Here is a 45958-nt window from a genome sequence, read left to right as displayed (position 1 = left end):
TTATCTTCACCACATAAATAAGCTCGACGAACACAACGAGATATACAATGGTAATAAGGGGTATCAGCAAGCGATACTTGAGATTGTCGAGATTGCGTCATAACAAACTACCTCCGAGCATGTAAAACTGCATCACTGAAAGATAGGTTGATTATGAATATTGGTCAAAGTTTATGGTTTTCGCAATTGGTTTTCGCATTAAAAGAAGAGGCTATACCGATTTACTTTGTGATCAGTATAAATATGGGTATCAATTACAACAGGAATGTCACTATCAACCTCGATTTATACCTTATACCCAGTAAAAAATAGAAAAGAGAAAATGCATTAACTACTCAGCGACAGCTATTTCAACAGGACAACCTTGCGGACGGCAAACCTGTTCGTTACACATTCTACATAATCGACGAGCACCTTGTTGCCCCTCAGTAAACGAACCCAATACACTCTCAAGCACAGGTACAAGCACTTCTTGTTGCTCTATGGTTAATAAATTCAAAACTTGAGTAGTAACTTGTTCACGTACACGTAATACTTCTTTTGCTCTTTCCTGGCCTGTATTAGTAACTCGTAACACAATCGCTCTTGCATCATTTTCACACTTATATCGTTGTACTAGTTGTTCTTTTTCAAGCGTATTAATTAATCTTACTGCTCCTGAGTGAGTCAACCCCAAGACTTTACTTAATACACCGATACTATCATTAGGATGATTATAAATGGTAACTAAAGCGGTTTCATGACTAAGACTGTGCCCACCTAAATCAGTAATCCCCTGTTCGATTCTCGTTGAAATCGTACTAGCAAAAGCACCTAGTAAATTAGCTGTGTAATCGTCATTTTTCATACTAAAACCACTTTGAGTATTGAGTAATTTTTTAAAACTAAATTATATATGACTTAATCACAAAAAACTATAGACAAACATAAACCATAAAATATATTATATGACTGAGTCATCTATATTTATCAAAAGAATAATACTGAGATTAAACATAACCGATGAAATAACGCTTAGTCGTTATCACAAGGCATTGTCAATACAGCTCATTCTTTTACTACAAAAAATATTCACCTTTAAATCCCAATTGATGGAGCGATTAACAAACATGAAAATTAATACAGAAACGTTACGCTATAAGAAGCAATTCAAAACCGTATTAGGTAAACGTATGGCCTATGTTGACGAAGGTACAGGCGATCCCATTGTATTTTTACATGGTAACCCTACATCGATTTATTTATGGCGAAATATCATGCCTCATCTAGAAGGTAGAGGTCGCCTAATTGCTATTGATATGATCGGGATGGGAGATAGTGACAAACTGGATAAAACCAAGGACGGTAACTACTCACTTTCAGAGAACACAAAATACACTTCAGCATTGCTAGAAGCGTTAGGTGTGGATAATAACGTCACTTTTGTTTTGCATGATTGGGGTTCAGGTGTTGGCTTTAATTGGGCAAACCACAATCAATCTGCTGTAAAAGCAATCGCATTTATGGAGGCAATCGTCACCCCTTTTCCGACTTGGAATGACTTCCCTAAAGTCTTGCACGCCCCTATTGGCATGTTACGTTCAAACGAAGGTGATAAAACAGTACTTGAAGATAACTTTTTTATCGAAACATTATTACCAAGCGCAATAATCCGAACATTAAGCAATAAAGAACATGCTGAATATCGTCGTCCATTCTTAAATTCAGGAGAAGATCGTCGTGCTACTTTAGCAGGACCTCGAGAGCTACCTATTGAAGGACAGCCAGCTGAAACGGTCGCCTTAGTAGCCAGTTATGCAAATTATCTTACGAACTCAAAAGACATACCTAAGCTATTTATTAATGCAGAACCAGGCGCATTTTTAGTTGGTTATGCTCGAGACTTTGTTCGTACTTGGCCAAACCTCACAGAAGTGACCGTTAAAGGGCATCATTTCATTCAAGAAGATAGCCCTCATGAAATAGGAAAAGCTATTTCAGATTGGTTGCCTCAATAAACAAATTAGTTGATGTTATCCCTGCACGGCAATTGTGTAGGGTTAGCTTTTAACCTATTTTAGATTAGCGAGACTGTGTCATAACAACGACCTATTAGCATGTAAAACATTATAACTAAAAGATAGAAAAGTAATGATGAGTCGTCAAAGTTTATGGGGGTCCACGATCTTTCACGATCTTTTTTAAAGGATTTGTGGATTAATATTCACTATTCATCATAAGATGAACCACCCTGTGCGGAGCCGCATGCAGGGTGGTGTGGGGCTGGAGGTTAGATACCTCCGGCTACCCGATTAGGCAAATTTATTCAGGAGCAATCCATGCGTTCAATGGACGAATTATAGCATCCGCACCACGAGCATATTCGTCTTGGTAATAGGGTGCGCCTTGATAAAGAATATAATCGTGATCTTCAGCTAAAGATTTATATAAATCATTACTTGAAGCACAGGAAAATAAAAGAGCTACTTTTATAACATTATTGTTTTTCTTAGCTTGCAAGGAGATAAACTCACCATCTTGAACTGGAGCAGATATATCGTAGCAGTCCCAATTATTATCTCTTAGCCTGATGACAACTTCGTTATTCATTTTATCTGAGAGAATCGTAGCTCTAGTTAACCAGCCATCTCCTGAGCTAGTAGGATTAAAAGGCAGATTTTGAGAGTTTTTTTGCTGAGTGAGAACTTGTTGCTTAATAGCCTGATAATTGAGGCATGCAAAAACTTCTTGACGTAAAACCTCTGAGTTTTCGTCATGCCCAGGTACAGATGTACTAATCTTGCTGTTATCAACGGCAAAACACTCAACAAAAGCCATTGCTTGAATAACGCCTAATGCTCGAAAGAAGTTACTAGAGTTATGCCATATTTCAGATTTAGCATGTGCAAAAACATGTCGATTAAAGCCAGAATGATTTTGATAAGTATCAGTTTTCTTGTAAAAGCTATTCAGTAACCAACTTCTTATTGTTTCAAGAATAAATATTCTTTCATTTGTAACTTTAAGAACATTAATATCTAGGTATTCATCAGGAATCCAATCTGCATTTAACAAATGCATATCAATTACCGCTTCAATAGCTTTATCGATACATTTATTAACCTTATCTACAATTGTTAAATCATTATTTGAAGACCCAAGAATTGTTGTAATTATATTCTCAACAATTGGAATTAATGCAGAAATAGCAACTATTTTCATACCACTATAAAATGTAAGAATGGATTCTCGAATAAGGGGAACATGTCGAGATATGGCTACAGAGTTAAGAAACGTGATTTCCGTTGTTGAAATTATATTTCCTAAATTATAAACCGAAGTTAAAGATCCTTCGAATCGTTTTTGAATAACCTCCGGTCTATAAATACCATGATTAATAATTTCAATGCCACTTTCTTTAATTGCATCATAGACTTTCTTGTTAGGTATAAATGCAGGAGAAAACCAATCTACAGCCTTCCAAAAATTTTCGAGATTATTAGTTGGTAAAATATTTTTTTGATATAGCTCTATATCTTTTAATTTTTCTCGAGGGAAAATGGCTGATCCTACACTTGTTTTTAACAAAACTCCTTTAATCTTGAGCATATATCCGAAGTTAACTTCGTCAATAGAAATTACTTCAAGATTTTTTTCATTTGCTAAAGCCTGAACGTCATCCAAAGAAATATTTGCCCACTTGCTTAGTCCATTAAATTTATACCATATTGCAGATATGTCTTTATGAATATTTCTAGTGAACACTGCATTCCCCCTTTTTGCCTAACAGCTTTATTAACTCACAAAATGTCATTTTAACGGTGGAAATACGACAAGAGTTAATGATTAAAATATTATTACTTTACGTTGGTTTATCGATAAAACAAAGAGCTATAGTTAACTTGTGAGTTTGTAATCATCTAAAAGTGTAGGGGGGGCAATATTTACGGTGGAAATGCTCAGGTGAGAGGTATATGAACTTATTGATTATTTGAAAGTATTAACTCAAATAAAGTCAGATGGATTTAACACTTCAAATCCCAGACATAAAAAAACCTAGCATCGCTAGGTTTTTTAATATTCTAAAATTTAACAAATTATCTCAAAAAGATAACTCAATCCTAGAACGGAATATCATCATCAAAATCCATTGATGGTTCGTTAAACGCTGCCGGCTCTTGTTTTGGTTGAGCTTGTGGTGCTGGGCGTTGTGGCGCAGGTGCCTGTTGCGGAGCAGGTTGTGAAGGCTGCGGCGCTTGTTGTGGCTGATAAGCTGGTGCCATTCTAGGTGCTGCTTGTTGTGCTGGTGGCTGTTGTGGTGCATTACCCCAAGATTGTGCTGGAGCAGCTTGTTGTTGTGGTGCGTTTTGGTAACCACCTGGTTGCTGCTGTCCACCTTGGTATGGTTGACCTTGGCCTGCATTTTGAGAGCGTGCATCTAACATTTGGATGTCGTTAGCAATGATTTCAGTTTTGTAACGATCCTGACCGTCTTGACCTTGCCATTTGTTAGTTTGTAATTTACCTTCAACGTAAACTTTTGCACCTTTTTTCAGGTACTGGCCGACCATTTCGCCGAATTTACCGAATACAACAATGTTGTGCCATTCAGATTTATTTTCGTATTCACCTGTTTGTTTGTTTTTCCAGCTTTCAGTGGTTGCGATTGAAAAGTTTGCCACTGCGCCACCATTTTGGGTGTAACGCATTTCTGGATCTTTACCTAGGTTACCTACTAGGACTACTTTGTTTACACTACGGTTAAACATGTTTTTGCTCCGCTATTTCGACTTATTTATGTAAAATATTTGATTGTAATAGTGATTTAACTATTACCTAAAATGTATTGCGCTTGTTGTCGTTGAAAACGCTGTGTATTCGCTTTGATATAAATCGTTTATTTACTTCGGTATAAACAATTTGTTCTTTTGCAATAACAACAACTTCTAACGCGCCCTCTAATGCTAGCAATCGCTAATGAGTATATTGGCTTGTTGTTGATCTTCTATGCTTGATGTCAATATAAAATTGCAAGCGTAAAAGTACCAATTTTGCTTGGGTTATGCATGCCAAGAGACAGTATAAACCAGACAATCATTAACCCTGTTAAGCATAAAAATAAGCCACTACTAGCCACTAGTTTATAGGATAACCCACCTATAATACCACTGAAAAATTCACCTGAAAATTGATATGTGCTGTAGATCCCCATTGCACTGACTTTGCTGACTCAAGAAGTCTGCATTGAGAGAAAGATTGGTCAAGACGTTTCTAAAAAGTTAAAGCTTGTAAAAACAGTCACGTAACTAAAAACATTAAAATTGGACAGTGTAGAGAGTGCGATGACAAGCGGTCTTGAGTGTTATTAATAATATTAAAAACAGATGAAAGTGTTTTTTTTTGTGTTTTTGGCTTAGTTTAGCTTAAGCATTCTACTTTATTAAAAATAAGGGGGAGAGCGACGTAGGAGAATAACAGGCGACTAATTTCCAGCTTATCTTTTTTAGCGCAATAGAGCGCGAAACTCTTTATACTACGGCAGTCATTTTTTTAATTTTTTGGAGTTTTTGTGCTGAGTTATCGCCATTCATACCATGCTGGGAATTTTGCAGATGTTTTAAAGCATACTGTATTAACTTCTATCCTTGATTACTTATTACAAAAAGACAAAGCTTTTTGTTACTTAGATACACACTCTGGTTGTGGTGCTTATCAATTAGACTCTGCGCAATCGTTAAAAACAGGTGAGTTTAATAATGGTATCGGTGCATTGTGGAACTTAACTAAATTACCGGTTCCTGTGACACGTTATTTAGATCAAGTGAAAGCATTTAATGGGGAAGGGGCATTATTGTCTTATCCTGGTTCTCCTATGATTTGTAATCAGTTACGTCGTGACGAAGACCGTATGTTTTTATTTGAATTACACCCTAATGAATTTACTAACATGCGAGCTAACTTTTCTGGTGATCGCAGTATTAAAATGAGTAATACAGACGGCTTACAAGGGTTAGTTGCTAATATGCCACCTAAAGAGCGCCGTGGTTTAGTATTGATTGATCCTTCCTATGAAATTAAAACAGAGTATGACGAAGTAGTTGAAAAGCTAATTGCTGCTCATCGTCGTTTTGCGACAGGGACTTACGCTTTATGGTATCCCGTTGTTAAACGTACTTTGATTAATAAAATGGAAAGGTCGTTAAAAGCATCGGGTATTAAAAATATTCAACTCTATGAATTAGCGATTGAAGCGGATAAAGAAGAAAGAGGCATGACCTCTAGTGGCATGATTGTGGTTAATCCACCTTGGACGTTACAAAAAGAGATGCAACATAGTTTGCCTTTTTTAGCGGAAACACTCGGTATTAATGGCGAAGGTTTTTACCGCATTGAAACATTAGTCGCTGAATAAACAAGTATTGGTTATCGATGGATAACCAATACTTGCCTCCCTTTGAATCAAATTATTCAACGTTTTTTTGTGTACATTTATCTGCGCCGTCAGTCATTCTTATAAAGTGCTACATTTACGCGACAAAGGGAGTAGCGAGTCATCGAGACTCCTATTGTCCTGCGATAGCAGTAAAAAATCACGGCACTTTTTCTACATCGCTAGATACTTCCTCTATAACTTACAAAAATCTATCATTAAAAATCTATTAAAAACCCATTAAAAGCAATGTTTTATGTGTTCATGAATATTTATGAAATTGATTACTCTGATGCTGATAAATAAACTTGTTTGAAGCTTACTTTAATGAAAAAAGGGCGGGGCAGGTATAATCAAAATCCTATAAACGGTAAGTTCGCAGGTTTGCTTATACGGAACGGGTATATTAATGACTAAATTATTGCCAAGACTCTATTTATCCCTACTTTCACCCGCACCATCAGCATGATATATTAGCCTCCATTTATTTTTTTCATCTATTTAGCCCTTAAAGACTCACTTTTTAAGAATACCTAAATTGACACTTTTACATGGAATAAGTCATGACTAAATCGACCGCTGATATTCGCCAAGGATTTATGGATTTCTTTGGTAAGAAAGGGCATCAAACAGTGAGCAGTAGTTCTCTCGTCCCTGATAATGACCCTACCTTGTTATTTACTAATGCAGGTATGAATCAATTTAAAGATACCTTTTTAGGTACTGAAAAAAGAGCATATACTCGTGCAACTTCAAGCCAACGTTGTGTTCGTGCTGGTGGTAAACACAACGATCTAGATAATGTTGGTTACACGGCTCGTCACCATACTTTTTTTGAAATGTTGGGTAACTTTAGTTTTGGTGATTACTTTAAAGAAGATGCCATTGGTTTTGCGTGGGAATACTTAACTGACGTTCTTAAAATACCAAAAGAAAAGTTGCTTGTGACTGTTTACGAAAGTGATGACGAAGCATTTTCATTATGGGCGAATAAAATTGGTGTACCAGAAGATAAAATCATTCGCATTGGTGATAAATCACCTGAAAAGAAATACGAGTCTGATAACTTTTGGTCAATGGGCGATACCGGGCCTTGTGGTCCATGTTCTGAGATTTTCTACGATCACGGTGAACACATTTGGGGTGGTCCTCCAGGCTCTCCTGAAGAAGATGGCGATCGTTTCATTGAAATCTGGAACATCGTTTTCATGCAATTTAACCGAAGTGCTGATGGCACAATGGAAAATCTACCTAACCCATCTATCGATACGGGTATGGGCTTAGAGCGTATCTCTGCGATTATTCAAAATGGTCATTCAAACTATGATATCGACCTATTCCAAGGTTTGATCCAAAAAGTAGCTGATGTAACCGGCGCACAAGATTTACAAGATAAATCATTACGTGTTGTTGCTGACCATATTCGTTCATGTGGTTTCTTGATCTGCGATGGTGTGATGCCGTCTAACGAAGGGCGTGGTTATGTATTGCGTCGTATTATTCGTCGCGCAGTTCGTCACGGTCATAAACTAGGTGCAAAAGAGGTGTTCTTTTACCGGGTTTATGAAGAGCTAGTTAAACAAATGGGCGATGCTTACCCTGAACTAGGCCAACAACAAGAGTTTGTTGAAAAGATCTTACGTTTAGAGGAAGAGCAGTTTGGTAAAACACTCGAGCGTGGTTTACAAATTCTAGATAACGAATTAGATGCTTTACAGGGATCTATTATTCCTGGTGATGTTGTTTTCAAACTTTATGATACTTATGGCTTTCCTGCTGATTTAACTGCAGATATTGCGCGTGAGCGTGAACTAACTATCGACCAAGATGGATTTGATTCTGCAATGGCTGAGCAACGTAAACGTGCTCAAGCAGCAAATAACTTCGGTAAAGATTATAACGATGTATTGAAAATCGAAGATAAAACTGAGTTTATTGGTTACCAAGCGCTAACCGGCACTTCTACCGTAACAGCCTTGATCAAAGAAGGTCAGTTTGTTGATAGTTTAGTCGAAGGTGATAACGCACAAATCGTACTCGCTGAAACACCATTTTATGCTGAGTCAGGCGGTCAAGTTGGTGATGCAGGTGTGCTTAAGTTGAGCAATGGTATTTTTGTTGTTACTGATACTAAAAAATCTGGTGATGCTTTCTTACATATTGGTTACGTTAGCATGGGCTCTGTGAAAGTGAACGAGTCTGTTACCGCGGAAGTAGAAGCTGAGCGTCGTAAAGCAATTGCATTACACCATTCTGCAACGCATTTATTACATGAAGCGCTACGCCAAACCTTAGGTGAGCATGTGACTCAAAAAGGGTCGTTATGTGATGCTGAGAAATTACGCTTTGATTTCTCTCACTTTGAAGCTGTATCAGCTGAAGCACTTAATAAAGTCACTTACATCGTTAACCAAGCAATTCGCAATAACTATGAAGTTGTAACTAAATTGATGGGTATCGAAGAAGCTAAAAACCAAGGTGCTATGGCATTATTTGGTGAAAAATATGGCGATATGGTGCGTGTTGTTCAAATGGGTGACTTCTCTACTGAACTATGTGGTGGTACGCACGTACAACGCACGGGTGACATGGGGTTATTCATTATCACTTCTGAAGCGGGCACTGCTGCAGGCGTTCGTCGTATTGAAGCGGCTGCGGGTGATGCTGCTGGTAATGTATTGCAAAACTTACGTGAGCAATTCAATAAAGCCTGTGATCTTGTTAAAGGTGATTCATTCACATTAGGCGAGAAAATCCTGCAAACGCTAGAGCGTAATAAAGTGCTTGAAAAAGAGCTAGCACAACTTAAATCGAAAGCGGCAAGTGAAGCAGGTTCAAACTTGACTGAACAAGCTATCGATATCAACGGCGTGAAAGTAGTTGTTGCTTACATGGAAGGCATTGACCCTAAAACGTTACGTAATAGCGTCGATGAAATGAAGAACAAACTGCAATCAGGCATCGTTGTATTAGCAACCACGGTTGGTGATGACAAAGTGAGTTTGATTGCTGGTGTGACTAAAGATTTAACTAACAAAGTGAAAGCGGGTGAGTTGGTTAATGTTGTTGCGATTCCTGTTGGTGGTAAAGGTGGTGGTCGTCCTGATATGGCGATGGCTGGAGGAAATAATCCAGTTGCATTAAAAGATGCACTGGCACTCGTAGAACCTTGGTTAATTGAACGTTTATAATAATTAAGAGTCTATACCCAACTGTATAGCAAGGAAAAAAAATGACACTAATAGTTCAAAAATATGGCGGTACTTCCGTTGGCACTGTTGAGCGAATCAAAGCAGTGGCTGACAAAGTAAAAGCAACAAAAGAGGCGGGCAATGACGTTGTGGTTGTTTTATCCGCTATGTCTGGTGAAACCAATCGATTAATTGCTTTAGCGAAAGAGTTTATTGAGAAACCAAGTGCACGTGAAATGGATGTGTTATTAACAACTGGGGAGCAAACGACGATCGCATTATTGACGATGGCGTTGCATAACTTAGGTGTTGATGCCGTTTCCATGACTGGTGATCAAATTAGATTGAAAACTGATCGCAGCCATTCTAAGGCGCGTATATTAGATGTCGAAACTGAAAACCTACAAAAACACTTAAAGCAAGGTCGTATTGTTGTTGTCGCAGGCTTTCAAGGCCGCTGTGAAGATAATAACATCACCACGCTTGGGCGTGGTGGAAGTGATACCTCTGCCGTAGCGATTGCTGCTGCATTAAAAGCGGACGAGTGCCAAATCTACACCGACGTTGACGGTGTTTATACAACTGACCCACGCGTTGAGCCTAATGCACGTCGTCTTGATAGCATCACTTTTGAAGAGATGTTAGAAATGGCCAGCTTAGGCGCAAAAGTGTTACAAATTCGTTCGGTTGAATTTGCAGGGAAATACAACGTGCCACTACGTGTACTTTCTAGTTTTAAAGATGGTGGCGGTACGTTAATTAGTTATGAGGAAAATAAAATGGAATCTCCTGTTATCTCTGGTATCGCGTTTAATCGTGACGAAGCGCGTCTAACGTTATCAGGTGTTCCTGATCAACCGACTGTTGCAGCACAAATACTTTCTCCTATTGGTGCAGCCAATATCGACGTTGATATGATTGTACAAAATACATTAGGTGATGGTAAAACTGACTTTACGTTTACTGTGCATCGTGATGATTATGTTGAAGCAACTAAGTTATTAGAAGTTGTTTGTACTAAGTTGAATGCTGATTCAGTACAAGGTAATAACGAGATTGCTAAAGTGTCTATTGTGGGTGTAGGTATGTGGAATCACCCAGGTGTGGCACAAAAAATGTTTGAGACCTTAGGTGCCGAAGGGATCAACATGCACCAAATCGCTACTTCTGAGATTAAAATTTCAGTGCTAGTAGATAGTAAGTATTTAGAATTGGCTGTACGCGCATTGCATAAAGCATTTGAACTAGAGTCTGAACCAAAGCAAGAAAAATAGAAATTGTGAACTAAGCACTAAATAAAAGATGAATTTAGTGTTTAGTGAGCCATACTCATGTTAACGGAAATGAAATAAAAATAATTTAGGAGCAGGATATGCTAATTTTAACGCGCCGTGTAGGCGAAACTCTTATGATTGGTGACAACGTGACCGTTACTGTTTTAGGTGTTAAAGGTAACCAAGTACGTGTCGGTGTTAATGCGCCAAAAGATGTATCAGTGCATCGTGAAGAGATTTATATGCGTATTCAAGCTGAAAAGAACGCAGCCAGTTCAGAATAGACAGTGAACTGTTATTTAAAGAAGAGCTTAATTGCTCTTTTTTTATGTCTAAAATTCAACCGTAACAGATGAAAAACAAGCAGTTTGTTTAATTAGCAAGCAAGCAGTAAATTATTATGCTAAAAAGGTTTGACTTGTTTTCAGAAGACAGTAATATGTGCGCCAACAAGACGACGGTGGGGTGGCCGAGTGGCCGAAGGCGCTCCCCTGCTAAGGGAGTAACGGGTTTATAGCCTGTTCGAGGGTTCGAATCCCTCCTCCACCGCCATTCTTGTAGATTCTTAAAGCGGGTGTAGCTCAGCTGGATAGAGTACCTGGCTACGAACCAGGCGGTCAGGGGTTCGAATCCCTTCACCCGCACCATCTTTCTATTTGCACGAAAAGACGGTGAGCTTAAGAATTGAAATAAAAACATAAAGAATATCGCGGCGGGTGTAGCTCAGCTGGATAGAGTACCTGGCTACGAACCAGGCGGTCAGGGGTTCGAATCCCTTCACCCGCACCATTCTTTACAAGCTTACGAAAGTAAGTTTTTTTGTTTTTAGAGCTTATTAATATTATTCCCAATAATATTAAGCACCATGCGGGTGTAGCTCAGCTGGATAGAGTACCTGGCTACGAACCAGGCGGTCAGGGGTTCGAATCCCTTCACCCGCACCATTTCTTTAGTTTTTCGCTTTTATTATTATTCCATTTTATTTAATCTTATATAGTCCCTGTAAATTCAACTTTATTTGAATGTTTAATCATAATAAATGACTATATTTCTTTTTTTATACTTATTTTCTCTCTAAAAATGCATGTTTTTTTTATAATTTTGCATAAATAGTCACTTAATTTTATATTTAAGTCACAAGTTTAACCTCGCTTGCTTTCACCTTTATTAGACTATTAATTGCTAAATGCAAACTATGGAAGTTGAGTCAAATTCCATTGCTTTCATTTTTTAGCCAAAACCACTATAATAAGCGCCTGTGAAACACTATTTTACTGAAAATACATATGTTCAACGCGTATTAAATCAAGTAATCTGGTGGTTGATGTTTATTATTTACATGGATTTAATCGTGATCAGTATTCAATACTCACTGTTAACAGCATATTAAATACTTATTAGATATGAATAAATATTCATTTTTAATCTGTTGAATGGCTGTTTCAGTGTGTATCTAGAAAAGGAAAGGGTACATTTATGGATATTACAGGATCTTTAGTCACTGCATTTATGCTATTGGGTCTAGGCATGGCATTTGTTTATATGTTTTTAGGTTTATTATTTATTTGTATAAATCTAATGGCTAAATATATCCCTGCAGACAAACCTGTCATTTCAGCTAAGCGTAAAGCACCCGTTGCTACACAAGCTGCTAATCAAACACAAGTAAGCCCTCAAGTAATCGCTGCGATCACTAGTGCAGTGCAACAATACCGCAAAGCACGAACAGTTTAATGGACAAAGAATCAATAAAGGAGCAAGTGAATATGTCTAAGCCTCTCGCAATCACCGAAGTTGTTTTACGTGATGCACACCAATCATTATTTGCAACACGTATGCGTATTGACGATATGTTACCCATCGCAGAGAAATTAGATAAAGTAGGCTATTGGTCTTTAGAGACTTGGGGTGGTGCTACTTTCGATTCATGTATTCGTTATCTAGGTGAAGATCCTTGGGATCGTATTCGCGCTTTAAAAGCGGCGATGCCAAATACACCACAACAAATGCTGTTAAGAGGCCAAAACCTATTAGGTTACCGCCATTATGCTGATGATGTGGTACAGAAGTTTGTCGAACGTGCACATACTAATGGCGTAGACGTATTTCGTATTTTCGATGCAATGAATGACGTGCGTAACTTTGAGACGGCGATTAAATCGGCTGTTGAAGTTGGTGCTCATGCTCAGGGGGCTCTCTCTTATACGACGAGTTCAGTCCATACCATCGATGGTTGGGTTGATATGGCGAAACGTCTGGAGGACATGGGCGCGCACTCTATCTGTATTAAAGATATGGCTGGTTTATTAAAACCTTATGTTGCAGAAGAGTTAGTTACAAAAATTAAAGCTTGCACCAATATCCCATTAGCCTTGCATTGCCATGCAACAACAGGTCTTAGTTTAGCGACTCAACAAAAAGCGATTGATGCGGGTGTTGATATTATTGATAGTGCTATCTCTTCAATGAGTATGACTTACGGTCACTCACCAACAGAGACATTAGTTTCTATTGTTGAGGGTACGCCGCGTGATACTGGGTTGGACTTACATAAACTAGAAGATATTTCTGCTTATTTCCGCGAAGTACGCAAAAAATATGTGAAATTTGAAGGTGAATTGAAAGGTGTTGACCCACGTATTTTGATAGCACAAGTACCGGGCGGTATGTTAACTAATATGGAAAGCCAACTTAAACAGCAAGGTGCTGCAGATAAGATGGACGAAGTATTAAAAGAAATTACATGCGTTCGTGAAGATCTTGGTTTAATTCCTTTAGTGACACCAACATCTCAAATTGTTGGCACACAAGCTGTAATCAATGTATTGATGGGTGAACGCTATAAAAATGTCACTAAAGAAACAGCTGGTGTATTAAAAGGTGAATATGGCGCAACGCCTGCACCTGTTAATGCCGAATTACAAGCTAAAGTATTAGATGGCGCGCAAGCAATTACTTGTCGCCCAGCGGATAATCTTAAGCCAGAAATGGCATCGATCGAAGCTGAGTTCAAAAAATTAGCGGCTGAAAAAGGCGTTAAAGTTGCTGACAATGAGATTGATGATGCTCTTATTTATGCGTTGTTCCCTGAAATCGGACTTAAATTCTTAGAAAATCGCAATAACCCAGATGCATTTGAGCCTGTACCAAGCGCTGATGATATGAAAGTTGCTAATGCCCCTGCTAAAGCGAAAAATTCGCCAGAGTCTTACTCTGTTTCAGTTGATGGACAGCTGTTTAATGTACAAGTGGGGCCAGAAGGTAGTATCGACGGTATTTCACCAGTTAAAGCTAATGCTGCACAGGTGAACACAACGGTTGCGGCAAACGCTGCTGCACCTGCAGCAACTGCTGATGCCGAAGGTGAGGATGTGCCGGCACCTTTAGCGGGTAATATCTTTAAAGTACTGGTAAACAAAGGTGACCACGTCGACGAAGGTGATGTACTGGTGATTATGGAAGCGATGAAAATGGAAACTGAAATTCGTGCTCCAAAATCAGGCACAGTGCAAGCCGTTAACATCAGAGAAGGCGATGCTGTGAATGTCGGTGACTCACTGTTTGTAATAGGTTAAGGAAGATAACGTGAATGGATTAATGACACTATGGGCCGATACGGGAGTTGCAAACTTTCAGTGGCCTGAATTAGTGATGATGGCCGTCGGAGGGTTGCTATTGTACTTAGCGATCGCGCGTAAGTTTGAGCCTTTATTATTACTACCGATTGGTTTTGGGGCTATCTTAGCGAATATCCCTAATGCAGGTTTTAATGATGAAGGAGGCATGCTTTATTACATCTACCATATTGGTATTGAAACGGGGGTGTTCCCGTTAATTATCTTCATGGGGGTGGGCGCATTAACTGATTTTGGTGCTTTGATTGCTAATCCTAAAACTTTATTTTTAGGTGCAGCTGCACAGTTTGGTATTTTTGCGACGTTATTTGGCGCTATTTTATTAAACTTAGTACCTGGTTTTGAATTTACGCTTGCTGATGCTTCTGCGATTGCCATTATAGGTGGTGCTGATGGGCCGACGGCTATTTTCTTAGCGTCTAAACTTGCCCCTGACTTACTGGGTGCAATAGCGGTTGCTGCTTACTCTTATATGGCATTGGTTCCTATTATTCAACCGCCGATCATGCGTGCATTAACCACGCCTGAAGAGCGTCAAATTAAAATGGAACAGTTACGCCCGGTCAGTAAGAAAGAAAAAATTATCTTCCCGTTAGCGGTATTGTTCATGACTATCTTATTTTTACCGGCAGCTACGCCATTGGTTGGCATGTTCTGTTTAGGTAATTTAATGCGAGAGTCTGGTGTTGTTGACCGTTTAAGTTCAACTGCACAAAATGAACTGATTAATATTGTTACGATTTTCTTAGGCTTAGGCGTTGGTTCTAAACTATCTGCAGATAAGTTCTTGAACTTAGAAACATTGGGTATTTTAGGGTTAGGTGCAATTGCTTTCTCGATTGGTACTGCCTCTGGTGTATTGATGGCTAAAGCAATGGGACGTTTCTCAAAAAGTCCAATCAATCCTTTGATTGGTGCAGCTGGAGTTTCTGCGGTGCCGATGGCTGCGCGTGTTGCTAATAAAGTTGGATTAGAAGCAAATCCACATAACTTCTTATTAATGCATGCTATGGGTCCTAACGTTGCCGGTGTATTAGGGAGTGCGGTAGCAGCTGGTGTACTATTAGCGATTGTTGGCTAGATAAGCTGTTAACAAATGATACTTATTAATTAAGGCCACTTTTTAGTGGCCTTTTTTATAGGGGGATCAATACTTATTCTTAAAAGCAAAAGTAAAAGTAAAAGTAAGTATAGGCGTTATTTTGGTGTTTCCTACAATATAGAGAATTAACTTTGGCATTTTTAAGAAAAATATATGAATGATTTTTGGCTGCTATTTAGCAGTGGTTTTATCTCCTCAACGTTATTTCCAGGTGGCTCTGAAGTGCTGTTTATTTATTACTTGCAGCAACAGTTATCTTTGAAATGGGAATTTTTTTTTGCTGTAACCATAGGTAATAGTTTAGGCGCAGTAGTGACTTACTTACTTGGTTATTATATTAATTTTGGACAGGAAAAGGCGGCTTTAAAATACCCTAAAACATTATTGTTCTGTCAAAAGTGGGGAAATGTTGCATTATTATTAAGTTGGCTGCCTATCATAGGTGATGTGATCTGCTTATTTGCTGGTTGGCTTAAGCTCTCCAGAGGACGTGCTTTTATCAATATCGTGATTGGCAAAAGTCTGCGTTATTTGTTCTTAATGTTTTTATTCCTTATTTTTCCATAACACTCTTGATTCGGGAGTAAAAACGCTTAACAAAAGACCAATTTTTTACTGTTCTAAGTACTGCTTTCTTGTTTCTATTAAATGCTTATTTAGTTCAACTAATTTAGGTGGTAGAGTTAGCGCTCTAAAAAAATCACCTAGGGGTTTACACTTGGCTAAGAACTTTCAACAGCGTATTAATTTCCTCAGCGAGCATCCTGAGAGCTTCATTGCATTCGGTCGTGGTATAGAACGCGAAACGTTACGTGTGAACGAGGATGGTAAGCTATCGCAAGAGGGGCACCCTAGTGCTTACGGTAGCGCACTTACACATACTTCTATCACCACTGATTTTGCTGAGAGTCTGTTAGAGTTTATTACGCCGGTTGCAACGAGCGTAGATCAACTCTTTAACTATCTTAATGACATTCATCATCATGTGGTTATGAACTTACCGAGTGAACAATACCTTTGGCCAATGAGTATGCCTTGTTATGTGATGAGTGAAGATAATGTGCAACTAGCACAGTATGGTTCATCTAATATTGGCAGAATGAAAACGACCTATCGCCAAGGTCTTAAAAACCGTTACGGTAGTATGATGCAAATTATTTCTGGCGTGCATTATAACTTTTCATTACCTGCAGCATTTTGGGATAATTGGGGGGAGCTGCATGGATCTCCACTAACCGGTCAAGCCGCTCAATCTGCTGGATATATGGGATTAATTCGAAATTACCTACGTTATGGTTGGGTTATTCCTTATTTGTTTGGTGCTTCTCCTGCTATTTGTAAATCATTTTTACAAGGTAAAGAAACAAAACTTCCTTTTGAAGCGACAGGTAAAGGAACCATTTATTTACCCTACGCGACGTCATTGCGTTTGAGTGATTTAGGTTATACCAATAGTTCTCAATCAGATTTAAATATCTGCTATAACAGTTTAAACACCTACCTTGATAGCGTGCGTAAAGCGTTATCTAAAAAAGAGTCTAAGTTTACTGCGATGGGCATCGTCAAAGATGGTGAATATGTTCAGCTTAATGACAATGTTTTGCAGATAGAGAACGAATTATATGCCTCTATTCGTGCTAAACGTGTTCAAAAAGCTAATGAGACACCATCGCAAGCATTAAAAGCACGTGGTATTGAATATATTGAAATCCGTTCTTTAGATGTGAATCCATTTTGTAAATTAGGTATCACTCAAGAGCAAGTAAACTTCTTAGATCTATTTTTAACTTGGTGTGCAAGTGTTGAATCACCAACGTTATCGCAAGAAGAATACGCAGCCTGTGCGGATAACTTTAATGAAATGGTAACACGAGGTCGTGAACCTGAACTTACTTTAACCATTGCCGAGCAAACAAAAGATGTTGCAGGTTGGGGGAAGTGGTTAAATCAGCAACTGTCTGAAATGGCGTCGTTATTAGATAAAGAGCGCGTGGATAATCGTTATCAAAATGCAATGCAACATATCAGCCCTCGTTTTGAAGACCCAGAGCAAACCAGTTCTGCGCGTATTTTAAAGTGCATCAAAGATTCTACGGGTGATAATGGGACATTAGCATTGAGTTTGGCAAAACAGTATAAAGTCGAGCTACAAGAGCAACCTTATTCTATTTGGTCTGAGCAGATATTTGCACAGCAAAAGCAAACGTCAATTGAAAAGCGTGAAGCCATTGAAGCTGCAGATACGTTGAGTTTTCCTGATTTTTTAACCGATTACTTTACTAACGCTAAAAAAGTATAAACCGCATCTAGCGAGTTATCCCTAACAGCATGTACCTTGTACGTGCTGTTAAAATTTCTCTGCGCAACGTGTTAGGTAACTATTAATCTGTTTTGGATGTTATTCATTTAGTGCTAATGAAATAGGAAAATGACACGTTATTCTGCGATTAACAGAGAGGTTTAAAGTAAAGCTATGCATTTATTTAAAAAAATAATCACTTTAATTTTTCCTATCGCATTAATCGCCTGTGCAACACCACCTCCTAAAAATCCTGAAAATATTTGTGATATTTTTTTTGAAAATCGGGACTGGTATAGTGCTTCCAAAAAAATGCAAGAGCGATGGGGGACTCCCATTCATGTGCCGATTGCTATTATGTATCAAGAAAGTAGTTTTAAACATGATGCCGCGCCACCGATGCAATACTTTTGGTTTATACCCATTGGGCGAGCAAGTGATGCCTACGGTTATGCACAAGCCAGAGACATGACTTGGAGTGACTACCAGCGGGAAACAGGTAATGACTGGTCTAATCGTGATGATTTTGATGACGCTATCGACTTTATGGGTTGGTTCACCAGTAAAACGCATAAAATAAATGGTGTGTCGAAGTGGGATGCTTACGGCCAGTATTTGAATTATCATGAGGGTTGGACAGGATACAAGCGTAAGAGTTACAACAAAAAAGCGTGGCTAGTAAAAGTCTCTCGCAAAGTGGATGTACGTGCTAAAAAATATGCAACACAGTTAAAAGGTTGCCAAGAAAATTTGGATTCGAGTTGGTTATGGCGACTGTTTCATACCTAGTCAGTAGATGTAATACTCTACGTAATCGATCAAACTCGGTCCTTGAAATGAATAGATAGATAATTAATTAAGTAATAAGGAAACACCCTATGCCATTATTAGATAGTTTTACCGTTGACCATACTATTATGAAAGCGCCAGCAGTACGTATTGCTAAAACCATGCAAACACCAAGTAAGGATACTATTACAGTATTTGATTTACGTTTCACCGCGCCTAATAAAGATATTTTATCTGAAAAAGGCATTCATACATTAGAGCATTTATACGCAGGGTTTATGCGTGATCATCTCAATGGTGATCAAGTTGAAATTATCGATATTTCACCAATGGGATGCCGTACTGGGTTTTACATGAGCTTAATCGGTGCACCAACAGAGCAACAAGTGGGTCAAGCTTGGTTAGCGGCAATGCAAGATGTGTTGAATGTAGAAAATCAAAATCAAATTCCAGAACTAAATGAATATCAATGTGGCACTTATGCCATGCACTCATTAACTGAAGCAAAAGAGATTGCACAAGCAATTATAGATGCGGGTGTTGGTATCAATAAAAATGATGATATTTCATTGTCTGCAGAGCAATTGCAGCAACTGTAAGTATCAGATAACTATTAAGGCTGCTTTGCAGCCTTTTTTTTGCTTTATTTTTTAGTGAATTGTTTTATATCAAGTATCAAAAAAACTGATGCTTTACATTGAGGGCTCAATTACGTCATTAATGGACTCTCATGAAGTACACCCTGAAGCAGTTACAAGTTTTTAACGCTATCGCGAGCAATGAAAGTGTTAGCCGTGCAGCAGAGCACCTATGCATGACACAATCTGCTGTGAGTATGTCCTTAGCACAACTAGAAAACTTACTTGATCGACCTTTGTTCATTCGTCATGGTAACCGTTTAACCTTAAGCCATTGGGGGCGATGGTTAAGACCGCAGGCTCGCAAACTGATCCAGAATGCACAGCAAATTGATCAAGGCTTAAAAGATCAGCATTTAATCAGTGGGACCTTATCATTGTGTGCAAGCCAAACCGCGGCTGAACACCTATTGCCAAAACTAATCAGTAATATCGATAGTGACTTTCCTGAACTACGCATTGAACTTTTTGTTGAAAATAGTGAAGAGGTGATTCGAGGATTACTAAATCATGAATTTGAATTGGGTATTATTGAAGGGCGCAATGATGATAGTCGTGTTATTCAAGAAGCTATTTTTGATGACCATTTAGTTATTTTTACCAACACCCATCACCCTTACGCACATTCAAAGGTGGTTAACCTTGCGCAGTTAGAGCAAGCCCGGTGGATTTTAAGAGAGCATGGGGCTGGTACGCGACGTATTTTTGAAAGTGCGGTACATGGTTTAATTGACCACCTTGATGTATGGAAAGAATATGAAAGTGTCCCTGTTATTAAAGAATTGGTGAAAAATGGCAGTTATCTAGGCTGTTTACCCTTGTTAGATGTAAAAAGAGAAGTTGAACGTTGCGAATTAGTGATATTGAACACACCTGAATTAGATATGCATCGTAGTTTATCGTTTGTTTGGTTAGATGATTTAGGGCAAAATCCATTAAAAGATTGCGTTATAACAGAAGCTAAACGTTTAGTACGTAGCTTGCAAAAAAATAGAATTAATCATTTTTCCGATTAATTCTATTTTTTATGGAGCAGGCAGATAACTTTAAGCTATGCCATTTTGAGTCACGTAGCGTGAGTTATACGACTATATTAAGCTGCTTGATCCGATGTGGTTTTTTGTTGGACCTCAGAAACACCTTTTTCTTGAAACTGCATCTGTAACAGTAAATGCTGAGTAATATGCTGGCGAGTGATCGTACCCACTACGATACCATTATCAATCACTGGATAAATAGAAGGTCGTTTAGCTGCCGCTTTATTCAGGCGTTGATGGTAACTTAGGTATTGGCTTGATAATAAAACACCTGAATCGCTAACCGGATATAAGATGCTTTTATCGACGGTCATAAATTCAATTAATTCTGCAATACTTTGCTCTGGAGTAACACTTAAGACTTCAGTTTGCATCACATCAGCGACACTTAATTGCTGATCTAACTCAAAATCATTTGCCCACCAATTACGTAATAAATCCTGCTCTGAGACAAAACCAAGTAGTTCTTTTTGCTCATTGATGACAACTGCTCCACGCGCTTGCTGTGCTGATAATTCCAATAAAGCAGAGGTTGCCGTTTGTTGTCCTGAAAAAGTGATGGCTTTTGTATCCATTAGCTGTGCAACTGTTAGGTCAGTTAAAAATGTATTGTTCATAATGGGTGTTCCTTGTGATGGTAAATAAGTGGTCGTGGCGAGGTCTGATGTTGATCCGTGAGTCAGTGATGTCGGTGTTATTGATTGTGTTGTTAATGGCGCTGGATTTGTTAATGGTGCTGGATTGGTTAATGGAACAGGAACATCTTGGTAAATTAACCAATACCCTAGACCAACCATTACTCCTCCTCCGACAATATTGCCTAGAGTGACCGGAATTAAATTGTTAAGCACAAAATGACTCACTGTTAAGTCAGCAAAACTATTCGCGTTATACCCCAATGAGATTAAATACTCAGCAGGTACGGTATGCTGTAAAACAATCCCCAAAGGCACCATAAATAGGTTCGCGATACTATGTTCAAAACCGCTACTGACAAACATTGCAACCGGTAATATCAGTAAGAATGACTTTGTTAGCATATCTTTACTGCTAAATGTCATCCAAATACCTAAACACACTAATAGGTTACATAGCACGCCTAACGAAAAGGCTTGTAGCCAACTGTGGTGGATTTTATGCTGCGCTACATGCAGCGCATTAATACCCCATTGCCCACCGTCAAGTTGATACATTTTGGCACCAAAAATAAGTAATAAAATTAGCATCGCCCCAACAAAGTTGCCTAGGTAAACACGTGCCCAGCAACCGATTAACTGTAGAGTACTTAATTTCCCTTGAGCCCAAGCAACGCTACTCAATACGGTACTAGTGAATAATTCTGCTCCACATACCACGACGAGTATTAAGCCTAAACTAAATGCAGTGCCCCCCGCTAAACGTGTGAGGCCCCAAGAAGAGGCATCGCTACCGGTCGTTACCGTAAGGTAAAAAACAAATGCAATGGCGATAAAAACACCTGCAAATACCGATAAGCCAAAAGAATGAAGTTTACTTTTATTGGCTTTCTGTACGCCATAATTACTGACATCCGCTAAAGGGTGTGAGCTAGCTACTGCTTGGATCGTATTAGTATTTAAGTGTTTAATGGCATGGTTCATATGCAATCACTAAGCCTCCTGCAATAAAATGATATGAAGTGGTTGTCATTGTTTATCTCCTCTTGGATTCAACTATTAATTGAACGCTATTGATGCGTTGTAAAAACAATACGATCATTTTCAGATAAAGAATATTTGATAGTTTTTATTCTCAGAATCAAAAAGATTGATACTTAAAAGCAAACTCAACAATTTCAACAATATCAATAAACGTAACAATCAAGTTCACATGCTTAATCCAGTCACTACAAGGTGGCGCTGGTCATCAGTAATTAATTTTTTTCTGGCGGGAAATGACTAAGGGGAGGGGCTTAAACACTAAATTCAAAGGAAAAAAAAGCAAACCGATTGGTTTGCTTGATAGAAAGTAGCTGATTTTGTGTTCTTAAAATAGCGAGGTTAATCGATTTTTATACTAAATGAACTGATAATATTAGTTTTCCTCAGTATATAAATGAGGAATAATTTTCACTAACTTAACCATATTATTTTCAACTTCTATGATTTCCATAGGGTAACCGCAGATACGAGTACTTACTGCTGATGTTGGAATCGTTTCAAGATGTTCAAGGATCAAACCATTTAAGGTGCGCGGTCCATCGGTAGGTAAAGACCAACCCATTTCTTTGTTCAAATCACGAATACCTAAGCTACCTTCAATAATATAACTATCATCTTGTTGCTTGTGGATCTCTTCAGAACTGTGCGGTTCATGTGTTGTAGTGAAGTCTCCAACAATCTCTTCTAATATGTCTGCTAAGGTCACTAACCCTTGAATATCACCATATTCGTCCACCACTAAGCCCATACGTTCTTTGTTTTGTTGGAACTTAATCAATTGCGTATTCAGTGGTGTGCCTTCTGGAATAAAGTACAACTCACGCACACTTCTTAACAATGTAGTTTTAGTGAAGTCTTCTTTTAACAGGATCAATAGCGAGTCACGTGCGTGTAAGAAACCAATAGAGTCATCAATGGTGTCGCGGTATAACAAAGTCATAGTATGCGTACGATGTTTTAACTGCTTTAAAATCGTATCCCAATCTTGGTTGATATCAATCGCTGCAATTTCATTACGTGGCACCATGATTTCATCGACGGTGACTTTCTCTAACTCAAGAATACTTAAGAGCATTTGTTGGTGATGCTCAGGGATCATTGAGCCGGCTTCATGTACAACAGAGCGTAATTCGTCACTTGATAACGCATTATCACTTTGATTATGAACACTGATACCAAATATTCTTAATAAACCGTTAGAAATACCATTAATACACCAAACTAATGGGCTTAATATTTTTTGTAGAGGAGCTAATAATACTGAGCTAGGAAAAGCAATTTTTTCAGGGTATAAAACCGCGAGTGTTTTAGGTGTGACCTCGGCAAAGATTAATATGACTAATGTCAGTACGCCTGTCGCAATAGCGATACCAGCATCACCAAACATGCGTTGCCCTATGATGGTGGCAATCGCAGAAGCCAAAATATTAACTAAGTTGTTACCAATCAAGATCAAGCCGATCAATTTATCTGGTTTGTTTAATAGTTTTTCAACACGTAGTGCAGTTTTGTTTTTATCTGCTGCTAAGTGCCGTAAACGATAGCGATTTAAAGACATCATGCTGGTCTCTGAACTAGAGAAATAAGCTGAGATGATGATTAAAACGACTAAACTAATAAATAATGCACTTGTGGGTATTTCGTTCAAGAGTACTCTCGATAGTTGCTTTTAAAAAAATTAAAAATGATGACCTTGATATTATCGAAGAAATGCAAATATAACAAAGTAGATTTTCTAAAAAAACCTATAAAAAAACATTTTGACAAGATTATGTGAACTATTGAAAATTCGCAAACCTATTCCCCAAACTATTTACCTAGCTATTTACTCTGCTATTCACCGACTTATATAGCGCTAACGATTACTGAACTGCGAGTTGTATGGCTCTGAGCACTATCCTGTATATGCTCAATTAAAACTCAATAATGGTCATTTTATGACGTTAATCACTTGTCAGTGTGTTAATTAATATTGATAATGCCGCCTTTTGACTAATTGGGCCTGCTTATCAAACCTTTACTGTTTATTACATTACTATTTTTGTCATTATCTTCCTATGCCGAAAACACACAAATCCAATCCTTTTCTAGTGCTAAAAAGAAATTAGAAAAAGAAGTCTATACCGATCCTCAAGAACGTCACACTTTATATTGCGATGCAGAGTTTGATAGCAAAAAAAATGTGATTGCTAGCTCCGGCTTTGAAAGCAAAAAATACAAAAAACGAGCAAAACGCATTGAGTGGGAACATGTTGTGCCAGCAGAAAACTTCGGGCGTAACTTTACTGAATGGCGAAGTGGTGATAAGCAATGCGTGACGAGCAAGGGTAAAGCCTATAAAGGGCGACGTTGCGCAGAAAAGACCAATGCAGAATACCGATATATGCAAGCTGATATGTACAATCTATATCCCGCGATTGGGTCAGTTAATGCAAGTCGCAGCAATTATAACTTTGTGATGTTAGGCAATGTTCAAAGTAGTTTTGGTAGCTGCGCAATGAAAATAGAAAAGCGTAAAGTAGAGCCGCCTGTACAAAGCCGAGGTGTGATTGCACGTACTTATTTATACATGGATACTATTTATCCGAGTTATAAAATGAGTCGTCAGCAGCGTCAGTTAATGACCGCTTGGCATAAAACCTATCCCGTTAATGCATGGGAATGCGAACGTGCTAAACGTATTCAAAAAATACAGGGCAACAATAACGAAATAGTACAGCAAAGTTGCCAAGCTGCTGGACTAAACTAGTCCCCATCAAATTGAGTTTAATAAACTACACACTATTTAATGAAACCGTTCTAATGAAATCAGTTTAATGGCATTATTTTAATGGGGTGTAGAGGCTTCTTAAGGCAACAAGAATGTAAACCATCTTGTTGAGTGCTGATAGCTGTTTATCTTTTTTAACTGCTTATCATAACAAGATGGTATCACTTAGCTGTGAACATGCTGGCGTAAAGGATCAGAGAATAATTTCTCTAACAAAGCGGCTACCAAAGTAAGCAAGTGTTAAAAATGATGAGCCTACGATGGTAATGTAAATCACTAAACGGCCACGCCATCCTTTCTTGAAATGCCCCCATAACAAGGTCGCATAAATAACCCAAGCAATAATCGTCAGCACAGCTTTGTGCGCGCTTTCACTTGCAAACATATCATCTAAAAACATAAAGCCAGTGACCAATGTACAACTTAATAAGATAAATCCTATTAAAATAAACTGAAATAAGCTTTTTTCAAGTGTCATTAAGGGAGGTAAATTCAACCCTGCGATAGGCGATCTGTGTTTCTTTAATCGGTAATCGACATAGGCTAATTGTAAGGCAAATAAACTGGCGATGACCATCATGGCATAAGCGAGTAACGCTAAAATAATATGTGAGCCAACCTGCGGATTATCTTCCAAGTGGGTAATGTAATGACTTGGTAAATACACCACGGCGATAAAATTGATAATATTAAACCCATACACGATTGGCAACAGAACGCCGGTATTGATTTTTTTGTTGATAGCCAGTGACAGTGCCGCAATTAAAAAACTCACCAATGAAACAACATTTAAAATAGGCAAGTTTTGACCATTTATTAAAAAGATGTTCTGATATAACCAAGCAGCGTGGCTTAATAGTGCGACACTTGATAAGGTAATAATCTGATAGCTTAACTTTGCTTGAGGTGAAAATAATTGGCGGCTAGCAAGTAAGCCACTTAGTAAATAAAATACAACACTGATAGTTGCCAGTTGACTCATATATTACTGCCTTTACTCAGAAAAATGGCTTTTAATAACCTTCATTATAAGCTTTATTGAATGGATGAGAAGTTAATACTATTTTGAAAAAGCATAAATGCGTATAATACACAAAATCCTAATTATTTATAGCTATGAGACATAAACATGTTTGAGAATTTAACGGACAGATTGTCGAAGTCACTGAAAAGTATCAGTGGTAAAGGTCGATTAACAGAAGACAACATTAAAGGCACATTACGCGAAGTACGTATGGCGTTGTTAGAAGCCGACGTAGCTTTACCGGTTGTTCGTGACTTTATTAAAGCAATCAAAAAACGCGCAATTGGACAAGAAGTTGCCAAAAGTTTAAACCCAGGCCAAGCCTTTATTAAAGTTGTACAAAACGAACTTGAATTGGCAATGGGTGAAGTCAACGAAAATTTAAATTTAGCGACCCAACCGCCAGCAGTATTATTAATGGCGGGTTTACAAGGTGCGGGTAAGACCACGTCTGTTGCTAAGTTGTCATTATTATTAAAAAATAAAGAAAAGAAATCAGTTTTAGTCGTGAGTGCTGACGTTTACCGTCCTGCGGCGATCAAACAGTTAGAAACCCTAGCGGGTGAAGTGGGTGTTGAGTTCTTCCCAAGTGATATCTCGCAAAAGCCAATTGATATTGCCAATGCAGCTATTTCCCATGCGAAAAAGAAATTCATTGATGTTGTGATTGTCGATACGGCAGGTCGTTTGCATGTTGACGGCGAGATGATGGATGAAATTAAAGATTTACATGCAGCGATTAATCCTATTGAGACATTGTTTGTTGTAGATGCAATGACAGGCCAAGATGCGGCTAATACAGCACAAGCATTTAATGAAGCCTTGCCATTAACCGGTGTTATCTTAACAAAAGCTGATGGTGATGCGCGTGGTGGTGCTGCACTTTCAATTCGTCATATCACTGGTAAACCGATTAAATTTATCGGTATGGGTGAGAAAATTGATGCTTTAGAACCTTTCTATCCAGATCGTATTGCGTCTCGTATCTTAGGTATGGGTGATGTTCTTTCATTAATCGAAGAACTTGAAACTAAAGTTGATAAAGATAAAGCGGCTAAATTAGCGAAAAAAGTTCAAAAAGGGAAAGGTTTTGACCTAGAAGATTTTCGTGACCAATTAGTGCAGATGAAAAGCATGGGTGGCATGATGGGCATGATGGATAAATTGCCGGGTATGTCGAATATTCCTGATGCAATGAAAGATCAAGTGAATGACAAAGCAACCAATCAAATGGAAGCGATCATCAATTCAATGACTAAAAAGGAACGTGCCAAGCCTGAAATTATCAAAGGTGGCCGTAAGCGTCGTATCGCTGCGGGTTCTGGTACGCAAATTCAAGATGTGAATAAACTGCTTAAACAGTTTACGCAAATGCAAAAAATGATGAAGAAAATGGCCGGTAAAGGCGGTGGCATGCGTAAAATGATGAGTGGCATGCAAGGCATGATGCCTGGTATGGGCGGCGGTATGCCGGGCATGGGAGGCGCTGGATTACCGCCTGGTTTAGGCGGTTTCCGTAAAAAATAAAACATAATCAAACACAATGTTAGGATTGTTTAGAAACCCCGTTGAATCTTATTCAACGGGGTTTTTTTATATTTTAGCCGTTTGAATTGATTGCTAACTGTGATTTTGATTGTTCTTTTTCTAAATAAGAGTATAATTTTGCGGCTTTCTACAGAAGCAGGTGGTCAGAATTCACTGACTTTCGACGTTTAATAATATATATAGAGGACGATATGGTAACTATTCGTTTAGCTCGTGGTGGCGCTAAAAAACGCCCATTCTACCAAGTGGTAGTAACTGATAGCCGTAGCCCACGTGACGGTCGTTTCCTTGAAAAAGTTGGTTTCTTTAACCCAACTGCACAAGGTCAATCAGAAAAATTACGTTTAGATACAGATCGCATCAACCATTGGGTTGGTCTTGGCGCACAGCTAAGTGATCGTGTAGCTAAATTAGTAAAAGATAACGCTGTAGCTGCTTAATTGCGGTTAGGTGAAGGAGATATTAGGTGAGCGAACAAGCACAACCAATAGAAATAGGCAAATTTGGTGCAGTTTACGGCATCAAAGGCTGGTTAAAAATCCACTCCTACACCGATGATCCTGAAAGTATTTTTCAATACAAGCCATTGTTAATGAGATCTAATGGGGCTTTACGTGAAGTGAATATCACTGAATGGAAACGTCACAATAAAGGTTTTGTTGCAAAAGTAGACGGTTACGATGTTCGTGAAGAAGTACAAGCCTTAGTTGGCCTTGACCTTCTTGTTCAACCATCTAGCCTTCCAGAATTGGAAGCAGACTACTACTGGCGCGATTTAGTCGGGTGTCAGGTTAATACTGACAAAGGTTATCATCTTGGTGTTGTCACTGATTTGATGGAAACAGGCTCTAAAGATGTGCTTGTTGTAAAAGCCAACTCGAATGATGCTTTTGGACAAAAAGAGCGGTTAATTCCGTTCATCGAAGAGCAAGTAATATTGAATGTTGATATTACAGGCCAACTAATTACAGTTAATTGGGAACCTGATTTCTAATTACCCTAGGAGAAAAGTTATGTGGTTAGGGGTTATTAGCCTCTTCCCGGACATGTTTCGGGCCATTAGCGAGAATGGGGTAACAGGTCGAGCGATTAAAAATAACTTGCTCTCTATCGAATGTTGGAATCCACGTGATTTTACATTAGATAAACATAGAACGGTCGATGATCGTCCCTATGGTGGTGGGCCTGGAATGCTGATGATGGTGCAACCTTTACGGGATGCAATCAACGCAGCAAAACAGAGCGCAAGAGAAGCAGGACACGAGGCAAAGGTAATTTACCTTTCTCCTCAAGGTCGACGTTTAGACCATCAAGGTGCGCAGTCTTTATCAAGCTCTCAAGCTTTGATATTAGTGGCTGGACGCTATGAAGGAATAGACGAGCGTATAATCGAAAGCTTAATAGACGAAGAATGGTCTGTTGGTGATTATGTGTTAAGTGGTGGTGAGCTGCCGGCAATGATTTTAATAGATGCAGTGGTACGTTTTGTACCAGGTGTTTTGGGGCATAGCCAGTCAGCAGAGCAAGATTCCTTCGCGGATGGTTTGCTTGATTGCCCTCACTATACAAGACCCGAGGTGTTAGATGGAAAACAAGTGCCAAGTGTTTTATTAAGTGGTGATCACGAGAAAATTCGTCAATGGCGATTAACTCAATCATTACAGCGCACGAAACAAAGAAGACCCGATTTATTAAAAGATCTAGCTCTGACTGACGAGCAAGCAAAATTGCTTGCTGCTCTGGATAGTAGCTCCAACTAAACAGCGATGTTATTAGTTAACTAGAATTAAAAGGTATTAAAATGAGTAATATTTTACAAGCAATTGAAAACGAACAACTACGTACAGACATCCCTAAGTTTTCTCAAGGTGATACTGTTGTTGTACGTGTTCGCGTAAAAGAAGGTGAAAAAGAGCGTCTTCAAGCATTTGAAGGTGTTGTTATTGCTAAGCGTAACCGTGGTTTACATTCAGCATTCACAGTTCGTAAAATCTCGAACGGTGAAGGTGTTGAGCGTGTATTCCAAACTCACAGCCCACTTGTAGGAAGCGTTGAAGTTAAACGTCGCGGTCTGGTTCGCCAAGCTAAACTTTACTACTTACGTGAACTTACTGGTAAAGCTGCTCGTATTAAAGAGAAGCTAGGTAAGTAATTTCATTTTCTCAGCTAATTAAAATTGGCTGAGCAATGTAAGTTGCAAAATTGCTATAATAAAAAGGTCTGCTTAATGCAGGCCTTTTTTTTGGCATTTTTTAAGATTAGGGGAAAGGTTAAATGTTACAAAATTTAATTAAATATACCTTATTCGTAGTCGCTTGCTGCGCAACATTACTCGGACTATTAGGCATTATTTTACCCTTACTTCCAGCAACTCCTTTTTTTATATTGGCGCTCTTCGGATTCTCTAAAAGCTCACCTCGCTTTCAACTGTGGTTGTTAAATCTACCTGCTGTTGGTGATGATTTAAAACATTGGCAAGCGCATAAAAAAATCAATAAACAACGTAAACCAATTATTTATTTAAGTATTGTCATTAGTTTCCTGATCTCTATCCTTTTATTGATAGGGCAATTGTATTTACAATTAATGTTAGTCGTAATAATGCTTGTTTTACTTCTCTTTATCAGGAAGTTACCTGAGTCTTAGCGGTACAAGCTGCAGTTGCATGAATGCCTTGTGTCGAATTTACTTTATCAGTGTTTGATTATCGAATTTTATGTATTTAAAAACATCAAATTGTCTGTTTTGAAAATGTGATTTAATGAGGTCTGTGATAATCTAAGCCGATAAACGCCCTAGAGAGAGATAAAATGAAAATAACCTTACCTGAATATGAGCAAGCAAACGTATTAGTTGTCGGTGACGTCATGCTAGATAGATATTGGCATGGTCCTGCTGCACGTATCTCTCCTGAAGCGCCAGTACCTATCGTTAATGTTAAACAAATAGAAGAACGTCCTGGTGGTGCGGCAAATGTTGCACTCAATATTGCAGCATTAGGGGCAAAGTCAAAAATAGTGGGCTTGGTTGGCGACGATGAAGCGGCACAATCGATTAAAGATAGCCTACACTCAGTGCATGTAGAAACAGATTTTGTCACCGTTCCTAATGCACCGACAATTACAAAGTTACGTGTATTAAGCCGCCACCAACAATTAATTCGTCTGGATTTTGAAGAATCATTTGCTGATGTTGATAGTACAGCAATGATTAATAAGATGAGCAACGCATTGGATCAGTCTAATCCTGTGATTGTCTTTTCTGACTACAATAAAGGGTCATTAGCTGACGTACAAAAAATGATCCAACTTGCCAAAAGTCGCGGCGTTAAAATTTTGGTTGATCCTAAAGGGACGAGCTTTGAAAAATATCGCGGTGCGACGCTACTTACTCCTAATCTCTCTGAATTTGAAGGGGTAGTAGGTCATTGTAAAAATGATCAAGAGCTATTCGAACGCGCTAGACAGTTAATTAAAGATTTGCAATTAGAAGCCTTATTAGTGACTCGTAGTGAGCATGGTATGACTTTGATTAGAGAGCACGAAGAACCTTTCCACCTACCTACTCAAGCGCAAGAAGTATTTGATGTTACTGGTGCAGGGGATACTGTGATTGCAGTATTAGCTGCCTCTATTGCAGCGGGCAGCAGCTATGAAGATGCCTGTGCGCTAGCCAATGCAGGCGCAGGTGTCGTGGTGGGCAAAATTGGCACTTCGACAGTGAATACCATTGAGTTAGCAAATGCAGTCTATAGCCAACAAGAAATTGGTTTTGGTGTGTTAACAGAAAGCCAATTACAATTAGCGGTAAAATTAGCGCAGCATCGTGGAGAGAAGGTAGTCATGACCAATGGCTGCTTTGATATTTTACATGCTGGCCATGTTTCCTATTTAAATACTGCTCGTGAACAAGGAGATAGACTCATTGTTGCTGTTAATAGTGACAAGTCTGTACGCGATTTAAAAGGGGAAGGGCGTCCTATTAACACTGCAGACCGACGTATGGCTGTATTAGCGGGATTAGGTGCTGTGGATTGGGTGGTCGAGTTCTGTGAAGATACTCCACAGCGTTTGATTGCAGGTATTTTACCTGATCTACTGGTTAAAGGTGGAGATTATACACCTGAGCAAATAGCCGGTGGCGCTGAAGTCATTGCCAATGGTGGTGAGGTGAGAGTACTGCAGTTTAAAGATGGTTGCTCAACAACCGAGATCATTAAAACAATTCGTAATGAACGTTAAAGTTAACTGAGAATTGGCGAGAATAAAAAAGGGAAGCAGAAGCTTCCCTTTTTTGATCTTAGCACTTGTTAATTTAGTACTTTTTAATTTGATGCTAGAACTTAGTATTTCATGTTAATAACAATTTCGATGAATTGCTATTTTAGTGTTGTTACTTTTTAGCTTTTGAGATCTCAGAAACACTAGCATCTGGGCTCATTGATACATCAGTTAATCCAGCTGAGATATCAAAAATATCTTTCTCAGATAATGTACCTGCAGATAGTTTAAGTTGCAGCATATTAATGATGTAATCATAACGTGCATTGGCTAATAAGTTTTCAGAGCTGTATAAGTTACGTGTCGCGTCCAAAACGTCAACAATAGTACGTGTTCCTACTTCAAAGCTTGCTTCAGCGGCATCTAACGCACTTTGTGATGAAACAACCGTTTGCTCGTAGGCGCGAATAGAACTTAAAGAAGCTTGAACGTTGTTATAACCACTGTTGATCTGTGCATCAATACTACGGAAGCTTTGTATTAGATCTTCACTTGCTACAACATAGTTAAATTGTGCTTGTTTAACTCGAGAAGTAATACCACCACCAGTGTAAATAGGTACATTCAAGCTAAGCCCAAAAGTAGCGGCTGTTGCATCATAAGATGTTGAGTTTGAGTCATGGTAATTATAATCGTTATAGCCTAAACCAGCGGTGAAATCGAGTGTTGGCTCATGACCAGCTTCAGCTAATTCGATATTCATTTTTGCTAGTTCTTTAGCAATACGTTTGTTATGTAAATCTAAATTATACTCTAAGGCTTTATTACGCCAAATTTTAACATCACCTTCAAGTGGCTGCGGGTCAAATGTTTTAGTATCTAAGTACGCAACTTGTTTAACATCTTCACCAGTTAACTCACGCAATAGGTAATAATTATTAGCCAATGTATTTTCTGCTGTGATTAAATCAGCCACTGTTCTATCGTATTCTGCCTGCGCTTCATGTACGTCAGTAATTGCAATTAAACCCACATCAAAACGTTGTTTAGTTTGCTCTAGTTGGCGCTCAACAGCGCGCTTGTTCGCTTTTACAGATTTAACTGATTCATCGGCACGCAATACATCAAAGTAAGCAGTAGCTGCGCGGAATAATAAATCTTGTGCGGCATAACCGTAAATAGCAGCGTATTGTGTTGCTTGTTTCTCTGCAATATCAGTTTGTTGCCAATAAGTACCATTATAAAGTGACTGTGTTAGGTCTAAACTTGCGCCATAGTTGGTGTTGGTATTAGTACTAATACTAGATTGCACATGGTTGGCATCTAATCCAAAACCAATTTGTGGTAATAATACCGATTTTGATTCTGATACTTGCTCAACAAACACATCATATTGTGCCTTGCTTTTTAAAATAATGGGATCTTTGTATTTGGCTGTTTCATAAACTTGTTGTAGCGTATCAGCATTGACGGCAACACTTGATAAGCCTAGTAAGCTTGCAATATAAAGGCGTTTTAAATTCATGATATGGAAATCCTATTGAGTGTGTTTTTGCTCATATGAAGAAAGGCTAATTTTTAATATTGTAGGGTATTATAAAAACCTATTTTTAACTATTATTTGTTGCTTAAAAATACAATTAAAATTTGAATATAATCGCATTTTTTTGAGTTTTCCAATAGAGGTTTTACTGTATGTAAATGATTTTTAAAACCATTTTTAAAAAAGTTGTGTGTCTCTGTAATTATTAACTTTAATCATTGATTATAATGTTTATCCTATAACTTTTTAAAAAATGAGTAAATCGTTTATTGGTGCGGTTTATGCATTTAAGTATTTCATTTACATGCTCAATAATAGGCCACTAGCGGTATTGCCAACACGACTGATGCTAGCGATTTCAATTCATATCAGATGACTGAATATGATAAACAGAGAATGAAAGGGAAAATAATGTACGACAAGAATGATGTAGAAATATTAGGCTGTGAGCCACTTTATAAAGGCTTTTTTAAATGTAATAAGTTCACTTTAAAACATAAATTGTTCTCTGGTGAATGGAGCCAGCCCATTCACCGTGAGTTTTTTGAAAGAGGTAAAGCGGCGGCTTTATTAGCTTATGATAAAGCGTTGGATACGGTGATCTTGGTGGAACAGTTTCGTTTTGGTGCGATGGACAGCAAACAGTCTCCTTGGTTATTAGAATTAATTGCCGGCATGATAGATGAAGGTGAAGATGCACAGGAAGTAGCAAAGCGAGAAGCATTCGAAGAAGCTGGATTAGTGATTGACCAGTGCCAATTTATGCTCAGTTATTTTGTGAGTCCTGGCGGCACGACTGAAACTATCGATTTATTTGTAGCAAATGTAGATAGTCGTAATGTGGAAGGTGTTTTTGGCTTAGCTGAAGAAGGCGAAGATATTCGAGTTCATGTGGTCTCTAGAGAGCAAGCTTATCAATGGGTGCAATCTGGAAAAATTGATAATGCGGCAACGATTATTGGGTTGCAGTGGTTACAATTAAATTATAAAAATGGGTTAAATATCTAATTTTTATACTGATTGCATATTTTAGGTTGTGAAAATGTGCTTTTGTCGACATTTTTAATCATTAATTCATTTTCATTATTGTGAGAATGATAAAATAATTAGCTGACTTTTAATAAAATGGCCATTTAGCGTGGTGTGTTAACTTTAAATTATAGAGTGAATAATATAAAAATGAATGGTGTACATCAGACGGTAGCAACGCTAAATGCGGATCATAAGGGGGAGGTAAAGTTATTACAAATTACCGACACACATCTTTTTGCTGATAGTGATAAAGACTTATTAGGCATTAAAACAGTAGATAGTTATGATGCTGTTATAGAGCATGCTCAACAATACACTGCTAAATGTGCTGCTGTTTTGTGCACTGGTGATTTGTCGCAAGATCATTCTACTCAGTCTTACCTTGATTTCAGTGAGCGCATTAAAACATTAAAAATGCCTTGTTATTGGTTGCCGGGTAATCATGATATGCAAGAAGTGATGTTGCCTGCTTTATTAAATGAAGGTCTTGCGCAAACCAAACAAATAGTCAGCGAACATTGGCAAATTATTCTATTGGACTCTCAAGTCTCTGGCGTACCTTACGGTCATCTCAGTGAGTCACAATTATTTTTCCTAGAAGATAAGCTTAAGCAGTACCCAAAAAAACATACTTTGATTGCAATTCATCACCATGTATTGCCTGTAGGTTCGGCCTGGTTAGACCAACATATTTTGAAAAACAATGCGCAACTTATTGAGTTGATCAGTCAGTTCGATAATGTGAAAGCGGTTTTATCTGGCCACGTTCACCAAGCCTTTGATGTCACTAAAAATGGGGTTCGTTACCTAACCAGTCCATCTACTTGTGTACAATTTAAACCACAAAGTGATGATTTTGCTGTTGATGATAAAGCCCCTGGATATCGCTATTTAACATTGACAAAATCAGGTAAAATAAACACCCAAGTTGAACGTATTGATATTGGTGATTTTGTTACTGATGTGAATGCCACCGGATATTAAATAATCTCAATTAGGGGTAAGTAAAACTAGCCTGCAATAAGCAGTTATTGGCTCTATAGCTCGTATAGCAGTGAACAAAATCAACAATGTTGTATAATTATAAATTTAACTGAACTACATAAAAATAACTTCCGCTTTCATTGCTCTGATCTGAAGTTAAATAAGAGGTAAAATGACAACCGCTAACATAACCAAAGTATTGCTTTCACTTCATGGTTTTCATAGCTCTCCTGCATCACTTAAAGCACAACAAATGCGTGATTATTTATTGTTAGAACATCCTGAAATTCATTTTGTTTGCCCACAACTTCCCGTCTATCCTGAAGATATGTGGTCTGTTATTGAATCTATCTTCAAACAATATGATAAATGTGAAATAGCGGTTATGGGCAGTTCTTTAGGTGGATTTTTAGCAACCAAGGTGGCTCAGCAATATGCGGTAAAAGTTGTACTTATTAACCCCGCAGTCACACCGAATATTTTGCTAGATTTTTACCAAGGTGAACAGATTCATCCCTATCTTCAGCAGCCATACATTATTAACTCTGATTATATTGAGCAGCTCAAGGCTCTACATGTTGAAAAAATTAACCATCCTGAGAACATTTGGGTGTTATTACAGCAGCAAGATGAAGTTTTAGACTACCGAGATGCATTAAAAAAATATAAACAATGTAAAATAACCTGTGAAAATGGGGGCGATCATAGCTTTATTGGCTTTGAACGTTATGTTGCAGAAATAATTCATTTTCTTTACTAAATACATACAATCAACTGTTTTGTTCTGTGGTAACTTACGCGCAGAATTAACAACCATTAAACTTCATCATTATTAAACAGAATAACCATAGGTGCATGCATGAGCGAACAATATAATTCAGATTCCATTGAAGTATTAAACGGACTCGATCCCGTTCGTCATCGACCTGGTATGTATACTGAAACCAATCGTCCAAATCATTTAGCCCAAGAAGTAATAGATAACTCGGTCGATGAAGCATTGGCAGGCCATGCAAGTTCTATTCAGGTGATCTTACACGAAGACCAGTCTTTGGAAGTCATTGATGATGGTCGAGGTATGCCGATTGATATGCATGCAGAAGAGAAGATATCTGGTGTTGAACTGATCTTTTGTAAGTTACACGCCGGTGGTAAGTTTTCTGGTAAAAATTATGAAATATCAGGAGGTTTACACGGTGTAGGTATTTCCGTGGTTAATGCGCTTTCTACGCGTGTTGATGTACAAATTCGTCGTGATGCTAAAATATTTCATATTGCCTTTGAAAATGGCGACAAAGTAGAAGAACTAAGTGAAATCGGTGTTTGTGGAAAACGTAATACCGGCACTAGCGTGCACTTTAGACCAGATCCAAAATATTTTGATAGTTTTAAATTTTCTGTTTCACGTCTATTACATTTATTAAAAGCTAAAGCCGTATTATGTCCGGGTTTAACCATTAAATTTAAAGATAAAGTGAATAAAAATAATTATGAATGGTGCTATCAAGATGGCCTTAATGATTATTTATTAGAAGCCGTTGCTGACAACGAATTATTACCTTCTGTGCCCTTTGTAGGTAAGTTTTCTGCCAACAGAGAAATGGCTGACTGGGCTGTTGTGTGGCTACCAGAAGGCGGTGACTCTATTACTGAAAGTTACGTTAACTTGATCCCAACCTCTCAAGGGGGCACGCATGTTAATGGTTTCCGCCAAGGCTTATTGGATGCGATGCGCGAGTTTTGTGATATTCGTAATATTCTACCTCGTGGTATTAAATTAAGTCCGGAAGATATCTGGGACAAATGTAGTTATATTCTTTCCGTTAAAATAAAAGAGCCGCAGTTTGCTGGGCAAACAAAAGAACGCTTATCTTCTCGTCAATGTTCAGTTTTTGTGTCAGGTGTTGTTAAAGATGCCTTTAGTTTATGGTTAAACGCCAATGTTAATGAGGCGGAAGCCTTAGCTGAATTCTGTATTAATAATGCTCAAGCACGTAATCGTAAAAGCAAAAAAGTCGCACGTAAAAAAATTACGCAAGGGCCCGCTTTACCAGGGAAACTAACTGATTGTTCGACTCCAGACCCAACGCGAGGCGAGCTGTTTTTAGTTGAAGGGGACTCTGCTGGCGGTAGTGCAAAACAAGCTCGAGACCGAGAGTTTCAAGCGATTATGCCATTACGAGGTAAAATAAAGAATACTTGGGAAGATGAGTCCGATGTAATTTTAAGCTCAGAAGAAATTCACAATATATCAATCGCAATTGGTATTGATCCCGCTTCTACAGACTTGTCTGGATTGCGCTACGGAAAAATTTGTATTCTTGCTGATGCGGATTCCGATGGATTACATATTGCGACCCTAATTTGTGCTTTGTTCGTACGTCATTTTAGAGCCGTTGTTGAAGCCGGTAACTTCTATGTAGCGATGCCACCTTTATATCGAATCGATATCGGTAAAGAAGTTTATTATGCTTTAGATGAATCTGAAAAAGATGGCATACTAGATCGCATTCAAGCAGAGAAAAAGCGTGGAAAAGTTAACGTTCAACGATTCAAAGGCCTTGGTGAAATGAACCCTTTACAGTTGCGTGAAACTACCATGGATCCGAATACGCGTCGCCTAGTACAATTAACCATCGATGATGCAGATAAAATGATGGAAATGATGGATATGTTGCTAGCTAAAAAACGCGCGGGAGACCGTAAGTCATGGTTAGAAGCAAGTGGTGATATGGCTGCAATTGATTAATATATAAAGCATCAGTTATCTTATAGAAAGCATAAGCTGATATTATTCCCTCTGTATTACATTGCTTGATACAAAGGGAGTGCCCCCTATAAGATGACTGTTTCCTATTGGTATACCCATTTCGCTAACTAACTAGCTGGTTAAAATGCATCACATCTGCGTTACAAATTTTGCATATGGACCGAGCATTTGACGCAATTCCATCTTAAATTGACTCATTTTTCCTTCGTTATATTTGAAAACATACTTAATGGCGTTGCTATTGATCATTTTTAACTGGTTGTTAAGTACTTATTATTGATAGCGAAATGAGTATGACTGCTCGCTGCTTATTTTTTCTTGCCCTTTTAAAGCAGGCATAAACCGCTCATTTTCTATAAAGTTCAATACCGCTTTATCAAGCATTTCATGACCGCTAGACGTTGTTAATTTTACCGCTATCGTTTGTCCATTTTCCATGACTGTCATTGTTGCTTTTACTTGTCCTTTTTGTTGCCTTAAAGCTGCCCGCTGAGGGTATTTAGGCTTTTTACCTGAAATAGCGACGGCTTCCTGTAATATTGTTGGTTTATCAGTGCCTTTTGGGTTGAGCCTTTTTGGTTCGGTCCTTGGCGTTGAAGCCTGCTTTGGTGGCTGCTTTATTATGATTTTAAGTTTATCATTGCGAACAACGTGTGTTGGATTGTTAATGGGTAATGTCGAAGCAATGGATGTTAACACTGTATTTTCATTGAGGGCGTTAGGTGAATAGGAACTAAGGTTTTTCACCTTTTCACTGGGCTTATTATTGCTTACTTTTTTGGGAATTAAAGCAGGTAAATTAATCAGATTTTGGTTAAATATAAATTCTTTTAATAGTGCATCGTCGGCACTTAGATGATTTTTAATACTGTTTTGATGACGGATTTTAGCCAGTTGATAATCGGCTTGAGTTGCCTCTAACAGAGAAGCTACTATTGTGATTGATGCAGGTTGTTGCTCGGTTATGGTATCAATTGTTAATGCTGCCTCTTGTTTAGATTGTGGTGATGTCAGCAGTTGTTGGTCGATACGTTGTTGATTAATGTGCTGTTTATTATTAGTAAGGGGTGCTTCTTTTTCTTTGATTATTGTTGTAGAAGCTGCTGATTCTAAAGATGAGGCTGTTTTGATTGTCGGTGTAGGTGTCGCTGTTAATGTCGGTTGGGTTATTTCCGATACCTTTTTTGTTGCTAGCAGATTAACTTGATTACTTGGTAATAGATCACCATGAAAATAGAAAAACACTGCATATAATAAAAAGCTTATGATAATAAAAGGGAAGTAGTGATAAGCAGATTTCATATACTGGGTGCCTTAATATTCGTTGATGTTGTTAGTTTTTTTGACATAGAAACTTAATGGGCATAAAAATTTAATGACATAAAAATACTATTAAGTTATTTCTTTAGTATAGGCTTTTCATCTGTATTCACATTAGTAGGCATGAGTGTTTGATCATACATTTTAGCAATTGAGGATGAACTGACTCGTTTGATATCTTCAGTTTGAGGGTGAATGGTTACATTTACCTCACCCGTTTCTTTCGAAAATTCATAATGATAAGGCATGCTTGTTTGTTCTGATACGGGATCATTTTGAATGTTTTCCGTAGAAGTTGTCTGCAGCGTATTGTTAACAATCAGCGTCGCTTCATTGGCTAAGTTGTTGGTTCTGCTATTGATTAAGTTTTGCTGTTGGCAAAGGTGATTAAACTGAGCAAGTATAGTGTCTAGGTGTGAGCGTAGTGTGTTAATAAAAACAGCAAACAAGTGATAAGGTAATAAAGCTAAAATTATCACAATGAGGCTAGCTACTACTGGGATTAATGCCTGTGAAATCACCACTAACAACCCTTGATTATTGCTGCTATTTTCTTCTGCAATAATCGGTAGAAGCTCAATGAAGCACATCAAAGAACCTATCACTCCTAGTATCGGAGAAATGATGGCGATAGTACGCAATAACGATTGTCCTCGTGATAACTTATTTATCTGTATAGCTGCATAGGCATGCATTTTTTCTGTTGGGGAAGTGGGCAGGCCTTCAATACCATGAGCCAACATTTTTAATGCGGGTGTTGGTATTTTTTGACAAGCTAATAAGGCGTCGGTCTTTTGGTGTTTATTTAAAGCGGCAAAACACTCTTGTAGTGTATAGCGCTCCCGTTGAAAATAATAAATAGCCCAAAAGAACAAGCGCTCTAGTGTCACAACTGTTGTAACAAAAGATAACAACAGTAATAACCACATAATCATGCCCATTGTCCCGCCTTGTTGGAACCAAAGAGGTATGTTTTCAGCTACTATTGAGGTTAATGATTGATATGAAGTCGCGCTTGTTTCTATACTCATTATCGCTGCGTCCTAGCATCAAAATGAACAAAATAGGGAGTGATCATTGAAAGAGTGCTCTACGAACACTCTGCAAATATTTCACGAATATTGAGCAAATACTAATTGATATCTTGCCAATCAATATCATCAACATAAAGGCGTTCATTGGCAATATAATAAAGGTGATAACCCGCGCTAACTATCGCATCATTGGTTGGGTTTAAACTCATATCATTGCCACTTTTATCTTTGCTAAAGCCTATTAAGATCATATCGTAGCGTTGTTTGAATGTTTTAAATAACTCACCGAAGCTAGTGTCGCTGATCAAATCAGGAATTAAAATACTGTATAAGGTTGCGCCGTTTAACGTTGAAAGTAATCGCTCGGTGACTTGGCTTGAACCAGGATCTTGCATGCTTCTTACCATTATCTGTGCACTGTTGTCGATACTGCATTCAATATAGGGGCAGTGAATCTTTAATAGCTTGGCTTTACTTTCATCAAAAAAGTGTGCGGTTATATTCGCATTCTTATCAGTGAAGGTAGCAATACTGAGGGCTATGGATAAAGTTTCATCGTCTGTACTGCCATCAATAATAATACGTTGAGCTGTTTTTAGGCCAACTCTGTCTAGCTCTTGCGTATCGGAAAATGAGGCTAATTTTGCAAAGGAAACCTCATCAATTTCTGGAAAAGGATTATCCATATCTTCAGTGACACATAATAATATTTGACGGTTATGGCGTTTTTTATCGCCAAGAATTAACTGTATGACTTGCTTCGTTGAGTGTTTATCCCAGCAAAACAGCAGTATATGCCCCGTTAAATGTGAAAAGTCATTACTGCCGTTCATATTCTTTCTCGCTATATCAATGAATAATTGGGTGGTTTTTCCGATAAATGAAGCAAATACAATTAATCCAGAAGGAATTTGCCAGAAGGCGACAATCAATCTACCAAAGCTTGTTTCCGGACTAAAGTCACCAAAACCAACCGTTGAAACCACCACCATATTATAATAAAAAAACTGTAATGGGTGCTCAATTAGAGCCCTCTCATTTGCCAAAATAAATAAAGCATAAGTAATAGCCGCTTGCATTATGATCAAGCCAAACATTGCTGGCCAAGTCATATTGCGCGTTAGCTTTTGTATAATTTTCGTTATTTTAAGCGGTGTTAAAAAAGGCAGCATAGCATTACCTTAATCGTTCTGTGTATGTGATAAAAAGTAACGATAAGCAGGATTGCCTGTTTCATCTTTATAGCTGTAACCCAACGCATTTAAGTGTTCGCTAAACTCGTCTACCTGAGCATCACTGACTTCAAACCCTGCTAATACTTGCCCATATGCGGCACCATGGTTGCGGTAATGAAATAAAGTGATATTGGCATGCATGCCTAATAGGTTTAAAAATTTAAGCAGGGCATTAGGGTGCTCTGGAAATTCAAAACTATATAAACGTTCCGTTAATTGCTGAGAAGGCACACCTCCGACCATATAACGAACATGTAGTTTAGCGGTTTCATCGTGACTTAAGTCAGCAACCGTATAACCTGCAATGGTCAGATTTTCAGTTAAACTAGTTAATTCCTCAAACCCATTGGGTGTTCTTACGCCAACAAAAATATTAGCTTGCTTGCTATCGCTATAACGGTAGTTAAATTCAGTAATGGCTCTGCCATCGAGTTGATTACAAAAAGCTAAGAAAGCACCTTGTTTCTCGGGAATAGTGACTGCTAAGATACTTTCATTTTGCTCACCTAATTCACAACGTTCAGAAACATAACGTAAACTATGAAAGTTAACGTTTGCACCACTTAAAATAGCAGTAAGACGTTGGTCTTTTAGTTGGTGCTGTTGTGCATATTTTTTTAATCCCGCTAATGATAAAGCCCCTGCAGGCTCGGCTATTGCACGAGTATCATCAAAAATATCTTTAACCGCAGCACAAATCTCATCACTACTAACAGTGATCACATCATCAATATATTGCTGACATAAGCGGAATGTTTCTCGGCCGATGGTTTTTACCGCAACACCGTCTGCAAACAAACCCACTTTAGGTAATGTCACCGGACCGCCAGCCGCTAAAGCGGCTTTTAGACAAGCTGCATCTTCAGGTTCAACGGCAATAATTTGAATATGCGGTAATAACTGTTTGATATAAACGGCGATACCCGCTGCTAAACCACCGCCACCTACAGGGACAAATATCTTATCTATATGTGCATCTTGTTGTAATAATTCTTTTCCAACAGTGCCTTGGCCTGCAATGATATCAGGGTCATCAAAAGGGTGGATCAAGGTGTAACCGTGCTCCTTTGCAAGCGCCAATGAATGCGCGTTGGCTGCATCAAAGCTCTCACCAAATAAGACCACTGTTGCACCAAAAGTACGTACCGAATTAACTTTAATTTCGGGTGTGGTTTTAGGCATCACGATAGTAGCTTTAACACCCATCTTTTTAGCCGATAACGCTAAACCTTGCGCATGGTTACCTGCTGATGCTGCAATCACGCCATTTTTCTTTTGTTGATCACTGAGGCTTGAAAGCTTGTTGTAAGCACCTCGTAATTTAAAAGAGTGAACCGGTTGCAAATCTTCACGCTTTAATAAAATATGGTTATTTAAACGAATAGATAGCTTATTTAGTGGCTGTAGCTTAGTTTCAATCGCTGCTTCATAAATAGGGGCTAATAAGATTTTTTTTAAATATTGTTCACTGGATATTACTGTCATGACAAGCCTTGTTATGCTATTAGTCTAAGGTTTAAATTTAAGATTTTACGGTTGCAAATAGTTCGCCTAAACGTGTCACGCTTGAAGGTGCTAAAGCTTCACTAAATTCAATACTGTCTTTAGGGAATAATGCAACAATCGTGCTACCTAGTTTAAAGCGACCCATTTCAGCCCCTTTTTGCAAGATAATCTCTTGATCCTGATAATCCCAATATTGAATCTCTTTATTTTTTTGTGGCGTTAGTGTGCCTTCCCAAACCGTTTCAATACTGCCGACTATGGTTGCGCCAACTAATACCATAGCCATTGGTCCGATAGCGGTTGAGAAAATAGCAACGGCACGTTCATTGCGAGCAAATAAGTTAGGCACATTTTGCGCAGTTAATGGGTTAACTGAAAATAAGTCACCAGGAATGAAAATCATCTGCTCTAACTTGCCGGTAATTGGCATATGGATACGGTGATAATCTTTAGGTGCTAAATAAACGGTAGAAAAAATACCCTCATCAAAGGGAGCTGCGACGTCATCTCGTCCGCCTAATAGTTCACGTAAACTAAAGTCATGGCCTTTGGCTTGAAAAATACGTCCCGCTTTAATCTCGCCCTGTTGGCTAACACATCCGTCAACGGGTGTCGCTAGGTTGTTGTCGCCTTCAACAATTGGGCGTAAACCTGCTTTTAATTCACGTGTAAAAAAGTCATTAAAGGTCTCAAAATCAGCAGCCTCAGAATGCTTTGCTTCACTCATATCGATTTTAAATTGCTTAATAAATTTAGTAATTAAAAATGTTGTGAACTTACCCATTTTTGCATTCGCTAATTTACCTGCTAATAAAGTAACGAGGTGTTTAGGTAAAAGGTATTGGCCAATAATTTTTAGTTTATCGCTCATAGTAAAATTCTCTGCTTTTAAATATTAATTAATCACTGTTTTGTACCGCTTTAAACGTGTTTTTAAAGACGGATTTCAATTATGCTTTTTTATAAACGTCTATTTTAGTAGATATTTGGATCGCGGTGACGTGCATTTTTTGCATCATCCATGGTTTCTAAAATACGTAGGAAACTCTTAAAGCGCGCACTATCAATTTTACCCGCTTCAACGGCTGCAACTAAAGCACAACCTGGATCCGCCTGATGTTTACAATCTCGAAAACGGCAACCACCTAAGTGCTCTCTAAACTCAATAAAGCCACTTGCAATGCGTTCAGCTTCTAAGTGCCATAATGAAAACTCACGTATTCCTGGGCTATCTATTAAATCACCACCATCGCTGAAGTGATATAAACGGGCTGTGGTAGTGGTATGTTTACCAAGGCCAGAACCCTCTGAAATTTCACCTGTAACAGCTTCAACCTCAGGCAATAACATGTTCAATAATGAAGTTTTACCAACGCCAGACTGGCCTACAAAAATATTAATTTTATCTTTCATAACCGACTTTAAATCGTCTAGACCATCGCCATGCATTGAGCTATACAAAACCTGATAGCCAATATTACGGTAGCTCTGTAATTCTTGGTCAATGATTTTTGCTGACTCTTTGTCTAATAGGTCAACTTTGTTTAACACGATAATAGGAGTGATCCCAATATCTTCACAGGCGACTAAGTAACGGTCAATAATGTTACGAGAAAACTCGGGTGCAATGGAGCTGACAATAATAATATGGTCAATGTTAGCGGCGATGGGTTTAATACCATCATAATAATCTGGTCGTGTTAATACGGTTTTACGAGGATGTACGGCTTCAATAACACCACTAATACCTTGGTGCGATTCTTTACCTGCCCGCCACACAACGCGGTCACCAGTTACTAATGAGCGTATTGAACGACGTAAAGTACAGCGTTCTACTTTGCCGTCTTGATCTTCTATATCAGCGTGTTGTCCGAATCGACTAACCACCAAGCCTTCCAGCTGCGGACCTAGTTCAGATTCATCCCATTGTTTATCGTTTTTGGGTGTTAAGCGCTTGTTATGATTGCTTTGAACACGACGAACTTGGTTTTTACTGAGTTTTTTCTTCTTAGCCACAGGCTTCCTTTGCTACCACTGGTGATTTGAATGGCGTATCATACTATATTTTTTAAATAATAAAGCTATTCATCAAGAGAAAAGGGTGGTTATCAAAATGAACAAAAATAATTTGGTCTGGATCGATCTAGAAATGACAGGATTAAATCCTGATAGCGATAAAATTATTGAGATTGCAACGATTGTAACTGACAGCGATTTGAATATCTTAGCGGAAGGCCCACAGTTTGTGATTCATCAGAGTGATCAAGCTCTGGATGCCATGGATGAATGGTGTACTGAGCACCATGGCAACTCAGGTTTAACTGCACGTGTTAAAGCAAGCAAAATTAGTTGTGAGCAGGCGGAGAAAGAAACGCTTGAGTTTTTACAAAAATGGGTACCAGCAGGCGCAGCACCATTATGTGGTAATAGTATTGGCCAAGATCGTCGTTTTATGGTCAAACATATGCCGACATTAGAAGCTTTCTTTCATTACCGTAATATTGATGTTAGTACTATTAAAGAGTTAGGTCGTCGCTGGGCTCCGGAGATGGTTGAAGCACATAAAAAAACCGGAACACATTTAGCGTTACAAGATATTAAAGAGTCTATTTCTGAATTACAGCATTATCAAAAACATTTTTTTAGTTATTAGTTCGCTTTTCAAGCAAGTTAGTAATGATTTGGTTAAAAACTCTGCATGTAAGCTTTGTTAAGCTTAAATTAGCTAAAAAAAGCTTGCAATCATTAACGCCATCTCTATAATTCGGGCTCGTAACAAAGGGGCATCACCAAATGCCTTGCTTCTGGTTTTATTAGGAAATTTGTTACAGGAAAATGTGATGCGGTACTAGCTCAGTTGGTAGAGCACGACCTTGCCAAGGTCGGGGTCACGAGTTCGAGTCTCGTGTACCGCTCCAA

General features: G+C 38.4%; 39 protein-coding genes, 5 tRNA genes and 1 pseudogene. 31 read left to right on the top strand and 14 right to left on the bottom strand.

The features are described from left to right. Positions 1-101 (bottom strand): annotated as a pseudogene (locus tag H592_RS24650) (transposase); the annotation flags it as partial. A gap of 230 nt (positions 102-331) precedes the next feature. After that, a complete protein-coding gene (locus H592_RS0113040; protein WP_028869155.1) occupies positions 332-847 on the bottom strand; it encodes a MarR family winged helix-turn-helix transcriptional regulator in 516 nt (171 codons plus the stop codon). Positions 848-1109: 262 nt separating this feature from the next. Between H592_RS0113040 and H592_RS0113035 the strand changes: the two genes are divergently transcribed. Next, the gene (locus H592_RS0113035) at positions 1110-1997 is read left to right on the top strand and encodes a haloalkane dehalogenase (RefSeq protein WP_028869154.1); all 888 of its coding nucleotides are present in this window, start codon (positions 1110-1112) and stop codon (positions 1995-1997) included. A 304-nt stretch (positions 1998-2301) separates the two neighbouring features. Here H592_RS0113035 and H592_RS0113030 read toward each other — a convergent pair whose 3' ends face one another. Both H592_RS0113030 and H592_RS0113025 read right to left on the bottom strand, forming a co-directional pair. Beyond that, entirely contained in the window at positions 2302-3744 is a 1443-nt protein-coding gene (locus H592_RS0113030) for a hypothetical protein (RefSeq protein ID WP_028869153.1), read from the bottom strand. Positions 3745-4100: 356 nt separating this feature from the next. After that, the gene (locus H592_RS0113025; RefSeq protein ID WP_028869152.1) at positions 4101-4748 is read right to left on the bottom strand and encodes a single-stranded DNA-binding protein; all 648 of its coding nucleotides are present in this window, start codon (positions 4746-4748) and stop codon (positions 4101-4103) included. 800 nt (positions 4749-5548) lie between these two features. Here H592_RS0113025 and H592_RS0113015 point away from each other — a divergent pair. The 16 genes from H592_RS0113015 (at position 5549) to H592_RS0112940 (ending at position 20353) form a co-directional block, all read left to right on the top strand. After that, positions 5549-6391, top strand: coding sequence for a 23S rRNA (adenine(2030)-N(6))-methyltransferase RlmJ (locus H592_RS0113015; RefSeq protein WP_028869150.1), 843 nt, complete (start codon positions 5549-5551; stop codon positions 6389-6391). A gap of 581 nt (positions 6392-6972) precedes the next feature. Next, positions 6973-9600: an alanine--tRNA ligase gene (gene alaS, locus H592_RS0113010; protein ID WP_028869149.1), complete on the top strand. Its 2628-nt coding sequence runs from the start codon at positions 6973-6975 to the stop codon at positions 9598-9600. Positions 9601-9641: 41 nt separating this feature from the next. Then, complete coding sequence (locus H592_RS0113005; protein ID WP_028869148.1) at positions 9642-10874, top strand: aspartate kinase; 1233 nt, start codon at positions 9642-9644, stop codon at positions 10872-10874. 98 nt (positions 10875-10972) lie between these two features. Next, on the top strand, positions 10973-11158 hold the full coding sequence (csrA, locus tag H592_RS0113000) for a carbon storage regulator CsrA (RefSeq protein ID WP_028869147.1): 186 nt from the start codon (positions 10973-10975) through the stop codon (positions 11156-11158). Between the two features lie 175 nt (positions 11159-11333). Beyond that, a tRNA-Ser gene (locus H592_RS0112995) sits at positions 11334-11426 on the top strand. Between the two features lie 18 nt (positions 11427-11444). Then, a tRNA-Arg gene (locus H592_RS0112990) sits at positions 11445-11521 on the top strand. Positions 11522-11586: 65 nt separating this feature from the next. Then, positions 11587-11663, top strand: a tRNA-Arg gene (locus H592_RS0112985). Positions 11664-11741: 78 nt separating this feature from the next. Continuing rightward, positions 11742-11818, top strand: a tRNA-Arg gene (locus H592_RS0112980). 532 nt (positions 11819-12350) lie between these two features. Continuing rightward, positions 12351-12608: an OadG family transporter subunit gene (locus H592_RS0112975; RefSeq protein WP_028869146.1), complete on the top strand. Its 258-nt coding sequence runs from the start codon at positions 12351-12353 to the stop codon at positions 12606-12608. A gap of 32 nt (positions 12609-12640) precedes the next feature. Further along, positions 12641-14449, top strand: coding sequence for a sodium-extruding oxaloacetate decarboxylase subunit alpha (gene oadA / locus H592_RS0112970; RefSeq protein WP_028869145.1), 1809 nt, complete (start codon positions 12641-12643; stop codon positions 14447-14449). Between the two features lie 22 nt (positions 14450-14471). Next, complete coding sequence (locus tag H592_RS0112965; RefSeq protein WP_220485959.1) at positions 14472-15590, top strand: sodium ion-translocating decarboxylase subunit beta; 1119 nt, start codon at positions 14472-14474, stop codon at positions 15588-15590. Between the two features lie 174 nt (positions 15591-15764). Next, entirely contained in the window at positions 15765-16178 is a 414-nt protein-coding gene (locus H592_RS0112960) for a YqaA family protein (protein WP_028869143.1), read from the top strand. A 151-nt stretch (positions 16179-16329) separates the two neighbouring features. Next, positions 16330-17910 (top strand): glutamate--cysteine ligase, encoded by a 1581-nt coding sequence (gshA, locus tag H592_RS0112955; RefSeq protein ID WP_028869142.1) that lies wholly within the window; start codon positions 16330-16332, stop codon positions 17908-17910. Positions 17911-18084: 174 nt separating this feature from the next. Beyond that, positions 18085-18699, top strand: a complete 615-nt coding sequence (locus H592_RS0112950) for a transglycosylase SLT domain-containing protein (protein WP_028869141.1) — start codon at positions 18085-18087, stop codon at positions 18697-18699. Between the two features lie 89 nt (positions 18700-18788). After that, positions 18789-19298 (top strand): S-ribosylhomocysteine lyase, encoded by a 510-nt coding sequence (gene luxS / locus H592_RS0112945; RefSeq protein WP_028869140.1) that lies wholly within the window; start codon positions 18789-18791, stop codon positions 19296-19298. A 131-nt stretch (positions 19299-19429) separates the two neighbouring features. Beyond that, positions 19430-20353, top strand: coding sequence for a LysR substrate-binding domain-containing protein (locus H592_RS0112940; protein WP_028869139.1), 924 nt, complete (start codon positions 19430-19432; stop codon positions 20351-20353). A 77-nt stretch (positions 20354-20430) separates the two neighbouring features. Here H592_RS0112940 and focA read toward each other — a convergent pair whose 3' ends face one another. Together focA and H592_RS0112930 are read right to left on the bottom strand one after the other, a co-directional pair. Continuing rightward, complete coding sequence (focA, locus tag H592_RS22305; RefSeq protein WP_156916117.1) at positions 20431-21993, bottom strand: formate transporter FocA; 1563 nt, start codon at positions 21991-21993, stop codon at positions 20431-20433. Positions 21994-22426: 433 nt separating this feature from the next. Continuing rightward, entirely contained in the window at positions 22427-23701 is a 1275-nt protein-coding gene (locus H592_RS0112930; RefSeq protein ID WP_028869138.1) for an HlyC/CorC family transporter, read from the bottom strand. A 393-nt stretch (positions 23702-24094) separates the two neighbouring features. On the opposite strand from H592_RS0112930, the gene H592_RS0112925 reads away from it, so the two are divergent. Beyond that, positions 24095-24802 (top strand): endonuclease, encoded by a 708-nt coding sequence (locus tag H592_RS0112925; protein ID WP_245600421.1) that lies wholly within the window; start codon positions 24095-24097, stop codon positions 24800-24802. 214 nt (positions 24803-25016) lie between these two features. On the opposite strand, the gene H592_RS0112920 is transcribed toward H592_RS0112925, so the two are convergent. Next, positions 25017-25805, bottom strand: a complete 789-nt coding sequence (locus H592_RS0112920; RefSeq protein WP_028869136.1) for a cytochrome C assembly family protein — start codon at positions 25803-25805, stop codon at positions 25017-25019. A gap of 147 nt (positions 25806-25952) precedes the next feature. Here H592_RS0112920 and ffh point away from each other — a divergent pair, with 147 nt between their 5' ends. From ffh to hldE, 7 genes are all read left to right on the top strand, one after another. Beyond that, positions 25953-27374 carry a signal recognition particle protein gene (gene ffh / locus H592_RS0112915; RefSeq protein ID WP_028869135.1) on the top strand — a complete coding sequence of 474 codons (1422 nt, stop codon included), beginning with the start codon at positions 25953-25955 and terminating at the stop codon, positions 27372-27374. 212 nt (positions 27375-27586) lie between these two features. Then, the gene (rpsP, locus tag H592_RS0112910; protein WP_028869134.1) at positions 27587-27835 is read left to right on the top strand and encodes a 30S ribosomal protein S16; all 249 of its coding nucleotides are present in this window, start codon (positions 27587-27589) and stop codon (positions 27833-27835) included. A 26-nt stretch (positions 27836-27861) separates the two neighbouring features. Continuing rightward, positions 27862-28389 (top strand): ribosome maturation factor RimM, encoded by a 528-nt coding sequence (rimM, locus tag H592_RS0112905; RefSeq protein ID WP_028869133.1) that lies wholly within the window; start codon positions 27862-27864, stop codon positions 28387-28389. Between the two features lie 19 nt (positions 28390-28408). Beyond that, entirely contained in the window at positions 28409-29155 is a 747-nt protein-coding gene (gene trmD / locus H592_RS0112900; protein WP_028869132.1) for a tRNA (guanosine(37)-N1)-methyltransferase TrmD, read from the top strand. Positions 29156-29196: 41 nt separating this feature from the next. Next, positions 29197-29547: a 50S ribosomal protein L19 gene (gene rplS / locus H592_RS0112895; RefSeq protein WP_028869131.1), complete on the top strand. Its 351-nt coding sequence runs from the start codon at positions 29197-29199 to the stop codon at positions 29545-29547. Between the two features lie 122 nt (positions 29548-29669). Beyond that, the gene (locus H592_RS0112890; RefSeq protein ID WP_037071760.1) at positions 29670-30041 is read left to right on the top strand and encodes a DUF454 family protein; all 372 of its coding nucleotides are present in this window, start codon (positions 29670-29672) and stop codon (positions 30039-30041) included. Positions 30042-30205: 164 nt separating this feature from the next. Continuing rightward, complete coding sequence (gene hldE / locus H592_RS0112885; RefSeq protein WP_028869129.1) at positions 30206-31636, top strand: bifunctional D-glycero-beta-D-manno-heptose-7-phosphate kinase/D-glycero-beta-D-manno-heptose 1-phosphate adenylyltransferase HldE; 1431 nt, start codon at positions 30206-30208, stop codon at positions 31634-31636. A 151-nt stretch (positions 31637-31787) separates the two neighbouring features. Here the strand turns inward: hldE and H592_RS0112880 are convergent, their stop codons facing one another. After that, positions 31788-33140, bottom strand: coding sequence for a TolC family outer membrane protein (locus H592_RS0112880; RefSeq protein WP_028869128.1), 1353 nt, complete (start codon positions 33138-33140; stop codon positions 31788-31790). Positions 33141-33569: 429 nt separating this feature from the next. On the opposite strand from H592_RS0112880, the gene nudF reads away from it, so the two are divergent. From nudF to parE, 4 genes are all read left to right on the top strand, one after another. Next, the gene (gene nudF, locus H592_RS0112875; RefSeq protein WP_425414388.1) at positions 33570-34166 is read left to right on the top strand and encodes an ADP-ribose diphosphatase; all 597 of its coding nucleotides are present in this window, start codon (positions 33570-33572) and stop codon (positions 34164-34166) included. 171 nt (positions 34167-34337) lie between these two features. Next, a complete protein-coding gene (gene cpdA / locus H592_RS0112870) occupies positions 34338-35174 on the top strand; it encodes a 3',5'-cyclic-AMP phosphodiesterase (RefSeq protein WP_028869126.1) in 837 nt (278 codons plus the stop codon). A 172-nt stretch (positions 35175-35346) separates the two neighbouring features. Beyond that, complete coding sequence (locus H592_RS0112865) at positions 35347-35934, top strand: YqiA/YcfP family alpha/beta fold hydrolase (protein ID WP_037071757.1); 588 nt, start codon at positions 35347-35349, stop codon at positions 35932-35934. A 99-nt stretch (positions 35935-36033) separates the two neighbouring features. Next, positions 36034-37923 carry a DNA topoisomerase IV subunit B gene (gene parE / locus H592_RS0112860; protein ID WP_028869124.1) on the top strand — a complete coding sequence of 630 codons (1890 nt, stop codon included), beginning with the start codon at positions 36034-36036 and terminating at the stop codon, positions 37921-37923. Between the two features lie 294 nt (positions 37924-38217). On the opposite strand, the gene H592_RS0112855 is transcribed toward parE, so the two are convergent. The 6 genes from H592_RS0112855 to rsgA all read right to left on the bottom strand — a co-directional run bounded on the left by H592_RS0112855 (position 38218) and on the right by rsgA (position 45055). Continuing rightward, positions 38218-39246, bottom strand: coding sequence for an energy transducer TonB (locus H592_RS0112855; RefSeq protein WP_028869123.1), 1029 nt, complete (start codon positions 39244-39246; stop codon positions 38218-38220). Positions 39247-39341: 95 nt separating this feature from the next. Further along, the gene (locus tag H592_RS22300; RefSeq protein WP_084296278.1) at positions 39342-40295 is read right to left on the bottom strand and encodes a MotA/TolQ/ExbB proton channel family protein; all 954 of its coding nucleotides are present in this window, start codon (positions 40293-40295) and stop codon (positions 39342-39344) included. A gap of 101 nt (positions 40296-40396) precedes the next feature. Continuing rightward, positions 40397-41470 carry a potassium channel family protein gene (locus tag H592_RS0112845; RefSeq protein WP_037071755.1) on the bottom strand — a complete coding sequence of 358 codons (1074 nt, stop codon included), beginning with the start codon at positions 41468-41470 and terminating at the stop codon, positions 40397-40399. A 9-nt stretch (positions 41471-41479) separates the two neighbouring features. Next, positions 41480-43018 (bottom strand): threonine ammonia-lyase, biosynthetic, encoded by a 1539-nt coding sequence (gene ilvA, locus H592_RS0112840; protein ID WP_028869121.1) that lies wholly within the window; start codon positions 43016-43018, stop codon positions 41480-41482. 37 nt (positions 43019-43055) lie between these two features. Continuing rightward, positions 43056-43910 (bottom strand): archaetidylserine decarboxylase, encoded by an 855-nt coding sequence (gene asd, locus H592_RS0112835; RefSeq protein WP_028869120.1) that lies wholly within the window; start codon positions 43908-43910, stop codon positions 43056-43058. Positions 43911-44014: 104 nt separating this feature from the next. Beyond that, entirely contained in the window at positions 44015-45055 is a 1041-nt protein-coding gene (gene rsgA / locus H592_RS0112830) for a small ribosomal subunit biogenesis GTPase RsgA (protein ID WP_028869119.1), read from the bottom strand. A 91-nt stretch (positions 45056-45146) separates the two neighbouring features. Here rsgA and orn point away from each other — a divergent pair, with 91 nt between their 5' ends. Both orn and H592_RS24440 read left to right on the top strand, forming a co-directional pair. Then, on the top strand, positions 45147-45692 hold the full coding sequence (gene orn / locus H592_RS0112825) for an oligoribonuclease (RefSeq protein ID WP_245600427.1): 546 nt from the start codon (positions 45147-45149) through the stop codon (positions 45690-45692). Between the two features lie 189 nt (positions 45693-45881). Continuing rightward, positions 45882-45957, top strand: a tRNA-Gly gene (locus H592_RS24440). Position 45958: the final 1 nt, after the last annotated feature.

The sequence above is a fragment of the Psychromonas arctica DSM 14288 genome (genome assembly GCF_000482725.1).
Lineage (GTDB): Bacteria > Pseudomonadota > Gammaproteobacteria > Enterobacterales > Psychromonadaceae > Psychromonas > Psychromonas arctica.
Note: the sequence above shows the minus strand (reverse complement) of the source record. Positions and strands in the feature narration are given on the sequence as shown.

What these genes read in the sequence shown, in the direction of transcription:
- H592_RS0113040 (WP_028869155.1), bottom strand. Translation starts at nt 847, where the DNA reads ATGAAAAATGACGATTACACAGCTAATTTACTAGGTGCTTTTGCTAGT.
- H592_RS0113035 (WP_028869154.1), top strand. Translation starts at nt 1,110, where the DNA reads ATGAAAATTAATACAGAAACGTTACGCTATAAGAAGCAATTCAAAACC.
- H592_RS0113025 (WP_028869152.1), bottom strand. Translation starts at nt 4,748, where the DNA reads ATGTTTAACCGTAGTGTAAACAAAGTAGTCCTAGTAGGTAACCTAGGT.
- alaS (WP_028869149.1), top strand. Translation starts at nt 6,973, where the DNA reads ATGACTAAATCGACCGCTGATATTCGCCAAGGATTTATGGATTTCTTT.
- H592_RS0113005 (WP_028869148.1), top strand. Translation starts at nt 9,642, where the DNA reads ATGACACTAATAGTTCAAAAATATGGCGGTACTTCCGTTGGCACTGTT.
- csrA (WP_028869147.1), top strand. Translation starts at nt 10,973, where the DNA reads ATGCTAATTTTAACGCGCCGTGTAGGCGAAACTCTTATGATTGGTGAC.
- H592_RS0112975 (WP_028869146.1), top strand. Translation starts at nt 12,351, where the DNA reads ATGGATATTACAGGATCTTTAGTCACTGCATTTATGCTATTGGGTCTA.
- oadA (WP_028869145.1), top strand. Translation starts at nt 12,641, where the DNA reads ATGTCTAAGCCTCTCGCAATCACCGAAGTTGTTTTACGTGATGCACAC.
- H592_RS0112965 (WP_220485959.1), top strand. Translation starts at nt 14,472, where the DNA reads ATGACACTATGGGCCGATACGGGAGTTGCAAACTTTCAGTGGCCTGAA.
- H592_RS0112960 (WP_028869143.1), top strand. Translation starts at nt 15,765, where the DNA reads ATGAATGATTTTTGGCTGCTATTTAGCAGTGGTTTTATCTCCTCAACG.
- H592_RS0112950 (WP_028869141.1), top strand. Translation starts at nt 18,085, where the DNA reads ATGCATTTATTTAAAAAAATAATCACTTTAATTTTTCCTATCGCATTA.
- luxS (WP_028869140.1), top strand. Translation starts at nt 18,789, where the DNA reads ATGCCATTATTAGATAGTTTTACCGTTGACCATACTATTATGAAAGCG.
- H592_RS0112940 (WP_028869139.1), top strand. Translation starts at nt 19,430, where the DNA reads ATGAAGTACACCCTGAAGCAGTTACAAGTTTTTAACGCTATCGCGAGC.
- focA (WP_156916117.1), bottom strand. Translation starts at nt 21,993, where the DNA reads ATGAACCATGCCATTAAACACTTAAATACTAATACGATCCAAGCAGTA.
- H592_RS0112920 (WP_028869136.1), bottom strand. Translation starts at nt 25,805, where the DNA reads ATGAGTCAACTGGCAACTATCAGTGTTGTATTTTATTTACTAAGTGGC.
- ffh (WP_028869135.1), top strand. Translation starts at nt 25,953, where the DNA reads ATGTTTGAGAATTTAACGGACAGATTGTCGAAGTCACTGAAAAGTATC.
- rpsP (WP_028869134.1), top strand. Translation starts at nt 27,587, where the DNA reads ATGGTAACTATTCGTTTAGCTCGTGGTGGCGCTAAAAAACGCCCATTC.
- trmD (WP_028869132.1), top strand. Translation starts at nt 28,409, where the DNA reads ATGTGGTTAGGGGTTATTAGCCTCTTCCCGGACATGTTTCGGGCCATT.
- rplS (WP_028869131.1), top strand. Translation starts at nt 29,197, where the DNA reads ATGAGTAATATTTTACAAGCAATTGAAAACGAACAACTACGTACAGAC.
- H592_RS0112890 (WP_037071760.1), top strand. Translation starts at nt 29,670, where the DNA reads ATGTTACAAAATTTAATTAAATATACCTTATTCGTAGTCGCTTGCTGC.
- hldE (WP_028869129.1), top strand. Translation starts at nt 30,206, where the DNA reads ATGAAAATAACCTTACCTGAATATGAGCAAGCAAACGTATTAGTTGTC.
- H592_RS0112880 (WP_028869128.1), bottom strand. Translation starts at nt 33,140, where the DNA reads ATGAATTTAAAACGCCTTTATATTGCAAGCTTACTAGGCTTATCAAGT.
- nudF (WP_425414388.1), top strand. Translation starts at nt 33,570, where the DNA reads ATGTACGACAAGAATGATGTAGAAATATTAGGCTGTGAGCCACTTTAT.
- cpdA (WP_028869126.1), top strand. Translation starts at nt 34,338, where the DNA reads ATGAATGGTGTACATCAGACGGTAGCAACGCTAAATGCGGATCATAAG.
- H592_RS0112865 (WP_037071757.1), top strand. Translation starts at nt 35,347, where the DNA reads ATGACAACCGCTAACATAACCAAAGTATTGCTTTCACTTCATGGTTTT.
- parE (WP_028869124.1), top strand. Translation starts at nt 36,034, where the DNA reads ATGAGCGAACAATATAATTCAGATTCCATTGAAGTATTAAACGGACTC.
- H592_RS0112855 (WP_028869123.1), bottom strand. Translation starts at nt 39,246, where the DNA reads ATGAAATCTGCTTATCACTACTTCCCTTTTATTATCATAAGCTTTTTA.
- H592_RS22300 (WP_084296278.1), bottom strand. Translation starts at nt 40,295, where the DNA reads ATGAGTATAGAAACAAGCGCGACTTCATATCAATCATTAACCTCAATA.
- H592_RS0112845 (WP_037071755.1), bottom strand. Translation starts at nt 41,470, where the DNA reads ATGCTGCCTTTTTTAACACCGCTTAAAATAACGAAAATTATACAAAAG.
- ilvA (WP_028869121.1), bottom strand. Translation starts at nt 43,018, where the DNA reads ATGACAGTAATATCCAGTGAACAATATTTAAAAAAAATCTTATTAGCC.
- asd (WP_028869120.1), bottom strand. Translation starts at nt 43,910, where the DNA reads ATGAGCGATAAACTAAAAATTATTGGCCAATACCTTTTACCTAAACAC.